Annotated in this window: 48 protein-coding genes (1 of these 48 running past the window's edge); 27 read left to right on the top strand and 21 right to left on the bottom strand. The window is 60.9% G+C overall.

Features of this window, described 5'->3' with window-relative positions:
- The 3 genes in view from wecC to RQH14_RS14040 are tightly spaced (at most 38 nt apart) and all read left to right on the top strand, a layout consistent with a single transcriptional unit that may run on beyond the window.
- On the top strand, positions 1-614 hold the end of the coding sequence (gene wecC / locus RQH14_RS14050; protein ID WP_311213799.1) for a UDP-N-acetyl-D-mannosamine dehydrogenase. 685 nt of this gene lie to the left of the window's left edge; the window shows 614 of its 1,299 coding nt (coding positions 686-1,299); its start codon lies off the left edge, out of view; the stop codon is at positions 612-614.
- 38 nt (positions 615-652) lie between these two features.
- Positions 653-1,033, top strand: a complete 381-nt coding sequence (locus RQH14_RS14045; protein ID WP_311213798.1) for a hypothetical protein — start codon at positions 653-655, stop codon at positions 1,031-1,033.
- Positions 1,033-3,699 (top strand): glycosyltransferase, encoded by a 2,667-nt coding sequence (locus tag RQH14_RS14040; RefSeq protein WP_311213797.1) that lies wholly within the window; start codon positions 1,033-1,035, stop codon positions 3,697-3,699. Before RQH14_RS14045 ends, RQH14_RS14040 begins: the two co-directional genes overlap by 1 nt.
- A gap of 455 nt (positions 3,700-4,154) precedes the next feature.
- Here RQH14_RS14040 and RQH14_RS14035 read toward each other — a convergent pair whose 3' ends face one another.
- From RQH14_RS14035 to RQH14_RS14000, 8 genes are all read right to left on the bottom strand, one after another.
- The gene (locus RQH14_RS14035; protein ID WP_311213796.1) at positions 4,155-5,480 is read right to left on the bottom strand and encodes a D-glucuronyl C5-epimerase family protein; all 1,326 of its coding nucleotides are present in this window, start codon (positions 5,478-5,480) and stop codon (positions 4,155-4,157) included.
- Between the two features lie 181 nt (positions 5,481-5,661).
- Complete coding sequence (locus RQH14_RS14030; RefSeq protein ID WP_311213795.1) at positions 5,662-7,410, bottom strand: heparinase II/III family protein; 1,749 nt, start codon at positions 7,408-7,410, stop codon at positions 5,662-5,664.
- Positions 7,394-9,424, bottom strand: coding sequence for a glycosyltransferase (locus RQH14_RS14025; protein ID WP_311213794.1), 2,031 nt, complete (start codon positions 9,422-9,424; stop codon positions 7,394-7,396). The genes RQH14_RS14030 and RQH14_RS14025 overlap by 17 nt, the downstream gene beginning before the upstream one ends.
- Positions 9,425-9,596: 172 nt before the next feature.
- On the bottom strand, positions 9,597-12,488 hold the full coding sequence (locus RQH14_RS14020; RefSeq protein WP_311213873.1) for a heparinase II/III family protein: 2,892 nt from the start codon (positions 12,486-12,488) through the stop codon (positions 9,597-9,599).
- 251 nt (positions 12,489-12,739) lie between these two features.
- Positions 12,740-13,882 carry a non-hydrolyzing UDP-N-acetylglucosamine 2-epimerase gene (wecB, locus tag RQH14_RS14015; protein WP_311213793.1) on the bottom strand — a complete coding sequence of 381 codons (1,143 nt, stop codon included), beginning with the start codon at positions 13,880-13,882 and terminating at the stop codon, positions 12,740-12,742.
- A 604-nt stretch (positions 13,883-14,486) separates the two neighbouring features.
- Positions 14,487-16,064: a hypothetical protein gene (locus RQH14_RS14010; protein ID WP_311213792.1), complete on the bottom strand. Its 1,578-nt coding sequence runs from the start codon at positions 16,062-16,064 to the stop codon at positions 14,487-14,489.
- Positions 16,065-16,340: 276 nt separating this feature from the next.
- Positions 16,341-16,919 (bottom strand): YdcF family protein, encoded by a 579-nt coding sequence (locus tag RQH14_RS14005; RefSeq protein WP_311213791.1) that lies wholly within the window; start codon positions 16,917-16,919, stop codon positions 16,341-16,343.
- Between the two features lie 61 nt (positions 16,920-16,980).
- Entirely contained in the window at positions 16,981-17,445 is a 465-nt protein-coding gene (locus RQH14_RS14000; protein ID WP_311213790.1) for an Lrp/AsnC family transcriptional regulator, read from the bottom strand.
- A 171-nt stretch (positions 17,446-17,616) separates the two neighbouring features.
- On the opposite strand from RQH14_RS14000, the gene pdhA reads away from it, so the two are divergent.
- From pdhA to RQH14_RS13985, 3 genes are read left to right on the top strand one after another with little or no spacing between them, the layout of a single operon-like run.
- Positions 17,617-18,810: a pyruvate dehydrogenase (acetyl-transferring) E1 component subunit alpha gene (gene pdhA, locus RQH14_RS13995; RefSeq protein WP_311213789.1), complete on the top strand. Its 1,194-nt coding sequence runs from the start codon at positions 17,617-17,619 to the stop codon at positions 18,808-18,810.
- Positions 18,807-19,895 (top strand): alpha-ketoacid dehydrogenase subunit beta, encoded by a 1,089-nt coding sequence (locus RQH14_RS13990; protein WP_311213788.1) that lies wholly within the window; start codon positions 18,807-18,809, stop codon positions 19,893-19,895. Before pdhA ends, RQH14_RS13990 begins: the two co-directional genes overlap by 4 nt.
- Positions 19,896-19,897: 2 nt before the next feature.
- Positions 19,898-21,370 carry a dihydrolipoamide acetyltransferase family protein gene (locus tag RQH14_RS13985; protein ID WP_311213787.1) on the top strand — a complete coding sequence of 491 codons (1,473 nt, stop codon included), beginning with the start codon at positions 19,898-19,900 and terminating at the stop codon, positions 21,368-21,370.
- Positions 21,371-21,497: 127 nt separating this feature from the next.
- Here RQH14_RS13985 and RQH14_RS13980 read toward each other — a convergent pair whose 3' ends face one another.
- Positions 21,498-22,364, bottom strand: a complete 867-nt coding sequence (locus tag RQH14_RS13980; RefSeq protein WP_311213786.1) for a hypothetical protein — start codon at positions 22,362-22,364, stop codon at positions 21,498-21,500.
- A gap of 20 nt (positions 22,365-22,384) precedes the next feature.
- Positions 22,385-22,678 carry an NPCBM/NEW2 domain-containing protein gene (locus RQH14_RS23155; RefSeq protein ID WP_396136316.1) on the bottom strand — a complete coding sequence of 98 codons (294 nt, stop codon included), beginning with the start codon at positions 22,676-22,678 and terminating at the stop codon, positions 22,385-22,387.
- 61 nt (positions 22,679-22,739) lie between these two features.
- On the opposite strand from RQH14_RS23155, the gene RQH14_RS13975 reads away from it, so the two are divergent.
- Positions 22,740-22,964, top strand: coding sequence for a hypothetical protein (locus tag RQH14_RS13975; RefSeq protein ID WP_311213785.1), 225 nt, complete (start codon positions 22,740-22,742; stop codon positions 22,962-22,964).
- A 154-nt stretch (positions 22,965-23,118) separates the two neighbouring features.
- Here RQH14_RS13975 and RQH14_RS13970 read toward each other — a convergent pair whose 3' ends face one another.
- The 4 genes from RQH14_RS13970 to RQH14_RS13955 form a co-directional block, all read right to left on the bottom strand.
- Positions 23,119-23,508: a DUF4870 domain-containing protein gene (locus RQH14_RS13970; protein WP_311213784.1), complete on the bottom strand. Its 390-nt coding sequence runs from the start codon at positions 23,506-23,508 to the stop codon at positions 23,119-23,121.
- Positions 23,509-23,627: 119 nt separating this feature from the next.
- Entirely contained in the window at positions 23,628-24,641 is a 1,014-nt protein-coding gene (locus RQH14_RS13965) for a hypothetical protein (RefSeq protein ID WP_311213782.1), read from the bottom strand.
- The gene (locus RQH14_RS13960; protein WP_311213781.1) at positions 24,634-25,683 is read right to left on the bottom strand and encodes an ATP-binding protein; all 1,050 of its coding nucleotides are present in this window, start codon (positions 25,681-25,683) and stop codon (positions 24,634-24,636) included. Before RQH14_RS13960 ends, RQH14_RS13965 begins: the two co-directional genes overlap by 8 nt.
- 290 nt (positions 25,684-25,973) lie before the next feature.
- The gene (locus RQH14_RS13955; protein WP_242703366.1) at positions 25,974-26,633 is read right to left on the bottom strand and encodes a response regulator transcription factor; all 660 of its coding nucleotides are present in this window, start codon (positions 26,631-26,633) and stop codon (positions 25,974-25,976) included.
- Between the two features lie 256 nt (positions 26,634-26,889).
- Between RQH14_RS13955 and RQH14_RS13950 the strand changes: the two genes are divergently transcribed.
- Positions 26,890-27,207 carry a hypothetical protein gene (locus RQH14_RS13950; protein ID WP_311213780.1) on the top strand — a complete coding sequence of 106 codons (318 nt, stop codon included), beginning with the start codon at positions 26,890-26,892 and terminating at the stop codon, positions 27,205-27,207.
- A 161-nt stretch (positions 27,208-27,368) separates the two neighbouring features.
- Here the strand turns inward: RQH14_RS13950 and RQH14_RS13945 are convergent, their stop codons facing one another.
- Positions 27,369-28,157, bottom strand: coding sequence for a hypothetical protein (locus RQH14_RS13945; RefSeq protein WP_311213779.1), 789 nt, complete (start codon positions 28,155-28,157; stop codon positions 27,369-27,371).
- A 341-nt stretch (positions 28,158-28,498) separates the two neighbouring features.
- Between RQH14_RS13945 and RQH14_RS13940 the strand changes: the two genes are divergently transcribed.
- A complete protein-coding gene (locus RQH14_RS13940; protein WP_311213778.1) occupies positions 28,499-28,903 on the top strand; it encodes a VOC family protein in 405 nt (134 codons plus the stop codon).
- Positions 28,900-29,202 carry a helix-turn-helix domain-containing protein gene (locus RQH14_RS13935; protein WP_311213777.1) on the top strand — a complete coding sequence of 101 codons (303 nt, stop codon included), beginning with the start codon at positions 28,900-28,902 and terminating at the stop codon, positions 29,200-29,202. Before RQH14_RS13940 ends, RQH14_RS13935 begins: the two co-directional genes overlap by 4 nt.
- 215 nt (positions 29,203-29,417) lie before the next feature.
- Here the strand turns inward: RQH14_RS13935 and RQH14_RS13930 are convergent, their stop codons facing one another.
- Positions 29,418-30,194, bottom strand: coding sequence for an AraC family transcriptional regulator (locus RQH14_RS13930; protein ID WP_311213776.1), 777 nt, complete (start codon positions 30,192-30,194; stop codon positions 29,418-29,420).
- A 38-nt stretch (positions 30,195-30,232) separates the two neighbouring features.
- Here RQH14_RS13930 and RQH14_RS13925 point away from each other — a divergent pair, with 38 nt between their 5' ends.
- From RQH14_RS13925 to RQH14_RS13890, 8 genes are all read left to right on the top strand, one after another.
- Positions 30,233-30,703 (top strand): DUF2000 family protein, encoded by a 471-nt coding sequence (locus RQH14_RS13925; RefSeq protein ID WP_311213775.1) that lies wholly within the window; start codon positions 30,233-30,235, stop codon positions 30,701-30,703.
- 47 nt (positions 30,704-30,750) lie between these two features.
- Positions 30,751-31,116 carry a cupin domain-containing protein gene (locus RQH14_RS13920; RefSeq protein ID WP_311213774.1) on the top strand — a complete coding sequence of 122 codons (366 nt, stop codon included), beginning with the start codon at positions 30,751-30,753 and terminating at the stop codon, positions 31,114-31,116.
- A gap of 190 nt (positions 31,117-31,306) precedes the next feature.
- Complete coding sequence (locus tag RQH14_RS13915) at positions 31,307-33,514, top strand: S8 family serine peptidase (protein WP_311213773.1); 2,208 nt, start codon at positions 31,307-31,309, stop codon at positions 33,512-33,514.
- 115 nt (positions 33,515-33,629) lie between these two features.
- Positions 33,630-34,502 carry an MBL fold metallo-hydrolase gene (locus tag RQH14_RS13910; RefSeq protein WP_311213772.1) on the top strand — a complete coding sequence of 291 codons (873 nt, stop codon included), beginning with the start codon at positions 33,630-33,632 and terminating at the stop codon, positions 34,500-34,502.
- A 113-nt stretch (positions 34,503-34,615) separates the two neighbouring features.
- On the top strand, positions 34,616-35,812 hold the full coding sequence (locus RQH14_RS13905; RefSeq protein WP_311213771.1) for a hypothetical protein: 1,197 nt from the start codon (positions 34,616-34,618) through the stop codon (positions 35,810-35,812).
- A gap of 98 nt (positions 35,813-35,910) precedes the next feature.
- On the top strand, positions 35,911-37,401 hold the full coding sequence (locus RQH14_RS13900; RefSeq protein ID WP_311213770.1) for a cell wall anchor protein: 1,491 nt from the start codon (positions 35,911-35,913) through the stop codon (positions 37,399-37,401).
- 149 nt (positions 37,402-37,550) lie between these two features.
- A complete protein-coding gene (locus RQH14_RS13895) occupies positions 37,551-38,768 on the top strand; it encodes an MFS transporter (protein WP_311213769.1) in 1,218 nt (405 codons plus the stop codon).
- 59 nt (positions 38,769-38,827) lie between these two features.
- Entirely contained in the window at positions 38,828-39,760 is a 933-nt protein-coding gene (locus RQH14_RS13890; protein WP_311213768.1) for a hypothetical protein, read from the top strand.
- Positions 39,761-39,842: 82 nt separating this feature from the next.
- On the opposite strand, the gene RQH14_RS13885 is transcribed toward RQH14_RS13890, so the two are convergent.
- Complete coding sequence (locus RQH14_RS13885; protein WP_311213767.1) at positions 39,843-41,384, bottom strand: M28 family peptidase; 1,542 nt, start codon at positions 41,382-41,384, stop codon at positions 39,843-39,845.
- 110 nt (positions 41,385-41,494) lie between these two features.
- Positions 41,495-42,835, bottom strand: a complete 1,341-nt coding sequence (locus tag RQH14_RS13880) for an acyltransferase (RefSeq protein ID WP_311213766.1) — start codon at positions 42,833-42,835, stop codon at positions 41,495-41,497.
- 300 nt (positions 42,836-43,135) lie between these two features.
- Here RQH14_RS13880 and RQH14_RS13875 point away from each other — a divergent pair, with 300 nt between their 5' ends.
- Positions 43,136-43,324 (top strand): hypothetical protein, encoded by a 189-nt coding sequence (locus RQH14_RS13875; RefSeq protein WP_311213765.1) that lies wholly within the window; start codon positions 43,136-43,138, stop codon positions 43,322-43,324.
- Between the two features lie 145 nt (positions 43,325-43,469).
- On the opposite strand, the gene RQH14_RS13870 is transcribed toward RQH14_RS13875, so the two are convergent.
- Complete coding sequence (locus tag RQH14_RS13870; protein ID WP_311213764.1) at positions 43,470-44,381, bottom strand: phosphatase PAP2 family protein; 912 nt, start codon at positions 44,379-44,381, stop codon at positions 43,470-43,472.
- A 155-nt stretch (positions 44,382-44,536) separates the two neighbouring features.
- Here RQH14_RS13870 and RQH14_RS13865 point away from each other — a divergent pair, with 155 nt between their 5' ends.
- Genes RQH14_RS13865 through RQH14_RS13850 form a run of 4 tightly spaced genes read left to right on the top strand, consistent with a single transcriptional unit; the run spans position 44,537 to position 49,257 of the window.
- On the top strand, positions 44,537-45,955 hold the full coding sequence (locus RQH14_RS13865) for a sugar ABC transporter substrate-binding protein (RefSeq protein WP_311213763.1): 1,419 nt from the start codon (positions 44,537-44,539) through the stop codon (positions 45,953-45,955).
- A complete protein-coding gene (locus RQH14_RS13860) occupies positions 45,952-46,917 on the top strand; it encodes a sugar ABC transporter permease (RefSeq protein WP_311213762.1) in 966 nt (321 codons plus the stop codon). The genes RQH14_RS13865 and RQH14_RS13860 overlap by 4 nt, the downstream gene beginning before the upstream one ends.
- Before the next feature lie 8 nt (positions 46,918-46,925).
- Positions 46,926-47,798 carry a carbohydrate ABC transporter permease gene (locus tag RQH14_RS13855; RefSeq protein WP_311213761.1) on the top strand — a complete coding sequence of 291 codons (873 nt, stop codon included), beginning with the start codon at positions 46,926-46,928 and terminating at the stop codon, positions 47,796-47,798.
- Between the two features lie 28 nt (positions 47,799-47,826).
- A complete protein-coding gene (locus tag RQH14_RS13850; protein WP_311213760.1) occupies positions 47,827-49,257 on the top strand; it encodes a glycoside hydrolase family 32 protein in 1,431 nt (476 codons plus the stop codon).
- 441 nt (positions 49,258-49,698) lie between these two features.
- Here the strand turns inward: RQH14_RS13850 and RQH14_RS13845 are convergent, their stop codons facing one another.
- Positions 49,699-50,751: a LacI family DNA-binding transcriptional regulator gene (locus tag RQH14_RS13845; RefSeq protein WP_311213759.1), complete on the bottom strand. Its 1,053-nt coding sequence runs from the start codon at positions 50,749-50,751 to the stop codon at positions 49,699-49,701.
- Positions 50,752-50,815: 64 nt separating this feature from the next.
- Complete coding sequence (locus RQH14_RS13840; protein ID WP_311213758.1) at positions 50,816-51,457, bottom strand: DUF2510 domain-containing protein; 642 nt, start codon at positions 51,455-51,457, stop codon at positions 50,816-50,818.
- A 102-nt stretch (positions 51,458-51,559) separates the two neighbouring features.
- On the opposite strand from RQH14_RS13840, the gene RQH14_RS13835 reads away from it, so the two are divergent.
- From RQH14_RS13835 to menD, 4 genes are all read left to right on the top strand, one after another.
- Complete coding sequence (locus RQH14_RS13835; protein WP_311213757.1) at positions 51,560-52,165, top strand: hypothetical protein; 606 nt, start codon at positions 51,560-51,562, stop codon at positions 52,163-52,165.
- 60 nt (positions 52,166-52,225) lie between these two features.
- Complete coding sequence (locus tag RQH14_RS13830) at positions 52,226-53,242, top strand: o-succinylbenzoate synthase (protein WP_311213756.1); 1,017 nt, start codon at positions 52,226-52,228, stop codon at positions 53,240-53,242.
- A gap of 79 nt (positions 53,243-53,321) precedes the next feature.
- Positions 53,322-55,409 carry a PhoX family phosphatase gene (locus tag RQH14_RS13825; RefSeq protein ID WP_311213755.1) on the top strand — a complete coding sequence of 696 codons (2,088 nt, stop codon included), beginning with the start codon at positions 53,322-53,324 and terminating at the stop codon, positions 55,407-55,409.
- A gap of 312 nt (positions 55,410-55,721) precedes the next feature.
- Positions 55,722-57,431: a 2-succinyl-5-enolpyruvyl-6-hydroxy-3-cyclohexene-1-carboxylic-acid synthase gene (gene menD, locus RQH14_RS13820; protein WP_311213754.1), complete on the top strand. Its 1,710-nt coding sequence runs from the start codon at positions 55,722-55,724 to the stop codon at positions 57,429-57,431.
- Positions 57,432-57,671 lie beyond the last annotated feature (240 nt).

Raw genomic sequence — 57,671 nt, 5'->3', positions numbered from 1 at the left:
TCTCCATCATCAGTGACAAGCTGGGCATCGACGTGTGGGAATTGATCCGGTTGGCCAATCACCACCCGCGGGTCAACATCCTGCAGCCAGGTCCGGGCGTGGGAGGTCACTGCATCGCCGTGGACCCGTGGTTCATTGTGGCCGCGGCCCCGGAGGAAGCTCAGCTTATCCGCCAAGCCCGTATTACCAACGACTCCAAGCCGGAATGGGTCGTGGCTAAGGCACGCAAGGCTGCTGAAGATATTGGAGCCGCACCCGTTATCGCCACGCTCGGCCTGGCGTTCAAGGCAAACATCGATGACCTGCGCGAGTCGCCGTCCATCGGCATCACAGCCGAACTGGCTGAGCAGCTCCCGTCGGCAAAACTCCTGGTCGTGGAGCCGCACGTCGAGGCCCTTCCCGCTGCTCTTCGGGACCGCTCCAACGTGGAGCTCGTCGGCACCGAAGAAGCTATTTCCAAAGCTGACGTCATTGTGGTCCTGGTGGACCATGACGAATTCAAGTCCATCTCTCCGGCGGCTTACGCAGGCAAAACGGTAATTGACTCCCGTGGTATCTGGGGACCGGATGCAAGTGTAGACGCGGCCGCCACAGTCGTCCACGCCGGCAACTAGCGGCACTTCGGCTACCACAGAGGAAGACTCACTACTTCATGGACCGTACCAACGGGGACGTCGAGCGGATTCGGCAGGGCGTTAGCCGTGCGGCGCTTGCCCACAACGTCCAGATCGAAAAACTGCAGGCTGAATTGCGTGACGCATACCAGCGGGAAGTGGGGATGGCCTCTGTGGTAGCCGAACGGCGGCAGTTTAGCCAGGAGCTTTTTACGGCTCGGCTTAAACTGGACATGTACCGTGAGAAATTTGCTGCCAGCCAGAGAGAACTGGCCGAGCGTGACAAGCAGCTGAACGAACTGTCGCGGGCGTTCGAAGATGCGCAAAACAAACTCACCGCATTGTCTAAGTCAGCGCTCGGTGCGCTGCAGTTGAAGTATTGGCGCCTGCGTAGGCGCCAAGGACGGGGAAAAGCCTGATGGGCGGGGACACGGAGAATCGCCTGTGGCGGGCTAAAAAGCGTTTGGAAGAACTCGAATACTACCAAAATGCGTCAGACTCACGGCAGGGATTTTACACCTCAAAGTTTTATGTGGATTCCGTACTCGCGGGCGAACCTGTTTTGCCGTCGACCACACAACGTAAGTATTTGGCCCGGCGGAACGCGTCACACATCCAGGGCTACATCGAGGACCTCCGTCCAATTTTGGACGATATTCCCGAAACCCTGGGTTCCAGAAGCCTCCGGCCACATCCGGTTGACGTCGCCATTATTGCCGATGAGTTTCTTTACAAGAGCTTCGACTCAACCGCCAAACTGAGCTACGTAACCCCGGAAAACTACCAAGAGATCGCCGACAATGCCGGGCTGCTGCTCATAGCGAGTACTTGGCGTGGACTCAGAGGTGAATGGAAAAGCCTTGCGACCCCGGAGTCGAAGAAGAGGAAATTTCTTCTCGAAGAGGTTGTTCCATACTTCAAGGCCAAAGGGACACCAGTTGCCTTTTATTCCAAAGAGGATCCGCCAAACTACAGCCAATTCCTTAGCATCGCCAAGGCAGCCGACCATGTGTTCACCTGCGCGGCAGAAAGCGTCGTTGATTACACCCGGGATTGCCCGGAGGCAACTTCCATTGGTGTGTTGAGCTTCGGTGTAAATCCTTATCACCACTCACCGGTGTACTCACGCCGACACCGTCTCCCGGATGTATTGTTCGCTGGCTCATGGCACACGCAGCGGTATCCCGCACGACGGTCGGGAGCGAGAGCCATCTTTGATGGCGTCCTCGAATCGTCTCGAGACCTCGTGATCATTGACCGCAACTGGTCGCTGGAAAACAGCAGGTACTTTTTCCCCGAAGAGTACCTTCAGCATGTGGTGCCCACGGTTGACCATGATCTGCTTTTGAAGCTCCAGCGGATCTCCGACTTCAATATCAACCTGAACTCCGTCATATCCAGCGCTTCGATGTACGCGAACCGGGTTGTTGAGCTCCAAGCCATGGGGTCGATGGTGTTGTCGAACTACAACGTGGGTGTAAACAACAGATTCCCTAACGTGTTGACGGCGCAGACAACGTCCGACGTTCGCGACGTTTTGGACGGAATGTCCAAGACCAGCCTCTACGAGATACAAATGGAAGGCCTCAGACGGGCCTATACCGATCATCTTGCTCATGATCGCATGGGAGAGATCTTGGAGGCCGCAGGCCTGTCAGCGGGGGCTTCTCCGGTGCGGGTGTGCGCTGTCATGGAGTCGCCTTCCGAGGAACTGCAACGCTCCGTTCGGGAGCAGACCGTCAGTGGAATCGAAACGGTTAGCCCGGAGCAGTTGCGCCAACGGTACAGGGAGTTTGATATAGCCGTACCCGTTTCGGATCGGTTCAGGTACGCCCCGACGTATGTTGAGGATTTGGTCAACGCCTTCAAGTACGCAGATGTTGATTTCGTCACGAAATCACTGACGAATACCGGTATGGACACAGACCTAATGCCCGAGCATGAGTCGTTTTCCACCTTGCCAGAACCTTCTGCTGGCGCATTGTGGCTCGCCTCCGATGCCGGCGAAGCGTATCTTCGAGGTGATCGCGTTCAAGGCAACGGCTACGTACTCGATCCGTTGGGCATTGCCGGACGTGCAGATCACTTGGTGCTGGCTGATTCGACGCCGGTTACCTCCGAAGCGATACTCTCCGTCATCGTACCCGTTCATAACAACGGCCCGTTCCTTCTTCATAAGTGCATTAGGTCCCTCGAACGCTCATCGATCTTCGCCAAGATGGAGATCATTCTGGTTGACGACGGATCTACCGATCTGCGCACGCATCAAATACTCGATGAACTGGCAGAGCGGTACAGCCAGGTAACTGTCTTCAAATTTGGGGATACTGGTTCCGGTAGTGCGTCCCGGCCACGAAATAAGGGGCTGGAGTTGTCAACAGCACCTTGGGTAACTTACTTGGACCCAGACAATGAAGCGATCTATGACGGCTATGCAAAGCTGGTGCAGCTCGCTGTTGATGAATCGCTGGACTTGGCATTGGGCGACATGCTCAGATACTCGGACGGCATCAGGACTTTCCACAACTCCCGAAAACTGGGCCGCCAATTGGACATCTCGCTCGTAGAGGGCGATGGTTTGTCGGAAAGTCTCCTCAGTCGCTTGGACTTCTATCCGATGAGCATCCAAGCCGCCGTGCTCAATTCGGCGTGGTTGAAGAACCTTCACCTTGAGCAGCCCGTAGGAGCACTTGGACAGGATTCCTTCTTCTTCCAGCAGTTGGTACATTACGCCCGCAGAATAGACGTCCTCGAAGTGCCGATACACATCTACTACGGTGCGGTGGAGAATTCTGTGGTAAATACACTCGGTCCCCGGTTCTACCGAAAGTATTTGCCCCTGGAGACGGCCCGCGCCGCGTGGCTTGAGGAAGTCGGACTGATGCCGGACTACAAAGCAGGTCGCGCCCAGACCTTCATGAAGCACTGGTTTATCCATAAACTCAAGCGTGTCCCGGAAGCCGACGTCGCTGAATGCGTTGAGTTGATCCAGCAAATTGGGCAGATCTACGCACCCATAACCTGGGAGGATCCTGAGGTATCGGCGATTATGGCGGGTGACACTACAGCACTCCACCCTGCCTAGGTGGCTCTTACTGGTTTGTGGTGGATGTTCTGTCGCGTCGGATGTGCACGCCGATGTTCTGGCGGCACTGCGCAACAGGATACGTGTTTTGTAGTTCGGGGAATTCGTGAATCCTCGGCGGATCCTTTTGGTGGCTTCCCGGCGATAAGTGAAGGAGTGGCCGGCAGGGCCAGCGCCGCGGAATTCAACCGCTGGACCAACCAGCCTGAGACTCCGAGCGAAGCGGCAGCTCGGCGGCCCATCTCGAACCGATCACGGCGGCGACCAAGGGGGCGCGGAGCCTGCGGGTGGACGTGCCCGGCGCAGGACCCGGCTTCGCATCACAGGACGGGGAAAGCCTTTCAGTTTTCAAGACACGGAAACCGTTTCAACACGAATTAAAGCGAGCCGCCTAAGCGCCGCATGACAGATGCCCCCACCCGCTCTAATGGTGGGAGCATCTGTGTCGCTTATGGTTACTTATGTTTGTGCATGTCGAAGCGTTCCAGCATTAGTCGCTCATCCTCATACGCCGGATGGCCAGCCCAAAGCGTCGGAGCATGCCGCCATTTATCGAGGTAATAACCCAGGATCTCGCTACCAGACTGCTCTACGATCTTCGTGAGCGTGTCGATGTGGATGAAGTGGTAGACGTTGAATTGCCGGCCGGTGAGTTTCTTGGAGAAATTGGTGGGGTGCGCAACCATCTCCGCAGCAATCCACGGCACCGCAACGTCAAGAAGGTTTTCGCCGGGCAGGAGATCGAACTCTTTAAGGTGCTTTTGACCGGTCACCTTCGGCACACTCCCGAACGGGTTGTACGTCGTCTCGCCAATGGACACTTTGATTTGCGCTGCGCGTTCAGCCTTGACCTTCAGCAGAAGCCTGTTAGGTGAAGGCCACGAGAACCTGCTCAAACGAACCTTGACGCGCCCCATCTTGCCATCCCGAATGGCCAACGGGCCAGCCTTGAGAGCTTCACCCGCTTGGTCGCCGTCGACGTTCGCAGCAAAGATGCCGGCCGATGGGACAACCACTTGGCAGTCCGTCACTTCCAGGTCGGAGCCCGCAGCCACGAGCTGAAACGTGGCGTCGCCTTCGAGCTTGTAGCGGGAGTTGGCGAGCTCAGGTACGTCGTAGAGGCCGATGACGCTTTCCATGCCCCGAACGGACTTATGGAAAACGTCCCAATCGCCGTCGTCGTTGGTGGTTTTCGCCACGTCCAACAGGATGCACGTCGCTGTGGTCCACCCGTTCAGAGTGCAGTTCGGGAAGGTCGCCGGGTATTCTTCGATAATCAGTCCGCCGTCGCTTGTGTACCGGGCCACGCCGCCGTCCTCTACGGGGATGGTCAAGCTAGTCAGGACAGCCTTCAGTGGTCCCCGGAAACGTTCGGTATCTGGGTAGGCCAGGAGCTTACTGAGGACGTCCACGTAACGAGACTGCGTGAGGCCGCTGTACCAGGTGCCTTTCTTACTGGAGACCTTGGCCCGTTCCTCGTCATAGTTGAATACCAAGCCGTCGTGCAAAGGCTCCATCATGGCGACGGAGGTGTCAGCGACCCGAATGGCAGCTTCGAGGAATGCGGGATCCTTGGTGAGACCATACTGGATCAGGTAATCAGTGATGACGTACGGGCCGTAGATCGGGTGCGCCATGAGCACACCATCAGTCCTGCGGCCAGGGTATCCGTTGGGCAGGAACTCAATCCTGTAGTAATCCCAAATCGCCTTACGTTCCATACGAAGGGGCGGCAAACCGACCTCGTATTCATTGGTCACATACTCGGCGGCTGAGCCCATGAGTTCCCCAGTTGTTAAGTCGAAATTACTAAGGACTAACGTTACCTGCTGGAACAGACGTGCCCCGTGTTCAGACGGGAATCACCGTCACATTATCGCTGCCTGATCGATGGCGCCTGATCAAGCAAGCACTGACTTGCATTGAGGAGTGACGTTTCGAAGTATCCATACTGCGGGAATCCTAGACGACGCTATCGAAGGTGAATCTGCTCCGGAACACGTGGTGACGTGTTTTCCTGGCCTCCAAACAGACGGACCAAACACCCTCGCGGGTTCCGTCCTCGACTGACCGCCAGCCTCGGAGAGGGTTTTCGGATTCACGTACTGGGCCCTGGACAGCAACGCCGGGTTCCGTAGTCAGTGTCAGGTGCCACTCTGCACCTGCGGGCGACCAAGTTAGCCCTGCGGGAGTGGATGGTTCAAATTCCAACGACCCAGCGAGATTGAACCAAACCTGGTAGTCCCGTTTGGCGGCGTCTGTGGACTGCACGTCATCTGTGACGGTGAGACCAATGCCTGGCTTCAACTCAACCACCCTGCGGTGGGACCATCCTCCATGGTCCATACGGCCATGCAGGACGAACACGTCGCCCACTTGCTCGCACAGTCCAAGACCGGAGCCTGCAGGGGCGCGACGCCGGTCGTGGTTCCTGCCATTGGCGGTCACCGTATTATGAGCCATCGTAGATTCGACAAACCGTCGGAAGGGATCGGCATAGTAGAAGCCGTCTGCCCGAAGCGGCGAGTCAACGGGCAGTTGTGCTCCGTACCCGAAACGGCCGCCTTCGACAAGTATTTCCTGCCCGCGGTCATACCAGACGAAGTTGAGATCGTCCGCGTGTTTGTGAGCCCTGCCGTGGAACGCCGCTGTGAAAGCGAGATAAGACGAAGTTGACTCTCTTAATTCTCCTCGCGGCTGAGGTGAACGGACAAAGGCGTAGCCTGACTCCGGAAATACCCCTAGCTCTGTCGGGCAAGCTTGACCGAATGAACCCCCCGACATCAGAAAGTTGGTTTCGGGGCTCAGAGTCAGAGGATGACTCCCGTCAATCATGTTGACGTACGGCGTATCACCCAACTGGACCAACGAACCATTGGGTTGGATCATCCAGCCGAGCAAATCGGCAGCCTTGCGCAACCGGCCTGTCAGCTCGGCATCTTCGATGAGGCCGTTGTCCACAGCAATCTGGAAGGATTGCATGAGCATCCGATGGTATTCGGGGGAGTGCTCGCTGTGGCCGCCGTCTGGAAGGAACTGCGTTCGGATCATGACTGCCAGCCGGTCGCGGCCTTCCTCAGCCATTCCGCTCATCTCTGGCACGGCTTCGAGAGCTACCCCGAGTACCGTTTGACCAATAGCCACAAAATAACCGTGGTTGGTGCGTGGATTGAACGAGCTTTCCTGACCGAATTCGAGCCTGTGCCTGTCTACCGCACTGAGCAAGGAGCGCAGTTCCTGAATAGCTATGCCGTTTCTTGCCCCCAAATAGATAAGACCTGCGAGGCGAAGAGCGCGCTGTCCAAGAGCCATGTTGTACCAGACAATTGCGTTGTCAGTCTCTTGGCCGGAATACCTTTCCGACCAAGAGACTGCACGATCCATGCACCAATCAAGGAATGCCTTGTCGCCAGTACGGATAAACTCCTGAATTGGCCTGTCCATGAATTTCCAGCCGTGAAGCTGGGAACCCCAGCTTCTGTCGTCCGCGCAGAGATCATCCCAAGCGAGTGGCAGCGAGAGATCCACTCGATCGTAGTCTCCGGCCTTCCAACCGTTGTTGATGACATCCGAATCAGAATCACTGACCAAGCTGTCGAACCAAACTGCATCCGAAAGATCGGGGCGGTGGCTTGAAGCGACCCATTGCCGAAGCGCTTCAATATCAGCGTCCGTTAATTGCTGGAACAGCAACTCAGACGCGGATTGCATTCGCCGCCAGATTCACATACTGGCTGTTATAGACAGCCGCGTTGGCTTCCCACGAGCGGCTTTCACGTACCCAAGCCGCGCCGGCGGCTGCCATCTGGCTCCGTGTCTCAGGGCTTGAAACAAGTTGGGAAAGTACGTCCGCGAGTGAGTCACTGTTTCCAGCTTGGAACAAAGCAGCCGAGCCGCTTGCCTCCGCAATCTCCTTGAGTGCGTCGACGTCGGACATGACAATCGTTCGTCCCGTTGCAAAGGCTTCAAAGGGCTTCAGAGGCGTGACCAGCTGGCATACAGCTGCTGCCGTGCGTGGGACAACGAAGATGTCGATGAGCCCGTAGTAGTCCAGAATGTCCTCGTGAGGCACGCGTCCTGTGAAGAGTGCATCGTGAAGTCCCAACGACGCGGCTGTGGCCTTGAGGGAGTCGAGGACCGGCCCATCGCCTACAACCAGGAGCCGGACAGGAACGCTCAGGCGTTCGCGCAGCTGTCTGAACGCATCGATAAGTACAGGTACGCCTTCATACTCAACCAGCGATGAAATGTAGCCGATGACGATCTCGTCGCTTTGTATGCCTAGCCTGCCAGCCAGCTCGGCATTTCGTGTTTGAATCGGGAATTGGTCGCCGCTGACTGCGTTCGGCACCACAGACGTCTTATCCTCGGGGCAGCCTTCAGCTGTAATTCGGCGTTTCATGACCTCTGCGAGGGTGAACACATGGTCCGCTGCTTCCCTGCAGTCACGCTCGCGTTCTCGACGCCACGCATAGGTGTCAGGGGTGCCCCAGCGATTGCTGAAGGCCTCGATGTCTTCGATACCGCTGGCTTGGGCCATTCGGGAAAGCCAAGACTCTTCCCAGAAGCCGCGGCTTTCGTAGATCACAGGAATCCCGAAATAGTCACCAACAGCCCTGGCGGAGAGGGCATTGAAGAAGTCCGAGTGAGCATGGAGAACAGCAGGACGTACCTCTGCAACCACGCGCGCGAGTTCCTCGACGTTGGCGCTCAGCCAGGTAGTCAAGGGAGTATTCAGTCGGATAGGTCCCGAGGGGAGATGGTAAGTGACACCGTCAACCTCCATCTGCGCGGCTGCGTCGGCGTTCACTGCATCGCCGACCTGATTGCAGACGTGTACTTCCAACCCGGATTGGATCTGTGCTAAGGCCGTATAGTGCGTGCGCAGCGTATACCCCGACTGTGTAGTCGGGAGAACTTTGCCCACTACGTGAAGGATGCAGTTCGGTTCGGGAGTAAAGAGCTCGTACGGTCCTTGTGGCTCAGGCTTGAAGGCACCGGAGAAGATTTTGACCTCTTCATCGCGTAACGCGATTGCACTGGCCAATTTCTCATTATGCTTACGGCCAAGTACCACCCGCAGTACGTGCTGGCTCTTGGCTGTATAACCGAGTTTGCGCAGCTCGCTTGCCAGACCTCGCATTGACGTCATATTGATCTTCTCAAAGCTCGAGTGGGCTTCGAGCATCTCGTAGACCGCCAACGGCTTTGCGTTGAACTGTGTCTCGGCAAGCCTCTTGACCTCGGAACCGGAGAAGGAGTGCCAGTTTCTGCCGTCAAGCGCTACAAGATTGAACTGCCGTTCGAGATGGCGTTCTTCAGCTTCCTGAACCCTTTGTTCTTGTTCGGATTTGAGGTCCTGGACGAGCTGCAGCAAGCGCTCTTGCTCTGCCTCGAGCTCAGGATTGGGGGTGGATACTGTCCTTGATGCGTTTCGGACCTCATCAGTCAACTGAGTAGTGGAGGCTTTGTGGGCTTTCCCCAGTGCAGTCAACTGGGTTGTGGAGGCTTTGTGGGCTTCCTTCAGATCCGTGATCTGTGCCGTGGTCGCGTTCTGGGCCTCCCCCAGATCGGTTAACTGCCGTTGCAGGGTAAGCAGGTACTTCTTAATTGAGGCTTGCGACTCGCGCTGCAAGCGACGGTTCTCCTTCAGCCTCCCGATCACGCCGGTGCTGGCAAGGCTGAAGGCGACAATAGCCACAATAAACAAAACGATGATGACCACCGCGCTTGCTGTCGACGCTGCTTGCGGCAGTAGAGCCAACAACGTACCAACGAATATGAAGGCAAAACCCGCAACAGCGGAAAGGCCTATGGTCCTGTCAGAACTAAGTCTTCTGTTAGTGTGCAACGTGTTTCCTAAGTCAACGAAATCTGGTCGGTGCAAAAGTGTTGCATCAGTTGATTAATGAATTAGCACTCTTCGCAAAGTGCTCCAGGGCGGCAGAGCGGAAATGGGCATAAAGCTCGGCTTTAGCGGCCACGTGTCCAGGACCCCACTCAACATCAACGAATTCGATACGGTCTTCGTGGTTACTGTGTTCAGACTCCAGCATTAAACGGAACGGATTACGGTGTTTCGTCACGTGGTGGGTATCGCCTGTGTTCTGGACGTAGAGGATACGGGGGAGGTGTTCCAGCAGCGCATATGTTTCGACCACTGAGGTGGAAAGCCTGAAGGCGCGTGCTTCTTCCACATCGACATCAGACTTCAAACACGTGGAGAGAGCGACATCTGCGCTGGTCCGGAAGTATTCCCTTACATCAGTTTGGGGGTTGAAGACCAGCGCGACGGAATCGGGGAGGTAGGCGGCAACCTGCAGGGCAGTGAATCCTCCGCCCGAACTGCCAGACAGAAGGACGCGCTGGGCATTCGTTTCGAGCTGAAGCTTGCGGATGCACTCAGCCATGTACCGATGGACATTGATACTGCCATCTCCGAGGTACCACGAGAGGGTCATGTTCTTGTTGAGATCCAGTGAGGGATCCTGGAAGACGGCATGGTTGCCCCCCTCCATGAGCTCGGAAGTCAGCCCTTGGAAGAAGGGCAACGTTGTCTTGGTTCTATTGATCGCGCCATGGAACCTGACCGACAACAGATCAGACGGCCCACGTCCTACAGCGAAAGGTAGAACAAGGCCTCCCAGGTTGGCGGAGTAAATCTTGGACTTCTCGCCGTCCTCGAAGCCGATCTCATTCGGAGAGCTGATGGTCTGGATCTGGCGGCCGTAAGTCTTGGAGCGAAGATCAATGCCGGTCCAGGCGATTAGCGGTTCACGCATCACGCCCAAAGCACTGTTGTTCAACTCAATTTCCTCGGTGAGGTCGTTGCCCATGAGATCGACGATGCCCGTACGCAGGCCTTGATCGTCGCTCGAGTTGTCGGCGGCGTCGAGAAGAAGGTTGAGTAGGATGCTCAATGCTTCCAGCCGTGCACTACGGGTGTTGTCCTGTCGGGCAACCCATTCCTTCAACTGGCCCCAGTACCTCGTCGTGAACAGGCCGTCATCTGGTTTGGGCGCTGACCAAACGGCGCCTGCATCCCGGCAGAGGTCCATGGTCTTGAGCCAGGCTGACCTCACGTCGTCCAGCTCCGAGGAAATGGTTCCTCCCTCGCCGAGGGTGACGGCAACGCGGTCCTCTTCCACGGTCAGGTTGAACTGGTAACGCCCGGAGAGGGCGCTCAAGGCTATCCGCCCGCCGGTCGCATCCATCTTCTTAACAGAGAAGTTGCCCGATTGCGGCGCAGCGATGATGGTGATGAATCGGAAGCGCCGCCCGCTCTGTGTCGCGGAAACGACCTGGGTTGGCAGTTTCTCCATCCATTTTCTGGACATCCAGCCGTCAAAGGGATCTTCCGAACCCTTCACAGTTGAGATGGCAGGCGCGTTGCCCTTCCAAAGGAGGAAGGAGGACGTGCCGTCGCGATCCAATCGCAGTCCGCCAGGGATATCCTCCACCGCGGTGTCGGTGTCAAGGTGCCAGCGCTGCCTGGCGGAGACCTCGTCGGTACTGAATACGTTGTCTATGACCAGAAAGAACTCGCCACCACGGCAGTAGACGACACGCCTCTTCAGTTCGACGCCTTTATACCCGGAATCCGCGAAGGTGAAGTCGTCAACTTCATCGCTGGTGAATGACCGGATCAGCGCCACTTCGGTCTTGGGGTTGTATACCCTATCCTCGATTTGCACTACGTTGTGCCCAAGCCGGGACAAGCAGTAGTCGCGCATGGCATCTTTTTTGTACGCGTACTTACCGGCGTCAACCAACCATGGATGGCCGTTTGAGTGAAGGGTCAGGGAAGCGCCATCTTGATGACCATGAACGCGGTTGGCTTTGCCGTAGGACAGGGAATAGAAGGTTTCCTTCTTGAAATCGCGTTCGTGATCACCCCAGCCGCTGCGCCCGAAGACATAACCCTTCTGATAAATCTTTGTGAGCTCGGCGGGTGGTTGTCCCGTAGCACCTTCAGATTTCACGTAATCCAATTCAGGGGACGACAAGGCGCCCGGAGTGGTGGCTTCAGTGTCACCAATCAATTCGAAGGTGCCGTCGGGCTTTGTGGCGTGAGCAAGTTCCAAGTAGGCGAGATTCAGCCTGTCGGCGGAGGCCGGACGGACTACGCCTTCCACATCCAGACGTTTGAACGCCTCTTCCCACCACACGAGGTTGTTCTTGTGGTAGCCAATGGCCCCTTCGACATTTACGCCCTGTTCGTCGTAGTTTTCCTCGAACAAGCTCGTGAGGCGCTGAATTGCCAGTTGGGTCCATTCCTCGTTGCCAAGGGCTGAGCCGATGACGAAAAGAGCTTGGTGCTGGTGCAGGGCATGATTTGAGTGACCGAGATGTTTGGAGTCAGCAAGCCACAAGCCGTGTGCATGGATTGACTCCGCCAGCCATTGATCTTCGCCCTCCTGAACCAGCGGGAGGCCAAATGTCAGCACCATGGCACGTAGGGCTTCCACCATGTCAGCCCATGCATAGCTGACAAAATTGCCCTGTTGGTCCTTCTGCTTCGGGTCCGACTGAGGATTGGCTTCAATCCACGACCTGCACGTTTGGAGCCAAAACTTCTGTGCTTCCTGGTCTCCAGCCATTGCTACCCTGCGGACCGGCTCCAACCAGCGCAGCATGTGAAGTTGGGCCCGCCAGTTGCGTTGCCCGAACGGATCTGCGTTCCAGTCGATGCCGTCCTGGAAATTCCATGTCGGGTGTGGACGCATGCTGAGCTTGCCGCTGATGATTTCGTCAGCCAGTGCGCGGTCCGTTGACCTCTTCCTGAACATCTCTCCGAACGTCTGGCGACGAACGACGTCGAGATCTACTGTGTGGGTGGTCATGCGATTCCTTACGCCATAATCGGGCTATCTGCCCCTGAACGGCCACATTCGAGCACTATCTTAGGTGAGCGCCGCCAAGAGCAACTGTCACATGCAGAGTGGGGACTATGTGCGACGGCCGCCCGGAGGCAAGAGTTCCTACCCTCAACGGATAGGGAGCTGCCCTGGCTGGACAGGCCAGCCAGGGCAGCTTCAAATCAGCTTACGAATTCCGGGATGCGTGAGCCGGTCCCAAGCAGCTGGGCCACAGCTGCAACTGTCCGCTCGGCAGCCTTGCCGTCACCGTAAGGGTTCACGGCGTTTGCCATTGCGTCGAATGCGTCCTGTTGATTCAGGAGGCGGTCCACTTCCTTGACGATCTTCTCTTCGTCCGTGCCGATAAGCGTCACGGTTCCGGCATCAACGGCTTCCGGCCGCTCCGTGTTATCGCGCATGACCAGAACGGGCTTACCAAGGCTGGGCGCCTCTTCCTGGACTCCGCCGGAGTCTGTCAGAACGATGTGCGCCAAGGAGAGCATCCGGGTGAATTCGCCGTAAGCCAAGGGCTCAGTGACGATGACGTTCTCTTTGCCTTCCAGAGCGGGTAGAACCGCTTCGCGAACGACAGGGTTCTTGTGGGCCGGCAACACAATCACGAGTTCCGGCTCTGCTTCGGCGATGCGAGCCAAAGCGCGTCCAACACCGCGCATCGCATCGCCCTGGTTCTCGCGGCGGTGCGTCGTCACGAGTAGGATCCGGCGGCCGCTGGCAGCAAGCTCCTCCAGTTGCGGATCGGAGAACGGGATGTGCTTGTCCACGGTGGTCAGAAGTGCGTCAATGACTGAATTGCCAGTGACGACGATATCGCTTTCGGAAATCCCCTCGGCCAGCAGGTTGGCGCGGCTGACACTGGTCGGGGCCAAGTGGAGGCTGGAGATCTGGCTCGTAATCTTGCGGTTTGCTTCTTCAGGGAAGGGCGAGAACAGGTCACCGCTCCGGAGTCCGGCCTCTACGTGCACCACAGGGATGCCGTGGTAGAAGGCAGCGATGGCGCCGGCCGTGGAAGTGGTGGTGTCACCTTGGACAATGACTGCATCGGGCTTGTTGGCAGCAAACAGTTTGTCCAAGCCGTCAATCGTGCGGGTCATGATGGCAGACAACGATTGACGTTGCTGCAGAATGTTCAGATCGTGGTCCGGGACGATTCCAAACAACTCGTTGACTTGGTCCAGCATCTCGCGGTGCTGACCAGTGACGGTCACTACGCACTCGAAGTCTGCAGACTCTTGAAAGGCGGTGACGATCGGAGCCATTTTGATGGCTTCCGGACGTGTACCGAAAATTGGCATGACGATGGGCATGGATTCCCCCGAGAAAGGCAGTGGCTGACCAGCCGATGCTATCGCACCGCCCCTCGAGGTCCTTAATTAGGAATGACGCAATATGGTGCTTAGCGGCCAAACATCAAGGTCAGAGCCAGAATCGGAATACTCAGAGAGACAAGCGTCACAACGGCGAAGGCTACAAAGCGCTTGCGACGAAGACTGACATCCTTGGACGGGGTCGAGGGAGGCTCCGGGGTCTTTCCTGCAGGCGCCTTCACCGCAGGCCGGGGCGAAGAGATTCGGTTCACAGCCGCGGGCCGCGTGTGCCCTAGCATCGTCTCACTGCGCTGATGCCCAGGCAGGAGCGAAGAGGGAACGTCACCCCTGAAACGGCGCCGTCGCATGTGGCGCGGAGAAGGCGAAAGGGTCGCTGTTCGGGAAACAGGGTTCGTCACTTCATCACTCCTCGGGTGCGTTGAACGAGACAGGGCTACGGTCAATTCTTGCATCTGGGAAGTCGAGTGACACATCCGACCGCTTGGGTAGTGGGTCAAAATGCCATCCAAACGACGTCTTACGTATTCAGGCATAGCGACGGCGGCCGCTTCACCGGGGTGGGCGGCCGCCATCGAGCAGTATGCTAACCGCGATCGGAATAGAGGGCGTCGTTCCTCACACCCGAACCGTTGGTTACGTTGATGAAGTAGTTCTTGCCCGAGCCCAGGGAGGTGCTGCCAAGTTTTGCTGTCACCGACTCAAGAAGTGGGTTGATGCCCAGCTGCTTCCCGTACGTTCCGTTGAAGCTCGTAGCTGTTACGGTCTTGTCGAACACCTTCCCATAAGCATCGGTCCACTTGACCTGTACCGTCCCACCGCTCAAGTTTTGACCTGTGACCAACACGTCACCGTTCCCGTAAAAAATGGAGTCAGTAATTACGGGAGTCGTGCTGGTGGTCTTTAGCCGCTCCAGCATCGGCGCATACGTCCCAGTGCATGTGAAGTATGGATCCCACATGAACGAAATGACCTTCCGAGGGGTGTTGCCCAGCTGCTGGAGTTGCTTGTTCATTCTTGATTTCGTTGTCTGACCGCGCAGGCTGTTGTCGCAAGGATTCTGCGTAGTCGCCGGCGCCATGCCTTCCAGGTTCGCCCATAGCTCCGCCCCGGTACCCTCCACACCTTCAGCCAGGGCTGTGAAGTAATCACGCGTTGGTGCCAAGTACTTGCCACCCCATGTTCCGCTGCCCACTATCGCGGCGGCGTACTGATCCACGCTGTTTCCGGATTCACTTCCGAAGAATGAAGCGCCCTTGCCGGTACCCATGCCGTCTTGGACCGCGATCGCGAGATCCACCCCATTTGCAGTGTTGGCAATGTTCTCGACTGCTTCGCGAGCCTGATCGACTGTGACTCTGCCTGAGAAGGCGCTACGCGAGTCGATATACGGGCTGACAATAGCTGACCGAGTTGGCTGGTACTGGGCAATCCTCGAGTTCTGGATTTCGTACACCGTCAGGACGGCATCCCAGACGGCCCCATTGCTGAGCGGCATCTCCGTGTGGTGGTAAAAACCCGCCAGCCCTGGAACGTCGTTGACTTTCGCTTGATAGAGCAGGAACCGCGCAGTGAAAAGTGAAAACGTTGTTTGGTAGGAGAGATCCGGCAAATATGTTAGGTCGGTCCTCTTGACCGGCGAAGGCAGACCCGCGTAATACTTCATGCCCAGACTGGTGGCCGTCTTCCCCAATGAAATGGAGATTGACGACGTTCCACCCGTTATCACCACCACGTCATAGGTATTTGTAGGGGAGGTGCAACCGCTTCCTTGGGTGGGCAGCAGCAGTATGGTGTATTTCGTGGTGCCACTGGTGACGGTCTTATCACGTGCGCACAGCAGGGCCGGTGAGCCCCATGAGCTGTTGTCCGAGTAGATAAAGTAGCGGTTTACGCTGACCCCTGAAGCAGCTGCTTTTGCACAGTTGACCCCTGATATCGTGCACCCGGCTGGGATCGTAGACAACGTTGCAGGCTTGAGCAGTGAACCGAAGGTGATCACCGTGTCGCCACCGACAGACTTTATGTCTGTTAGTTTTTTCAAATTGTTTGCATCGCTGGTGCTGCCATAGATGAAGTAGCCGCTGATGGGATATACGGGAGGGGTTGCAGCTTGGGCAGGGGACCCGTGCAGAACACCGAGCACCAGGACTGCCGCTGCCATAAGGCCGGCTATAAGGTGACGGGACCTGCGGGGAGGGAAAGGTGTTGGCTCTGCTCTGAAAGTGGCCACGGAGGATCCTTGGGCTCGTAGGGTGAGACCTTGGACCTATGGCAAAAGGATGACTTGCTGCATCCCCAAAACTCAATACTTTGACCAGAACTTTCAACTAACCCAAAAAGTTTGCAAAGCGCATGAATGGTTTTGCCCTGGAGCCGTCAGCGATCTATAGCGCGTTACATGTTTTGTCATATCCCAGCCAAGTCGGTGGACCCGGTTTTATCTACTCGAGCATTCCGGTCGGATCCACGTGTCAATCAACCCACCGGTTTCCACCACGAACCGGTCCAGCCAAGATCCCGATGAGAGGTCCGGCCGGGACCCAACCATCTGCACCTCGACGGACGTGCATTGGCCAATCAGGGTGCCAGCACGCATCAGGTGATACTCCGACGTCACAACGGTCACGGACTTCCACCCATGTTCCGCAATCAATGCGCGAAGTGCCTCGGCCTCACCCCTCGTATTCAGCGGAGATGGACGGAAGCAAACAAGATCAAGATCGCCTTCGCCAGCATCCTCCTGGCAAAGCGCGTCACCCTCCACGTTGCCGGCCAGACCCGTCGTTGAGACGACCAGAACAGGGATATCCAGTTTCTGCTGCAGCTTCTGGGCCACCGGCAGCCGTTCCTTGCTCATGCCGCCCAACACCACGATCGCGTCCGTGCGGTGAGGCGTTGCCTGCGGAGGGTTGTAGAAGAACTGAAATGCAGCGGTCAGCCACAGCAGCGCCGCCATGAAGCACGCCGCCACAACAACGCCCATGACACGCGTGGCGGAGGCAGTTTTGAGGGGCACGGGGACAGTCTAAGGTTCGGAAATGGGTGCTCCCTCCCAGCAAAAGGACCGTTCAAGGCCACTAGCGGGTATCAACATCCTCAAAGACAAGGAAAGTCTGGGTATCCTGCACGCCGTCCATGGACTGCAATTGGTCGAAGATCACACGCCGGAGGTGGATGTTGTCCGTTGCCCGGACCAAAAGGATGACGTCGAAGTCTCCGCCCACCAGGGCAATGTGGTGGATCTCGGGGATCGCGCGCAGCTGTTCCTTGAGTTCGCGCCACGAGTGCTGCTGAACTTTCAACGTCACGTAGGCCGAGGACCTAAGGCCGGCTTTGATGGGATCCACCAGGGCCGTGAACTTGGTCAGCACACCTTCGCCCGTGAGGCGGGCAATCCTTGTGTAGGCGTGGGCGCGGCTGATGTGCACGTTCTCGGCCACCTGCGTGATGGACATGCGCCCGTCGGTGGTCAGTTCGCGGATGATGTCCCGGTCCACACTGTCCAGCGGTACGGCGGTCTGCTCCGCCTCGACCTCGCTCACTGGCTCTCCAATTCGTCTACAGCACGGGCACGTTACCCGGATCACACTTACAATTCGTCTTTCAGAATACCTACTTTAGGCAAGGGCTTCCATGATTCAGCGGAAAGCTGGATACGAAACATCGCTGGGGAACATACTGGAAGCACATAGTGGCTAGAGAAGGACGGACCAATGACGATCCATGCAGACCACTCTGCGCCGGAAACGGCTGTAGAGGACCAAGCTGCTGACGTTCGGACAAAATTCGGCATCAGCGTTGAGGACTACATGCTCCCCGCCCGGCACCAGATCCAAATGGTGAACCCGGACGGCACCCTCCGCTCCCATGACGAGCAGGGCACCGAACCCGGCCACGAGTACCCCACGCCCAGCGACGCCGAACTGATGGCCGCTTACGAGAAGCTAGTCGTCGGACGTCGCGTCAACGACCAGAACTCAGCCCTCGTCCGGCAGGGCCGTATGGCCGTCTACCCCTCAAGCCACGGCCAGGAAGCCTGCCAGGTTGCAGCTGCCATGTGCCTCAGCGAAGGTGACTGGCTGTTCCCCACCTACCGTGACGCCGTCGCCGTTATGACCCGAGGGGTGGACCCCGTTGAGGTGATGACCATCTTCCGCGGCGACTGGCACGGAGGGTACGACCCCAAGGAACACAACGTCGGCATCCAGTGCACGCCGCTGACCACACAGCTGCTGCACGCCGTCGGCGTCGCGCATGCTGCCAAGCTGCGCGGTGAAGACACAGTAGTGATGGCCATGTGCGGTGACGGCGCCACCAGCGAAGGGGACTTCCACGAGGCCCTGAACTTCGCCGCTGTGTTCCACCTGCCTGTCATCTTCTTTGTGCAGAACAACAAGTACGCCATCTCCGTGCCGCTCAGCCACCAGTCCGTGGCGCCGTCCCTGGCTCACAAGGCTGTGGGCTATGGCATGGCCGGTGAGCGCGTTGACGGCAACGACCTCGTCGCGCTGCTCGCAGTAATGGACCGCGCAGTGAAGCTGGCGCGCGAAGGATCGGGCCCGCTGCTGATCGAGGCCCACACCTACCGCATGCAGGCCCACACCAACGCCGACGACGCCACCCGCTACCGCCCGGACAGCGAAGTTGCCGAATGGCAGGCAAAGGATCCGCTGGCACGCATGAAGTCCTATCTCTCGGACAAGGGCCTCCTGGACGATGCCGCCAGCGAACGGATTGCCGAGCATGCCGAAGACGTCGCCACCCAATTGCGCGAGGGGCTGGGTGAGGACGTGCCGGTGCAGCCGCTGGATCTCTTCAAGTACGTCTTCGCCAAGCCCACCCCGCAGCTGAAAGAACAGTCCGAGCTGCTCGCCAGCGAACTCGCCCGAGAGGAGAGCGCAAAATGACCGTCACCACCACCGTTAACGGCAACGTCAGCGCCGCTACCGCCAGCGCCGCCGCGTCCGCTGCGGCCACTGCCGAAGCCACCGGACCACAGAGCCTCACCATGGCCAAAGCGCTCAACACCGCTATGGCCGACGCAATGCGCGCCGACCCGTCAGTCCTGGTCTTCGGCGAGGATGTCGGCATGCTGGGCGGCGTCTTCCGCATCACAGACGGACTCATGTCCGAATTCGGCGAACAACGCTGCTTCGACACTCCGCTGGCGGAATCCGGCATCGTAGGTATGGCTGTGGGCATGGCCATCAATGGCATGCGGCCCGTCATCGAAATGCAGTTTGACGCCTTCGCTTACCCGGCCTTCGAACAGATCGTCAGCCACGTCGCAAAAATGCACAACCGCACCAAGGGCAAGCTCAAAATGCCGATGGTCATCCGTGTTCCATACGCCGGCGGCATCGGGGGAGTGGAGCACCACTGCGATTCCTCCGAGTCTTACTACGCGCACACCGCCGGCCTCAAGGTCTACACGCCCGCCACCGTGGCCGATGGCTACCGCATGCTCCGCGAGGCCATCGACTCCGATGACCCCGTCATGTTCATGGAGCCCAAGAAGCTCTACTGGTCCAAGGACCAGGTGGACTTGGGTGCCCTGCGAGCAGAGCATGACGCCGGCACCTCCACCGAGGGCCGCGCGGCTGTTGCCCGTCCCGGTACGGACGCGACGCTCATCGCCTACGGACCGTCCGTCCCCACTGCCCTGGCTGCCGCCGCTGCCGCTGCAGAGGAAGGCCGCTCGCTCGAGGTCATCGACGTCCGCACGCTCGTCCCCTTCGACGACGAGACCGTCTGCGCGTCCGTACGCAAGACGGGACGCGCCGTCGTGATCGCCGAAGCCCATGGGTTCGCGTCCGTGTCTTCCGAGATCGTGGCCCGCGTCCAGGAACGTGCGTTCCACTACCTCGCCGCTCCGATCTTGCGTGTAACCGGCTTCGACGTCCCGTTCCCGTCTCCCAAGCTGGAGCACTACTACCTGCCAAGCGTCGACCGTATCCTCGACGCCGTCGACGACCTTCAATGGGAGGACTGACCATGAGCTCAGATATGCAGGTCTTCAAACTGCCCGATCTTGGGGAGGGCCTCACCGAGGCCGAACTGGTGAACTGGCTCGTTGCCGTGGGTGACGAGATTGTGGTTGACCAGCCCATCGCCGAGGTTGAAACCGCCAAGTCCATGGTTGAGGTGCCCTCGCCATATGCCGGTACCGTTGCAGAGCTGCACGGCGAAGCGGGTCAAACGCTCGACGTCGGCAAGCCGCTGATCTCGATCGCCCGCGCTGGTTCTGTGACGGCTTCGCCCGCTGCCGTGGCTCCCGTTCCGGCTGGTTCTGTGGATCCTTCACCGGTTTCCTCGGGTCTTGACGTTTCGCCCGATGTGGAAGCTGCTGCCGAGACCTACCGCACTGAAGAGAAAGCGGGCTCGGGTAACGTGCTGATCGGGTACGGTACGCCCGGGGGAGTCACCGGTGGGCGGACCCGGCCGCGGAAGGCGAGTGCCGGCGTCGTCGATTCTCCTGTTTCTGTTGCTGAGCACGTGATGGAACCGGCTGTGGCTGGGACGCGCATCCCGGGCAAGCTCAGTGCCGTCATCTCACCGCTCGTGCGCAAGATGGCGCGCGACCACGGGGTGTCCCTCGATGCGATTGAGGGTTCGGGTTCCAGTGGGCTGATCATGCGGCGTGATGTGGAGGCGGCTATTTCCGTGCCGGAGGCTCCTGCTCCTGCTGCTCCTCGTGCGTCTGCTTCCGCTCCCGTTGCCGCTTCTGCTGAGGCGGGTGCCGTCGACAGCCGGACTGGTTTGTCTGTCTCGGCGCGGACTCCTGTTCGTGGAGTCCGCAAGGCTGTAGCCGCGAATATGACCCGCAGTCGCTCCGAGATTCCGGAAGCGACCGTGTGGGTGGATGTGGACGCTACCGCGTTGCTGGAGATGCGGGCGGAGCTTAAAAAGCGCGCACCGCACGATACCCCTGGCCTGCTCGCGTTCATCGCTCGTTTTGTCACGGCTGGGTTAAAAAAGTATCCGGCCCTGAACACGCGCTTCGAAACTGCTTCGGATGGCTCGCAGGAGATCGTCGGGTTCGAAGGCATCAACCTCGGCTTCGCCGCCCAGACGGACCGCGGACTCGTGGTCCCGTCCGTGCGGAACGCCCATGAGATGAGTGCTCGCGAACTGGACGCCGAGATCCGCCGACTCACCGCCGTCGCACGTGACGGAAAGGCGACCCCCACCGAACTTGGCTCCGGCACTTTCACGCTGAACAACTATGGCGTGTTCGGCGTGGACGGCTCGGCTGCGATCATCAACTACCCCGAGGTTGCGATGCTCGGCGTGGGTCGCATCATTGACAAGCCTTGGGTGGTCAACGGCGAATTGGCCGTCCGCAAGGTCACCGAACTGACCCTGGCTTTCGACCACCGCGTATGCGACGGCGAAACCGCGGCCGGCTTCTTGCGGTACGTGGCTGGCGCAATCGAGAACCCTGGTGGAGCGCTCGCGGATATGTAACCCCCGCACCCTCTCTCACATCCCTCGGGTTTGGTCGGGACGTTCTCTCACATCCCTCGGGTTTGGTCGGGACGTTCTCTCACATCGGTGGCTCTTCCCAATTAAGGGAATAGCCACCGATGTTTTTTTATGAACCGCTGGCGCTCATGCCGGAGAGCGTTAGCCCTCGGTAATTGCGTTTGCCCTGAGTCGGTTCTCCCACTTCTTTGAATACGCTCCCGGCATCTGAGGTGTCGCCGCTCGAAATTGGACGGATACCGATGGCATTGAGCAGATCCTGGTCTCCAGAGGGTGTGGCTGGACTGCGGTAGTTCTTAACGATGATGAAGAAATGATGCGACAACGTGGCCCCCGGCTGTTGGGGATCTGTCCACTTCACGCCAAACCCTCCGGCTTCGCCGTAGCCCACAGAGTTCTCGCTCGAGAATGCCTTACAGCTCGGGCCTGATTCGAAGGACTGGGCAACTTGAATGCGTTTATCCTCGCGTGCCGGCGCTACTCCGGCCCCGGCGTATTTCTCAAGGTCCAGTCCTGAACTGGAAATGATGGCCTTCATGCTGACTGCTGTGGTGAAGGATTCGGTGGTGACTTTTGCTCCAAGAGCGCCGGGGATGACGGCATCGCGTTGAGGGTCGTAGGAGCAGGTCCCTCCCAAGAGGAAACTGCTCTTCCCGGGGTGAACAACTGTTCCATCAGCTGGAACCGTCACGGTGTCCCAAAGGCCGATTGACATCGTGTAGCTGTAGCCGCTGTCATTGGCGAATTTCCAGTCCATGGTGTGGGGCGCTGGAGAGATGATTTCAGGCTGTGGGGCGATCGACGGCGTGACTGCTGGCGTAGTTGGAACTGGCGGTACCGACGAGGAACTCGCACTTGGCGGTACGGTCGAGTCAAACGCAGGCAGAGGTTGGCCTACAGGGACTGCACTCGCTGAGCACCCCGAAAGTGCGACGGCTGCGGCTAGTACTGGGATCGATAGAAGCTTGTTGCCCATGAGCTTTACCTTCTCCGGAGTCATTTCTTGGGGGATGGGTTTTGTGAGCAAGCAATCCGGGGGCTGCCCCAGACGTTATGACCGTCTTTCTGGGTTCGTAGGTCCAGAAGCTCCAAACGATTGCCGCCGGTTACATCCACCGTCAGCTCAGTCGGCTGATCGTAAGGACCTTTTGACTCCTGGGCTTTCTCAGCTCCGTCAACAAAGACGATGAAGTGGGTGCTTCCGCCAACGTCAGGAGACGAAGCATCCTGACCAACCGAAACCGTAAGCGAGGTACACAGTCCCTTAAGAGCCCACGACGCCGTGTTCATCTTGTTGGTAGAGCTGGAAGGGTAACTGCCTACGATTGCTTCAGCGAACTTGGTGGTTTGGATGGTGACTCCATCCTCGGTGTTGAATCCGTTTCCCCACGCTGCCGAGGCCACATCCGTGAGCCTGTACGAGCCAGCCGTGGCGGTTGTAGATCGCGAAGTTGCCGTGGGGCTAGCTGAGACTGATGCGGAAAGTGAGGCAGTCCCGGTCTCCGACGGGGCGCTTGAGGTGGTCTTCGCCGACGTCGATGTAGGAGAAGGAGGAAGTGAGGCGGGAGCCGAATAGCTGGTCGATGCCTCTTCGGCTGACGGTTGCTCGGCCACGTCAGGTGACGGAGCCGCGCAAGCAGTCAACGAGGCAAGCCCGATGAGGGTGACCATGGTGATCGCGGTGCGTGACGATTTTGCAGGCATGGGTTTTCTTCTCTCGAGCCTTTGGTTCAGTTTTTGATGAAACGGATTGCCACGGGGTACCGGTAGAGCTGGCCGGCTCCTGCGTTGGTAGCTGCCACGATGGGGAAGATGAAGGCGGAAGCCACGATGACAGTGATGGGTTGGTATGAGCCGAAGAGGTTCCCGGCGAATGCGAAGGCAATACCAACCGGGACTGCCAGGATCACCGTGAGATGAAAGTTGATCGCTTCCAAGGCTTGCTTCCGGGCGAACAGCGATCGCTCCTGCAAAACGAGATATACGACTAAAGGACCCACAATTCCCATCAGCCCACTCAGGTGGGCGAACATGCCCAAGGTGGTTTCGGCTTCGGGCGAAAGTTCCGCATGATGGCTGTTACCCGATAGGGGGGAAGCCTGGATTGGCTGTGCCGACATGACGATCACGACCCTCTCATCTCAGAGTGGCGATCACCGGACTTTCCGGAGTCGTATGGCTCTGGCTTCTTGAAGGCTATGTGCCTGATGTAGTTCAAGCCCCTGGTCCGCGGGAATTGTCACCACAACTGGTGACTGGAGGCGTCATTCAATTCGTGTCGGATTTCCATGAACAGAGCCTCATCATTTGCGTCCTCGCTGAAGGCCAGGATGGTCACAGCGACGTCAGCGCCTTCAGGGAGGGCACGGCATTTCACGGCTCCGTCCTCAGCGCGATCAAGAGCTCCGATCAGCTGTGCGGTTGCTTCCGCGAGTAAGTCCTCGGGAAGATCCGTGGCACGGTCATCCAAAATATCTACCCGGACCCCTCTTCCTCTGGCGGCTCGGGCTGCGTGCAACACGGCCGGAGTGGCCAATGCCCGCCCGCGAATTTGATCCCGCAGCTCCGCTTCCAAAAGGACACACGCTTCCTGCTCTGCTGGTCCGATTGCCCCCTCAGCGATGCGTTCCAGCATTGGTCGGGTCGCCCTGCTGAGATCCCTCATCCATTCATTTTGAGCAAGGTCACGTGCATTTTGGGTGGCCAGGATCTGGGCCGAAGACTGTTCCTGGTCGGTGAAGGCGGCAGTTTGCCGGGCACAACGCCTGAGGATGAAACTAAGGGCCGTGGCCATACCCATCCATAAGAGCGGAGTCACAACCATTGCAAGCGCCGCATTCAGCGTCAGTTGCTGCGCAAGGGAAGCCACAAAATCGACTACAGCGAAGACACCAATTCCAAACCAGGCGATTCCCTTTCGGCCTCGGAGGGCCACGGTTACCAACAGCATCTGGATTGCCCCGCAATGCCAAGCCGCGTAGCCAGGGTGTGTACCTACGGGCAGCGCACTTTTGACGAGAACCTCAATAATGACGACGCCGACAGTTGCCGCCCAAGCGGACGCCACGCCAAGCGGCCGCTGGGCGTCCGAGATGGAAACGACGACTATGACGGCAACACAAATGACCATCGCAGCCAGTGTCTGTGTGGCTGACGTGACTCGATGCAGATTCGCAAGGCCAAGAACTATGTGGACCACGGGATAAGGAATGCTGCAAGCGAGGATGACACGACGCGATATGGTTCTATCCACGGCCGCCAGATCCTTCACGCCACGTCAATCGCACCGTCGTCCCGTGTTTCGAGGAAGATATTTGGGCTTCGCCGTGGGCTTCGGTCATCCGCTGAATGATCGAAACACGAACGCCTAACCTGCGCGGCGACACTTGGGATACTTCGAAGCCTGGCCCCTGATCTGATATCTCCACAACAACTTCCCGGATGGGCGCTCGCTGTGACTGATCAAACCTGACAGCTACGTGCGCCGGGGTTCCTGAAGCATGGATGCTGCTGTTCCTGACCGCTTCTGTGGTGGCTTGAATGATGGCACGCGCAGAACCGAGGGGGAGGAATTCAATCGGATCCCGTCCCAGTCCGCAGGTGAAGTCAGGGGAGTAGTGGGATGTGGCTGCCTGGAGTCTGTTCACAAATTCTTCACGACTTATGGACGTGCTGTCGTCCGCGCGCCCAGACATAATCGCACCGAGCTCGGCCAACGCCAATTTCGCCGCTTTACGGGCCGCATCAAATACTTCCTGGGAGCGTGCCTGGGCCGCGACTATCAGCGTGGCCATCACCGTGTCATGGATCAGCCCGTCCAGCCGGGACCTTTCCGTTCTTATCGCTTCGGATCGGGCTACCTCTCCAAATCTATCTACAGCCCTCACTGCAGCCCGGTCAGAAGCCGACGCCGCGTCACGGAGAGCAGACATCAACGTGACGATGACAATTCCTAGTGCCAGAGACAGGAGGCCATCCTGCGCTGAGTCATACCAATCCCGCGTGTTGCCGTATCCCGTTGCCGGTACCAGCACGAGCATCGTGCTGAAAAGTACGTTGTAGAAGGTTGCTGCTGCAGGACGGACGGAGACTGCTGCCAGAGCAACACCTATGGATGCTGCCCCGTTTGACCAAGGCTTGGACTCAACCTGGCTGCCATCTCCGATCAGGCCGAAATGCCAAAGCGCAAAGCCGCAAAATATCAGGGCAGCCGCAGCTCCGGCACTGACTTTGATCCGCGCCAAAGACCGGCGAATCATCAGCGTTCCGAGGATGGTAATCGGGATTCCCACCATGAAGGTCAGATCCCAAAGGGGCGAGTGCAGCGGAATTTGAGACACAATCTCGGGAAGAGCCAAGCAGTATAAAACCAGAGCCACCAAGCCAGAGCAGCGGGCAACAAGGTACTCGATGTTCGCCCTGGAGTACGGTTGGTTCCCCGTGCGGACGTTTGTCTGGGTCAACGCATATCCTCCAAACTATTGTCCGAAGACTATCCGGAGGCTCCAAGGAATTTCAGGGGGGATCCTCCCTTCACGTTTTTCGTCATCAGAACAGGTGACACGGTTGGTTCCCACCGGTCTGCCTAGTCTCGTCCATGCGGCGGTGTGTAGAGGCCGTCCTCCACGGCTCGATGATAAAGCTCGAGCTTGGAGGCCGCTGGACGGTTTGCAGCCGCATACTTCTCCCGGATGCGCCTTATGTTCGTTCCCACGGTATTGGGGGAGACGTTCATCCTGGATGCGGTCTGGGATCTTGTAAATCCTGCCGCGTACAAGCGGAGAGTCTCCCGCTCGCGGTCGCTGAGCTGAGCCGCGACGAACTCACGGTCACCGTCAATGGCGGCAGCCAGTTCCTGATTGTCAATGGTCTTGCCAAGAGCAACCTGCCGGATCAGTTCCAGGGTCTGGCGTATGTTTTCTGACTTTCGGGAGACCCCCGAAGCTCCGGCGGCTAATGCCTCCCGCAAATCCTCTTGTCTGTCCCCGACGCTGAACACCAGCACGGGGTACCCTGCCGCAAGTAGTCGGCGGACGTTATCCCTGGGGCGTGACCCATCGGCAAGTGACATGTCCAAGGCAACTACGTCAAAAACCGTATGCCCCCCGGATAAAAGAGAATTCACAGTGTCTGCCAGGCGAACTGCAACGACTGGAACTTCGGCAGTCTTGGCGTCCAACGATGCGGCCGCTGCAAACCCTATTCGGACTGCTTCATGGTCATCAACCACTCCAACCTTCACCACACGACGATTCAAACCAGCCCCCTCGTATTGCTGCCCTGACTCTTTTGACGTCAGCATATGTTTGTCACTTGAGCTACGGCAGACGACTCGGGCTGAAGTGGAGTATCACTTTGAACGCTTGAAAGTATGGGCCGATGGGCGGGTCATCATTTGTGGTGACATTCAGCTCTGTAGCGGTTCCCCATGATTCGCGTGGACTCATAGTTTGAACCACTTCCGCAATCTGCGGTTCATTCTTTCCGAAGGGAACTTAGCCATGGAAACTACACACGAGTTCAACGGAATCGCTGTGCGGCAATCCGGAGTTTCGGCCGCCAAACGTGCTGGGCTGTTGGCACTGGCTGTGATGTTTGTTGCCGGGCTGACATCGTGCGGCGCCCCTGGAGCCAACACCAACTGTAAGGACTTCAACGCCATGAAGTCCGGGGACCAGACCAACGTCATCAAGAAGATCTACGCAGATAAGGGCGAGACGAATCCCAGCGCCCTCAAAGTTACTGCTTACAAGCTTTCGGCCAAGGCCTACTGCCAAGTGAAGCCATCGGATGCGAAGCTTAGCGGCATGTCGGGCTAGCTTGAGCAGCTGAATCGATGGGACTCGAGATCACGGGCAGCACCAGGATGCTCCCCAACTATGCTGGCTCGGCATGCCGGGAATCGGCCGCTTTCTGATCGTGCAGACGACTGTATTCAGTCTTCGAGGCCAAAGAACGTGGAAACTTGGTCATCACCAGATCAGTTGCCGGACCTGTACACGATCGAGTCGAAAACGGCGCGCGCCTCTCTCGTCAGCTCCGGATTGATCGATTCGTGGAATTGGACCACCCAGCTCACAGCGCGCTTGCCGTTCAAGTCCACCACCCGGTAGGTTTCGCGCTCAGCGGCGCTCGAGTACCAGCGTGTGCATTCGTTTGAAAATTCTGAGTGGATGCAGAACTTGCCGCGGTCGCAGGCTGTGGTAACCACGTCGCCCTTGACGGAGTGGTCGAACTCGAAGCCGGAGTAATCACCCACCTTGACCTTGACGGGAGGGGTGCTCGCCGTTGATGTCTGCGCCGTCAACGCGTCGACGAAGTCGTTAACCGAAGGATCGATCTCGACGAGCGCGCCCTCCCAAGCGCATGCGTCCGTCGGCACAAAGTCGGCGGGCCACCAACCCACGTAGACCCCCCATTCATCCGGGTGATTCGGGTCGTCCTTGGCCACACCATCGCCGTCGTCAGTCGACCAACCGGCTGGGATGGTGATCTCGAAAGGCGCCGAGTAGCCCTTGACGAGGACGCGGTAGGTGCCGGCGTCGATGTCGCCACTCTCCGGCAGCAGCGGGACCGTTCGAGGGTCGCCACCGTCCGGCAGTGCCGGGGTCGTGCGAGCCTCCGTTGTCGAAAAACTGGCGGACGGTAGGGAGACGTCGTCGGGCTTGGAGTCGCACCCACCTAGGCATCCAATCAGTGCGATAACCAGCAAGGGTAAGAGATAGCGCCATCGCTGAGTGGCCAGTTCAAGGGGTGTCATGGAGCTCATCGGTCCACCAAGCCGCTTTAGGGTAGTGCCAGGCCCCGCAGCTCAGTGGCCCCGCGGGCGGCCCCAGACCGGATGCCGTCGCCTCAAGTCTCCTCCGGCGCAGAACCCATGACAATAAGAGTTGCAAGGAGATCAGTGTCGACGCATGCAATCCCAGGAAAATGACAGGAGTGCGCTGATCAGGCGGTTGGTACCGACCCGCAGGCGGGCTTCCCATTCCGGGCGGCCCGCGTACGCCACGACCTTCGAAATGTACCGGTCAGAACTCGTGAACACGCGCTTGGGTCGAGAAGAGCAGTCAAGTCTTGACGTGGCACTTGCATTTTGCAAGTATGGGCCGCATGAGCCTATTTATTACATGCCCAGTTGAGAATGTCGAGCGCGCGACAGCCTTCTATACCGCCCTTGGTTGGACCCTCAATACCGAGATGTCCGATCACAATGTGTCATGCTTCGCGATAGCCCCCGAGCAGTACGTCATGCTCGGCAGTCGTGAGATGTACGCCAGCGTCGGCGGCGCCGAGGAGCTGGTCGGCGGACCCGACACCCCCTCGAAGGTCACAGTCTCTTTTGACCTCGGCAGCCGCGAGGCGGTGGACCAACTCATCGAACGCGCTGGCGCCGCCGGCGGGCGGATCGGTGACACCGACGACTACCCCTTCATGTACCAGCGCCAATTCGATGACCCTGATGGCTACCACTACTCGCCGTTTTGGATGAAGCCGGACGCCCAGCCGACCGCGTGAGCAACCTTGCCGCGGCCCTCGACGTCGTCGGTCCACGGTGGGCATTGCTTATCGTGGATCGGCTGCTCGACGGGCCACAGCGTTACGGCGATCTCCAGCGCGACCTCGGAGTACCGACCAACATGCTCGCGACCCGACTGCGCGAGCTCGAGGCCGCTGGCGTACTCTCCCGACTGCCCCTCCGACATAACACCCGGGCCTACGCGCTGACCTATAAAGGGCTCGCCTTGCGCGAGGCGATCGTCGCGCTGGAACGCTGGGGCGGCGGGCAATGGCCTGGGGGAGCCCCGGAAACCTGAGCTTCCAGACACAGTTATAGGAACCTTGGGATCTCTTTCTCGATGAGATGAAGCCGTCTTTGTGCGTCTACGAGCCGGCCGGCAGCGATCCGGTATCCCGGGCGCCTTCAACCCTAAGTGTGAAAAGGGAAGCTGCGATGGGCACAGCAATCCATCCCCGGGATTCAGCCATTAGTCGACCCCTTCGGCCGGCCATTGACCCGCAGCTGTGGCGCTTAGGCGGTGAATGCTCCCGGCGTTGTACCCAGAACGCGCCGGAAATGCCGGGTGAGGTGCGACTGATCATGGAAGCCTGCCTCTACTGCTGCAACAGAGGCCGGGCGACCGTCCAGCAGCAGGCGTCGGGCGCGGTCCACGCGGCGCCCCGTGACGTAGCGGTAGGGGGTGATGCCGTAAGCCTTGGAAAATGCGCGCACCAGGTGGCTCGGGTGCGCACCCAGTAATTGAGCCGCTTCGGCAATGGTGAAGGATTCAAAGAGGCGGTCATCCAGCATCTCCCGCAACTGGCGGGCCAGGGGAGCGTCCCGCGCCGGCGACGACGGCGTTCCCAAGTGTGAACGCACGGATTCCCGGAGGGCAAGAACGCCGCATTCGGCCTCCATGGCATCCGCCGGTGAGGTAAGCGCCGTGTGGATGCCGGTCACGGTTGCCACCGTCTGTGGATCCAGCAGTAGTGGTTGCGCCACCGCCGCCTCCGTTGCCTTGGCCGGCAGCCAGTCCTCGCTCAGATACAGGACCCGCTTACGGAATGATTCACCCCCGACGGCGGATCGACCGTCGTGCGGGACATGCGGCGGCAGCAGGGTGATTGACGCGGGAACTGCCTGATGCTCTGTGCGGCCAAGGTCGTAAGTCACGGCACCTTTGTCGATCAGAAGGACGGTCCAATCCTCATGGGTATGGGACGGGTAGCTGTGATCCTCAAACGTCGCATGGAGTACCTCGCGAACGTAGGGCACGGCCGGATGCCATGCATGCACTGAGTTACCCATGCAAGAAATGTACAAGACCAGCATTCCTGCCTGCAGCCATGCTGGGGTTCGTGCAAGAAAACTCCGCAGCAGTCATTGATGCCCCTACCGCAACCACCGTTCGCTTCGACACCAAAGTAGTGGTGGTCCTTGGCGACGATCTTCTGCCGTGGCAAGAGCTCAACGTGACGGCCTTCCTTATGAGTGCCATTGCCACCAGTGCACCCGGCCTGACAGGAGGGCCCTACCAGGACCGGGATGGCAACAGTTACCTTCCTATGCTTCGTCAGCCCGTTTTGGTGCTCACCGCCGGACGGGAACTCCTGGCAGCAGCTCGGGAACGGGCGATTTCCCGCGAGATTCCTACCGCCGTATACACCCGCGACCTTTTTTCAACCGGCCACGACGAAGCCAATCGCGCAGCGGTGGCCGCCGTCGCTGCACGGGAGCTGGATCTGGTGGGGATTGCCCTTCGCGGACCCAAGAACGTTGTTGACCGGATCGTCAAGGGCGCACGAATGCATGGGTGAAACGTGCAGCGCCCAGCAATGACCTCAATGGATAGTGATGATCGACCATGACCAATTCAGTGAGCAACATCAATACCGCCCTCGACTCGATCTCGGACCACTGGCAGCCCCACCGGCTGACAAGTATCAACAACTACGACGTAAAAGTGGTGAAGATCCGGGGAGAATTTGTTTGGCATACGCATCCAGATACCGACGAACTATTCATGGTCATCAGCGGCAATCTCACCATTCAACTGCGCGACGGCGATGTGGAGCTCGGGCCGAACGACATTTACGTGGTCCCCAAAGGAACCGAGCACTGCCCCAAGGCTGAAAACGAAGTCCATGCACTGCTCTTCGAACCAAAAGGCACAGTCAACACAGGTGACGCTGGTGGTGACATGACTGCCGTGCTGCGCGAGCTGGGCTGAAAGTCTGAGGCCATCTGCCGGAGGGTCTGGCGGTTTGACTGGTTGCTTCCGCGGAAGCTGTCACAAACCGCGGTTCGTACACCAGCAAGCCGGGAGTCAGCTTACAATTCCTTGGGGGTCAACTGGTGGTCTCCAGTTGCCCGCGATCTGCCGCTCAGGGTTGGTCGCGACGTCCCAAGGATGCCCCCTGATGGTTAAAGACTCCCGAATCCGGTCCCTGAGAGCTGCAGGTCTGGCGCTCACTACTCTTCTGATCGGCGGTGGCCTGGCAGTCCAGCCGGCCGCAGCAGACACCCTGGATATTGTTCCCGCGGGGCCGCAGGTGCTGGAGCCGGCCCCCGAATCTCCCACAGATCAGTTCATTGTGGGGATGAAGGACGCCACGGCCCAGTCCGCCGATAAAGCAGTGCGCGATGTTGCCGGCAAAGCGGCCAGCACGCTTGGTGCTTTGGCAGAGACCTCCCGACAGAATGCAACGGGCGGGCATGTCATCAAACTCGATAAGCCGCTTTCCGCTGCGGAGTCCGCGCTTTTCGTCAAAACGCTGCGCACCGATCCCGCCATTGCCTACGCAGAGCCGGATGACATCATGCATGCCACCGCGGATGCCACTGACCCCGGCTTCCCGGATCAGTGGAATCTGAAGGGTCCTGCCAGCATCAATGCTGCCGGCGCATGGGACTACGTGCAGGGCGAGAACGTTGTTGTTGCGGTGGTGGACAGCGGAATCACCCGGCACGAGGATTTGGACGGGAACGTCCTTCCTGGTTATGACATGATCTCCTACGCCGAGGATGCCCGGGACGGCGACGGCCGCGATCCGGACCCCACTGACCAAGGTGACTGGGAGCCGGCCGGTGTATGCGAGGTGGGAAGCCCCGCCCAAAATTCGTCGTGGCACGGCACCCACGTCGCCGGGATTGTCGCTGCGATTACCAACAACGGACAGGGCATCACGGGCGTTGCACCTTATGCACAGATCCTGCCCGTTCGGGCCATGAGCTACTGCGGCGGATACACCTCTGACATCGCTGATTCCATCATCTGGGCCGCTGGCGGGACCGTTGCCGGAGCGCCGGTCAACCCCAACCCTGCCCGCGTGATCAACCTCAGCCTCGGCGGTATCAAGCCCTGCTCGGCGACCTACCAAAACGCCATTAATTTCGCCCGCAACGCCGGTGCCGTCGTCGTGGTTTCGGCAGGAAACTCCAACCGTCCCGCTGCCGATGCAAGCCCGGCCAACTGCGAAAACGTCATCACCGTGGCCGCCAGCAACGCTTCCGGCGGCCGCGCGCAGTACTCAAACTATGGAAGTGCAGTGGACGTCACAGCCCCTGGCGGCGACATGAGCCAGGCCGCCAAGAACGGAATCCTTTCTACCTTCAATTTCGGAAAAACCACCAGCGCCGGATCTGCCTACGCCTGGATGCAGGGAACCTCCATGGCGGCTCCTCAGGTGGCTGGGCTGGCAGCGTTGCTGATCTCGGCTGAGGGCAGCAGCCTCACCCCGGCCCAGGTGGAGCAGCAATTGAAAGCCACTTCAAGGCCTCTTCCGGCAGGGTGCCCGGCTGGTTGTGGGGCCGGCCTCATTGATGCCAACAAGGCACTCAGCACGTACGGTGGGAAGCCCCCGGTCAACAGGAGAAAAATCACCGATTTCGACGGCGACTCCCGCAGTGACGTTCTGGCCCGTGACTCCAGTGGCCGGTTGTGGCTGTACGCGGGCGACGGCTACCGCGGTTGGCTTGCTGCCCGCCAAATTGGTTCGGGCTGGAATGGCATGACCGCTATCGAGGCTCCCGGTGACTTCGACGGCGACGGCAATGCCGACGTCCTGGCCCGCGACTCCAGTGGCCGATTGTGGCTGTACCCGGGCAACGGTTCCGGTGGTTGGCTTACTGCCCGCCAAATCGGCTCCGGCTGGAACGTCATGACTGCCATTGAAGCTCCCGGTGATTTCAACGGGGACTACAAAGCCGATGTTATTGCCCGTGACTCCGCGGGTGTCCTCTGGCTGTACCCGGGCAATGGTTCCGGTGGTTGGCTTCCTGCCCGTCAGATCGGTCAGGGCTGGAACGCCATGACCGCCATTGAGGGCGTTGGTGACTTCAACGGAGACGGCAAAGCCGACGTCGTGGCCCGCAACAGCTCCGGCGCACTCCTGCTCTACCCGGGCAATGGTTCCGGTGGTTGGCTCCCGGCCGGTCAGATCGGTCAAGGCTGGAACATCATGACCGCCATCGAATCTCCTGGCGACTTCAACGGGGACGGCACCGTGGACCTCATGGGCCGCGCCAGCAACGGCGACCTGGTTCTCTACGGCGGCAACGGTTCGGGCGGCTGGATCTATGCCACTCAAGTAGGATCCGGCTGGAACATCATGACGGCCATCCTCTGAAACACCGCATGTAAATCAGTGCGCCGCGAGGGTGCGGGTTCCGCTCGCTCCCAGCTTTCCGTGGGTAGAGTAGAGGCCTGAACATCGCCGGATTGCACTGTATACGGAGAATCAATTGTCAGCTTGGCTAGAACTCGGTCCCAACAACTACGTCCTGGAAACCGAGGGGTCGTTACTGAACACCGGGCTCGTGGTGGGCTCTGAACTCGCTATGGTCATCGACACCGGCTGTGGCCCCCGCCAAGGCCGGGAGATTCTCGCAGCAGTGCGCGAAAAGACCCAGCTTCCGCTGGTGGTTGTGAACACCCATGCCCACTACGACCACTACTTCGGCAACGCCGTTTTTGCGGACGACGGCGTCACGGAGTTTTGGGCGCACGTCAATTGTGCGGCGGCTATTGAGAAAGACGCCGACAACCAGCGGCGCTTCGTGGCCACCAACGAACCTGAGATGGCAGCGGGGGAGGGTGACGCCGTCGACATCGTTGTTCCCAACGCAGTGGTCCATGACCAGCCCGTGCTGGTGGACCTCGGTGGGATCACTGCCACGCTCTTCTACCTTGGCCGTGCGCACACCGACGGCGACCTCCTGGTGGGCACCAGCACCACACTTTACGTGGGCGACCTGGTGGAGCAGGGTGCCCACCCGTCGTTCGAGGACTCGTACCCTGAAGAGTGGGCCGATGCCTTGCGGCACATCTCGGCCCTCCGCCACCGCTATGAATTCCTGGTTCCCGGTCACGGCAAACCTGCCAGTGACGAGTTCGTGAAGACCATGGCAGACACCATGGGTACGGCAGTCCGGCAAGCTACGCAGTCCATCAGGGACATGCCATCAGACGCAACCAAGGCAATCCCGGTCCTTCCCTATGGCCCTGAACAGTCCCGATGGTTCATCAAGAGGCTTCAGGAAACCAACGCCCAGGGGCGGTCATCGTTGGGAACCCCTGACTTTGGACCGGGAAAAACAGGTTCGTACCCTTCCTAGCAAGGTTCCTTACAAATTCATCATCTTGTTTACTCCCAGCCATGGACTATTGGGCAACTCCAGTCCTAGGATGAAGGCGACCATTCGGTTCGCGACTACCTGGGGGTGTCGAGATGAAGGGGACACGCGTCTTTCCGCGTGCTACCAACATTCTCCGCTCCGTCATGATCGCTGGAGCCGGAACGGCACTCTGGATGGCACTCTCCGCAACGGCTGCGAGTGCAGACACCGGAGTTGCGGATAACCACTCACTTCTTGGCGGAGTAACGCCCAGCGTCTCCTCTGCCGCGTCCACGGCAACCGGGACGGTCAGCGGCGGAACCGCCGCGTCAACCAAGACGGTGGGTGCGACGACCACAGGGGCCGCGAACGCCGTCGGATCCGTCGCAAAAGCTGTTGTTCCACAGGCCACGGCTCCCACCATCAGCGTTCCGGTTCCTAACGTGCCCCTGCCCGCACCGGCAAAATCCGTACTGCCTGCACAACCGGTTTCCGTTCCGGTTCCGGAATTGACGCCGATCGTGGAGCACGTCGTAGGAACGGTAGACGGCATTGTCGGAACCGTGCCGGTCGTCAACCGGGTTGTCCCGGAGGATACTGCCGGAACCGTTGTGGCGGCAGCCGCTGTCCCCGTGACGGAAACCGTGGACCACACTGTCGCCGCAGTTGTTCCTCCGGTCAATGAGGCCCTGAAACCTGTTGCCCTGGGACCCGTCACCGACGTCACCAACCCCATCGTTCAGCCAATCATTGACGTAGTTGATGACGTCTTGCCGCCGGTCGGTTCTGTTCTTCCGCCGGTTCTGCCAACTGTGCCTGGAGGTCTCGGATCCTTACCTCCGCCAGTGCCGGCAGGAGACGAAACACCGGGCGTTGGCACTCTGCCAAGTTCCGGCGTCGTAAGTTCACAGCAGGGGACGAACCCGGCCGAAAGTGATGCAAAGGTACCTGCAGCGTCAGGAACCGTTCCAGCCACCCGTGCCATTGTTTCGGGGACTGTCACGACGGCGTCGCCAGTGCTGTCCATCTCCCGTGTGTTGGGTTCCGCAAGCTCAGAACACGCCGTCGGAGCTGGGTCAGCCCAGGACCCTGCGGATCCCGCAGGCCTTCCTGCCGGCCCTGGATCAGTGCCCGCCGGACTCGCAGGAACCGGCTCGGGTAACTCTCAGAATGGGCCACCTAGCCCCGCAGCAGCATTCCTGCACGGTGCTCTGATCATTCCCGCAGATTCCCTCACTGACCTGGAGACGGTCAGCGATGAACAACATCCGAAGCCGGTTTCATTCGATCCCGGCTCCTCTCCTGACTAGTTCCCCAGCCCCGCTGCGCAACAAGACGCAGCCGACGGCAATTCAGGCGATCCGCCAACGGACGCCTCTGGGAACAAAACCTTCAGGAGAAGATCACCATGAACACGACCCTACGCAAGTGCCTCATCGGCACATGCTTTGCCGGGGGCATGATTGTCCTCAGCGCAACCGCGGCCAATGCCGCGGACACCACGTCCGGCAAGGACGGACTCCTTTCGGGGACGCAGGTCATAGCGCCAGTAACAGCGCCGATTTCCACGGGCGCCACCTCACTGGGACTGTTGGGGGATTCAGCAGCTACGGCGTCAGCGCCGGGAACTGCTGGAGGTTCGGGCCATGCGCCTGCCGCCACCACCAATGGCTCGAACAGCATCGGCTCGGGGACGCAAGTAGTTGCCCCGGTCACGGTGCCCATAAACCTGGGCTCGTCGTCAGTGGGTCTGCTGGGGGGCTCCACTGTGGCGAGCCCAGCCACACCTGCCGCACCAGCAGCGGCAGCAAGTTCGACGCCGGCCGCCGGGACCAGCGGTTCCGGCGGCATCGCCTCGGGAACCCAGGTGGTAGCGCCGGTGACGGTGCCCATCACGGTAGGTTCGACGTCGGCCGGTGTTTTGGGGGACTCATCAGCCACCACTGCACCTGCGGTATCAGCTCCAGCAGCATCAGCTCCTGCACCGGCTCAAGCACCGGCGCAGGCAACAACGTCGGGGGGAGAGTCAATCGCATCCGGCGCTCAGGTAGTGGCTCCGATATCGGTCCCTGTTAACATCGGAGCCACTGCTGTGGGTGTAGCGGGGGATTCTGCAGCTACGTCCGGTTCTTCCGTGCCTGCTGCTCCAGCTGCTCCTGCTGGGACCTCTTCGGGTGCTTCCACCAGTGGTGCAGATGGTGTTGCCTCGGGTACGCAGGTTGTTGCTCCGATCACGGCTCCGGTGAACCTGGGTGCCACCTCGGCTGGGGTGTTGGGTGATTCCTCCGCCACGAACACCGGTACCAGCGGGGGCACTGCCCCTGCCGGCACGACAGGTGGCAGCACCACTTCCGGCAATGGCGGTATGCTCTCGGGCACGCAGTTGATCATTCCGATTACGGCGCCTGTCACTGTTGGTTCCACGTCAGTGGGCGTCGGAGGTGGCTCAGCCGGCACGGTTACCCCTCCGGTTGTTACGCCTCCGGTTGTTACGCCTCCGGTGGTGAACCCGCCGGTTGTTACCCCTCCGGTGGTGAACCCGCCGGTTGTCACCCCTCCCGTGGTGAACCCGCCGGTTGTCACCCCTCCGGTGGTGAACCCGCCGACCGTCAACCCACCCGCTGGTGCGGGCCTTGATGCTGGCGGCAACATCCCCGCTGCTGGCATCAGTGCAGACATCATCACTGCAGGAGTCGGCACCCAAGCCGGCACCGTTGTATCTCTTGGTTCTACTAAGGGTGCGATGACCGCGGCAGCCTCCACCGCCGTCGGGAGCTCAAGCGCGCTGGCCAACACGGGGCTGAACGGCAGCTTCATTCTCTGGGCAGGAGCCATGCTTTTGATGGGTATGCTCTTGGCCGCGGGTAGCCGCCGGAAGGCAGCAGCCAACCGTCGGTAATCCGCGCAAGCAATCCCGCTTCGCGTGTAGTTGTTGCGGCTCCGGATACCGGAGCCGCAACAACTGCGGACCGCACTAGTGCGCGGGTGCGCATTGCACAACGTAATGGTGGCCCCGACGGCAGCTACCGCAGTCCTAGGATGAAAGGGATGACCAAGACCCAGACGAATCAAGCGTTCAGCCTTCGCAGCGTAGCTTTGCCGGCCTTCGGCCCTGCTCTGCTGTTCTGTATCGGTGAAGGGGCGGTTCTTCCGGTCATCGCGCTCTCGGCGCGTGATCTCGGAGCGTCCGTGGCAGTTTCCGCGCTGATCGTAACGCTGATCGGGCTGGGATCCTGGATCTTCAACATTCCGGCGTCGATCATCACGGAGAAGTTCGGCGAACGATGGTCGATCGTCGGGGCCGGCGCCTTGGGCGCAATCGCGCTGGGTGCGGCAGCGTTCGCACCGCAAATGGAGCACGGGCTCTGGTTGCTTGCGGCTTCGATGACGTTGGTGGGCATGTCAGCCAGCGTTTTCAACCTTGCCCGGCAGAAGTTCCTCACAGAAGCAGTCCCGGTTCTCTATCGCGCACGAGCACTGTCCACACTGGGCGGCGTGACCAGGATCGGTATCTTCATCGGGCCGTTCCTTGGGGCCGGTGTCATGCAGTTTGCGGGCATCAGCGGCGCGTACTGGGTGGGCTTTGCGGGCATGATGGCGGCCGCGGCTTTGTCGTTGACCATCCCGGATCTGGTGGCTCCGGATGCGTCCGACGGCGGAACTCGCCCTCCGGCGTCCACGCTGCGGAGCGTCGCGGCTTCCCATGCGGGCGTGTTCCTGACCGTAGGTTTCGGGATTCTGTTGTTGAGCGCTTTGCGTGCCTCGCGTCAGGTGGTCATCCCGTTGTGGGCGGATCACCTGGGACTCGACGCCACGCATGCCTCGCTGTTGTTTGGCCTGTCCGGCGCAATCGACATGCTGGTGTTCTACCCTGCCGGAAAACTCATGGACAGGAAGGGCCGGCAGTGGGTGGCCATCCCGTCCACGGTGATCATGGGCTCGGCTTTGATCCTGATTCCGTTCACTGCCGGTTTTGTGCCGTTGCTCCTGGTTGCGCTGTTGATCGGGTTCGGCAACGGCATCAGTTCAGGACTCATTATGACGCTGGGTGCCGACTTCTCGCCGGACAACGGCCGGAGCCACTTCCTGGGCATCTGGCGTTTCATCGCTGACTCGGGCGCAACCGGGGGACCGGTGCTGCTCTCCGGGCTGACGGCCGCCATCTCACTGTCCGCAGGGGTCTGGGCCACGGGCGTACTGGGCTTCGCGGCGGCAGTGGTGTTCGCCGTCGCGATTCCCAGATTAAAGCACCGGCGGAATTACTGAGGGGTGCCAACAATGTTCGGGATTCTGGGCTGTCGGGCCGCCGCGGCTAGACTACCGTGGTGCCAGAAAACCCAGCTGCCGAAACCCCGACGCCATCCAGGTTCACGGACCTTCACACCTTCCTGTCCGCTGACGAGGTTCCTGCAGGGCTGATCGAGATCCAGCATCAGGGCTTGCCGCTTGAAATCCTGAACGTCCCCGCCGACTCCGATACCACCTTGGTGTGCTTCCACGGAGCGGCCGAGAAAGACGTCCGACTCCCGTGGTTCCTGGGGCAGGGAGTTACTGCCGGCCTGCCCGCCAACCGCATCTTTATCTCAGATCCCAGCCTCCGCAAATCCACTGACTTCAATTTGGGTTGGTACGCGGGATCAAAGGAGCAGCCGGACCTTCAAGAAACACTGGCAGACGTTATCCGGCGCATTGTGAGGGAGACCGGGGGGTACAACCTGGTGTTCTTCGGCAGCTCAGCCGGCGGATACGCCAGCCTTGCTCTATCCAGGTTCTTCCCCACTTCACTGGCGGTCGCGGTCAACCCGCAGACGTCAATTTCCCGTTTCTATCCCGGTGCGGTGGAGCGCTACATGAAGTACGCCTGGGAGATGGACGGCAAGGACATGTCCGAATTGCCGGCCACCGTGGCTCATAACCTGATTCCGGCGTACTCCGCTGGTTTCAGTCACACTGTGGCCCTCATCCAGAACGCCAAGGACTGGTTCCATATCCAGAAACACCAGCTGCCATTTGTTGATGTAGTTGGCGACTCAGACAACCTCTTCATGCTGATGGACCGATGGGGACCCGACACAGGTGATGGGCACATCCCGCCACCCAAAGAACTGATCAGGGCGTGCTTCGAAGAGCTTGCTACGTGTCGCGGCGACTGGCGTGCAGGACTCGCTGCTTCTGGTTTCCAGGCGGAGACTACCCGTCAGGACGTGAAACGACGCGTGCTGGATACGGCTCCCGCACCGGCCTCTTCCGACACCTAGGCCCTGCCCAAAATCCCACGGCCGCAGGACAACCCCATTGAGGGTTGCCCTGCGGCCGTTCGTCATGCAGGTGAGGGAACTCCTAGCGGACTGCCTGGTTGCCCTTGAATTCGAGCTTCAGGTTGCCCGCGCCCTTCGCGGTGCCGTTCACCGCGGACTGGGTTTCCGCGAAGACCAGCGTGGAGTGGGCAATGGCGTCGGCCATCTGTTCCAGGACCACTGCGTCGATGTTGTCGATGTCATCGCAGGCCTGGTGGTAACAGGGGTCGTAGGCAACCCCTGCCGTGCCGCCGTAGATTGCCGCCTGCTCCGCCGTCTTGATCTCTTCGGCGCCGGTGAAAAGGCCTCCGGCCGGAATGCCGTTTTCGATGAATCCGAAGTAGTCGGAGCGGCCATCAAAGTCCGTGGGCTCCGTCGCCAGGCCCTGCGCGGCGAAGTAGTCCAGGAGGACTTTCTCGATCACCGCCGAGCCGTTGGGCCCCGCGGTTCCCAGCGGCTTGCCATCACCGTCGTAGACGAACCGGACCGGGTTGGGAGATGCCACCATGTCGAAATTGAGGTTGAGGGCATGATTCTTGAGATCAGTCTTGCTCAGCTGCGAGATGTAGTAGTCGGAGCCAACCAGGCCGTCTTCCTCACCGCTCCACCATGCGAAGCGCACGCGGTTCTCCGGCGAAATTCCGAGAGCCGCGAACTGCAGTGCGGTCTCCAGGATGGCGGCAGAACCGGACCCGTTGTCGTTGATGCCTGGGCCTTCAGCTACTGAGTCCAAGTGGGCCCCCACTACAACCGTCCGGTCTGCTCGTCCCGTTGTATCGGCAAGGACGTTGAAGGTCTCGATCGGCTGGGTGTCGCCCTCTACCTCGATGCGTACCGTGGCTCCTGGGAGACCGGCCAATTCCTCGCCCACGGCAAAGCTTGCGCCAACCGTTGGGACCGTCACTGCGGGGTTGTCAGCCGTGGGGGCGCCGAGGGTGCCATCCACCCTGCCAAGCCGATCATCGGCGTCGCCCTGGTTGAAGATGATCACGCCCGCTGCCCCCGCAGCCTGGGCGTTCACGGCCTTGGTGTTGAAGGGACAGGTGCCACGCTGAATGAGTGCGATGTTTCCGGCAACGAATCCGGTGAAGTCGGTAGCCTCGCAACCACTGGTTGAGGCACGATCGCCTGTGAGATTGATATCCACCGGGGTCACAGTTCCGGTGACGTTTCCGAAGCCGGAGTAGGACATCGCACCAAAATCGTCTTCGGTGTACGTCCTTGGGGTTGGAGTGAGCCGTTCAAAGGCTTCACCCGTCAGGTTGAACTTGAGGTAGTCGAAGTACTGGCGTTGTGTCACGAACCCTGCGGCTTCGAGCTGATCCTCGATGTATTCCGCCGAGGCCACATGGCCCGCCGTACCGGCAGATCGCGTGCCGCCATTGGCATCAGCGATCGCTTGGAGTTCTTCGAGGTGGCCGATGATGGCCTCCGCAGTGACTGCGTCGCGGAGGGGCTGGGTGTCCGTCCCTTTGGCAGCCAGGGCGGGTGGTGTTATGGCTACGGCAAGAATGGCGAACGTTGCCACTCCTGCCGCGAGGGCAGAGGTTCGGTTTTCAATGCGTGGTTTGTGCTTTGTATGCATCACATGCATCTCCCTGTGGGGACCCGGTAATTAGGTGGCCGGGTGCGGTAGCGCAGAATCTACCCCGCAGGGGTCCGCCGGTGAAGGCTTGTTTTTTGCGCCGGCCAGGCTTAGGTGCGCTCAGCCAGCTGCGGCGTCTTCCACGCCCGGTCCGGGACCTTGCCGGTAACAAGTGCCACGGCGACCACCAACAGGACCAAGCCCCATGTCGCATTGGTGACATCAAGGGCCTGCCTCATCACCACGAACGGCGGGATGATCGCCAGGACGGTTCCAGCCGCGATACGCCACATCGCGGGCCTGCCAGCCCCGGGAGCCAGCGCAGTGCTGGCAAGTTCCAAACGGACCAGGGGCATGGAGCCAAGCAACACCAGCGCCCACGCTGCAATGTAGAACAGGGGACGGCTCATCCACCACTCGGTGCTGGCGGGCTCAGGGAATGGCAGCCGCAGGACCAGTGCGATCCCGAACAAGGCAATGATCAACGGCAAGTGCCACAGGTAGATGGTCATGGCCCGGCTGCCCACCACGAACATCACCTTCTGTACCCAGCCCACCTGCACGCACCGCTGCAACACCGGGTACACGGCCTTCACCAGCAGAACGTGCGCCAAGCCCACCAAGACCAACGGGAACATAGGCGGGTTCTGGCTGGTCAGCATGTCCACGGGGTAGGGCCCGGCGCCCGTCAGCGGCACCAGCGCTGCATAGCAAGCGACCGCGGCCAGCAGCAGCTTCCAGCGGGCGAACCGGTCGAAGAAGCCATCGGCATAGAAGAAGCCCAACTGCTGGAGCAACCCCCACACAAACACCATGTTCAGCAGCCCGATCGGATTCGAGTCGAAACCCCACGGGTTGTGCTCCAAGCCCAAGCGAAGAACATCGACGACGACGGCGCCCGCGGCCAGCGCTGCGACGGTCCGGTACGGTGCCAGGCCGTGGAGCTTCGCCATGGTGGGAACCATGGCCTGGCAGATCAGGTATGCAGCCAGGAACCACAACTGAACTCCGGCGCCCGCAGCGATAACGGTGAGCAGGTCGCCCGGGACGCCTGCCGCCGTCGCGCTCCAAAGCGCAATGGTGAGGAAGGCATAGAGGGCAACCGTGGGACGAACCAATCGGAGCACTCGATTCCGGAGGTAATCGCCGGCGTCTCCGCCTTTGCGTTGCAGGCTCCGCCACGAGGTGAGCGACGCGAAGCCGCCCACTACGAAGAAGAGCGGCATGACCTGGCCGAACCACGTACCCTGCGCGAACCAGCTCAAGGACGTCAAGGGATTCCCCACCCCGATGCCGGAGGAGTCCACGCTGATGCCCATCATGAGCAGGTGGACGGCCACAACGGCAAACATGCAGGCGACGCGAATGAAATCGACCACGAGATCGCGGGATGCCGGGACGTGGGTGGATGCTGCCTTGCTGCTTGAGGCCGGTCTGAGGGTGGAAGACATGGGTGCTCCTGGGAAGTTGCCTTGTTTATCCATCGAGTGGATTAACAGTAGCGCATTGAACGGGGTCACGTCGACGTCTTGTTCAGAAAGGTCTTGGCATTCGGGTTTGGAATGACCCGACGGGGCGTAGCCTGAAGAAGGAGGACCCGCCCCAATATCCAGAGAAATTGCGCAGCGCATCCAGGTCCCGCGAATCCACCCCAACAATGAACGGCAGCGCTGATCACTATGCACATCAGGGAATTTTGGAGTCAGCTTTCTCCGGACACGCAGCAATGGCTCATCGACAATCCGGGAAGCATGATTGTGCCCCGGACCATGACGGCGATCTTCAATGATGAAACCGGGGAGGACGGGGTTGTGGACATCCATGGCGGCACATTGCTCACCACGGATGACCAACTCTTCATCCGGGAGCAGGCGCACGTTCGGGGGAGCGTGGCTGCGGACGGTCCCAGGTTCTTCGATTCAGTCGACCCGGCGGACTAGCGGCCCTGTCGCCGCCTTCGGTGCACCGTTTAGCGCGGATCGCCCCCGTAAGTACGGGTGCGATCGGCGCGTAAGGGTGCGCCGTCGTCGAGCGTGTGGTGCGAATGGCGCGTGAGGGTGCGCCGCCGTCGAGCGTAAAGAGCGTTTAGTTCTTCCGCGCCGCAAGTCCGAAGAGCCACGTGCCGCCAAGGGCGGACAGGTAGCCGGCGATCACCATGAAGGCCGTGCCCGCCCAGAAATAGTCGATGGTGCTGTCGGTGCTCAGTCCGGGCATGACCTGCAGCAGCGAGTAGGCCGCAACGATACCGGCCACCACCAGGGCGGTTACCGTGAGCCATACCCACAGGCGGGAGGCGGCCCAGTGCTCGCCGTAGCCCTTCCAGACGTTCCAGCTGCTGCCGGTGCGGAGGATGAGCCAACCCGCGGGGAGCATGACGGCGCCAACTACCAGGAAGGCCGCTACGACGTCGGCCGGGCGGTGCCATTGGTTGATGAGCGTGGAGACGCCGGTGGCCACGGCGAAGGTGCTGCCGAGGAACCCGGCCAGGGGGCGCCAGCGCGGCGACACCATGAGGAACACGGCAGCGGCAGCTGAGGCGGCAAGGGTGGTGTGCCCGGAGGGAAGTGAGTTCAGTTCCAAGGTTTGGACGCCGCGGTCGGGGCGGTCCGGAATGAGGAACTTGAGAATCTGTGTGGCCACGTTGGCTGCGATGCATGCTGCCACAGCGATGCCGGCGGCCTTCCAGCGGCGGCGGGCGATGGTCACGAAGAGCACCATGATGGCGGCGATTGCGAGGGACATCAAGGGCAGCATGTCCAGGAATTCGGTGGAGGCCCTGCCGGCTGTTCCGCCCAGCACGGTGGCTTCAACAAGCGCTGACTCGTCGATGAACTGGCCCATGGTGGTGCGCACAAAGAAGTAGTACGTCGCGGCCAGGCCCACCACGCTGGCGATGGTGGCCAGGATGAAAAGGAATCCTGTTCCGATGCCTGCGTCGCGCTGCTGAACCGGCCGTTTGCTCGACCTCCCGCTGGTGCGGAATTGCTGGGAACTCATTCTGTCTAGGGTGCCACAGTTCTCTGGAAGGCCCGTGTGAGTTCCGCCTTAGCGTGGCAGGGCCAAGTGAGATCCCTGCAACATTCCTGTGACGGTTGACACGTGTTAGGCGGCGGGATTAGGCTTCCTAACACGTGTTAGGGAAGGAAATCTACATGTCGGGAACAAATGGGGCTTTGCGTCAATTCACACGCAGAAGTGCCCTCACAGCCCTCGGCGCCGGGATTGTTGGAGTAACCGCGGCGTCGTGGCCGCGCTTGACCGGGGCGGACATCCCCGGCCGGGGAGACAACAGCCTCAGCATCGCCATCATGGGCACCGCGGCCGACGCTGCCGCCCGTCAAAAGGTCATCGATGCGTTTGCCAAAGTCCACCCCGAAATCAAGGTCAAGGTCCAGGCGATCCAAGCTGTGGACTGGAAGGACTTCTTCACCAAGATCCTCACCATGGTGGCAGCAGGCACCCCGCCGGATGTGGTGTACGTGGCTACCGAAGGCGCCCAGCTCTTCGCAGAAAAGCTCGCCCATCCTCTGGACGAGTACCTGCGCCGCGATGCAGCGGACATGAAGGAATACTTCGAGGACGTCCACCCCAGCCTGGTGGAAGCATTCATGTACAAAGGCAGCCTGTTCCAGCTCCCCATCGACTGGAACGCCGCCAACATGTACTACAACACCACTGCGCTCACTAAAGCGGGACTGGAGCGGCCCTCCGACAACTGGACGCACACCGACTTCCGCAGCACCCTCGCCGCCATGAAGAAGGCCAACCCCAAGGACTTCACCCCCTACTACTGGACCAACCGCCTCTTCGGTGGAGTGGTGCCGTGGCTCTATGCCAATGACACCAGCTTCCTCAAGGAAACCAAGTCCCCGGGCGGCGAATGGTTGTGGGACGGCTTCTACGCCAACGACCCCTCACGCAGCCTCCGTTCCGGTGGCTACCAGTGGCTGGAACCCAACGCCGACGATCCCCGGGTCTTCGAATCCTTCGATTACCTCCGCGGACTGGTCAAGGACGGGCTGGGTGTCCGGCCGGAGGAAGGCGGCGGCAGCGCGCTGATCGGCCTCTTCGCCTCCAACAGGATAGGTACGACGCCGGCGGGCGGCTATTGGGTCCAAGGCCTCCACGAGGCCGGAATGACCGAAAACGACTTCGACGTTCAGTTCTTCCCCAAATGGCGCACCCAGCGGCACCAGTTCGGCACAGCCGGGTACGCGATCATGAAGACCGCCAAGGACAAGGACGCCGCCTGGGAATGGGTGAAGTTCAGCTCCAGCCGCGAAGCCATGCAGATCGTCTTCCCCACACCGAACACCACACCTGCCCGGCGCTCCATGGTCAACGAGCAGCTTTACGCAGGAACCGGTCCGCGGAACTGGAAGGTGTTCTACGACACCCTGGACAAGTTCCCCACTACAGGGCCCATTCCAGCGCCACCCCAGCAGGCCGCCGTCGAAACTGCCCTCATGAAAAACGTCAGCCTGGCCGTCAGCGGGGAGGAGCGCCAACTCAAGGACGCCCTTTCCTCCATGCAGCGTGACCTCGAACTTGCCCTGAGGAGGCAGCCATGAGCACCGCAACCAGTACGCCTACGGGCACGGGGAGCGAGCCGGGCCGTCGCCAGGCCGCCCACAAGAACGGACAAAGCTCCAAGCGCGGCCGCGTCCAACAGCGCTGGCTGCCGTGGGCTTTCCTGGCCCCGACCATCGTGGGCATGGGCATCTTCACCCTCCTGCCGATCGTCGCTTCCATTGCGCTCGCATTCTTCCGCTGGGACATCATCTCCGCGCCAACGTTCGTGGGTTTCGATAACTTCGCCGAGGTAGTCCAGGACCCAACAGTCCAGGTCTCATTCCTGAACACCATCGTGTTCGTGGTGGTGGCCGTAGCCCTTCAGCTCGGACTGGCGCTGGGCCTTGCGATCATGGTGCAGGAGAAGCTCCCGGCCTGGCTCAGGGTCTTCTTCCGCTCGGCCTTCTTCTTCCCGCTGATCCTCTCCGCGGCCTCGGTATCGATCTTCATGCGGTACCTCTTTAACGAGCAATTCGGCGTGGTGAACTGGTTGCTGTCCATCGTTGGCATCCCAGCGGTCCCGTGGCTGACGACGCCAACCGGGTCTGCCGCCGTCGTGATTCTTGTTTATGTGTGGCAGAACTTCGGGTTCTCGTTCCTGCTCTTCATCGGTGGCCTTGCCTCCATTCCGGTGGAGACGTACGAGGCCGCGTCGATTGACGGTGCGACGGGTTGGCGCAAGCACTTCTTCGTCACCCTGCCGCTGCTCAGCCCCACCACCCTGGTGGCTTCGGTCATGGCGATCATCAACGCGCTGCAAGTGTTCGACCAGCCATATGTCCTCACCCGTGGCGGGCCGGGCGACTCGACGCGCACAGCCGTGATGGTGATCTTCGAGTCCGCATTCCAGCGCCTTGAGTTCGGCGAGGCCTCGGCGATCGGCGTGATCCTGACGCTCATCATCATGGCCATCACCGCCGCGCAATTCCGGCTCAGCAAACGATTCGTCTTCTACCAGTAAGGCCCGCCATGACTACCATTCAAGAACGTGTCACCACCACGGCGCCTGTAGTGAAGCGGAAGAAGCGCGACTGGTCAGTGGCCATCCGCGTCGTTGTCTTACTGATCGCGTCCGTCTTTGTCCTGGGTCCGGTGCTGTGGACGCTGTCCACCTCGCTGCGACCGCCGTCGGAATCCTTCCAGCTGCCGCCCGCCTTCCTGCCCCTGAATCCGGACCTGACCTCCTACGAGCAAGTGTTCAAGCAGCTCAACATCGTGGCGCTGGTAGTGAACAGTGCGCTGGTGACCGGCTTGATCGCAGTGGGACAGATGATCACCGCAGCCCTGGCTGGCTACGCGTTTGCGCACCTTCGCTTTCGCGGACGCGGTGCACTGTTCTCGATCGTGCTGGCCACCATGATGGTGCCCGCGCAGGTCACCATTGTTCCCGTGTTCATGCTGATCCGTGGCGTGGGCCTCTCGGACACGCTGCTGGCGCTGATCATTCCGGCCATCCCGACGGCGTTCGGTACCTTCCTGATGCGCCAGTACTTCATGGGGTTGCCGGGTGAGCTCGCTGAAGCGGCCGCGATCGACGGCGCCTCGCCGTGGCGGACCTTCCGATCCGTGTATGCGCCGCTGGCCATGCCTGGCCTGGCGATCGTGGGCATCCTGGCGTTCAACTTCCACTGGAACGAGTTCTTCAGGCCCCTCATCATGACCATCTCCGAGCAGAACTTCACCCTCCCGCTGGGCCTGGTCTCACTCCAAGGCAACCTCGGCACCGGAAGCATCTCCGTGGTCCTGGCCGGTGTTGTCCTCTCCATGATTCCCGCGCTGGTGGTGTTCATGTTCGGCCAGCGTGCGCTGCAGGACGGGCTCACCGCAGGTACGGGCAAGTAACTCCCACTCTCTTTTGAAAGGGGTTCCGTTGACGGACCTTGCACTCTCTTCCTCCCTTTCCCTGGCGGCGACGCACCCGGATCCCGCGTTCCCGCGCTTCCACCCGCGGCCGGCGCAGGGCTGGATCAACGATCCCAACGGCATCAGCTACATCAACGGCCGCTACCACGTGTTCTTCCAGTACAACCCCTCATCCGCGCGGCACTCCCAGATCAATTGGGGGCACGTGAGCTCTGGTGATTTAGTGCGTTGGGAAGAGCACCCCGTAGCGCTTTCTCCTCAGGCGGGCGGGCCCGACTCCGCCGGATGCTGGACCGGAGTGGTGACCTCTGACGATGGGGTGCCCACCGCCGCCTACTCCGGGATTAAGGACCACGGCGGGCACTCGCAGGTTGTCATTGCCCGCGGTTCCGCTGATCTGGTGACGTGGGAGCAAGACGGGCACGTGGCGGCGTCCATGCCGGCTGATCCGCTGGTGACCGCCGTCCGCGACCCCTTCATCTTCCGCTTCAACGGTGCCCGCTATGCCATGCAAGGTGCAGGGCTTTCTGACGGGCGTGCGGCATTGCTGCTCTACACAGTGGACTCCCTTGACGTCTGGGAATACCAGGGGATCTGGCTGACCACCGCTGATCCAGTGGCTGCTGTGCATACGCCGGCCGAGATCTGGGAATGTCCGCAGCTGGTGGAGGTGCCCCTCTCTTCTGGCGGCTCCACCTGGGTCATGATGTTCTCGCTATGGCTCTCCGGCGACGATCACGAGCACGCCAATGGGGTGGGGTACCTGACCGGCTCCCTGTCCGCGGATCCTGCCACGGGGTTGCCTGTGTTTGCCCCGGCATCGGGTGGGAAGGCAGATCTTGGGCGCGACTTCTATGCGCCGCAGATAGTGCAGCTGGCTTACTCTGCGGGTTCTGCTCCTGCTGCCGCTTTGTTGTGGGGGTGGGCCAACGAAGGTCCCGGACGCGACGGTCGCCGCGGCCGCACCCAGGAAGAAATTGACGACGCCGGGTGGTCGGGTGTCCTGACGCATCCCCGCATTTTGTCCGTGGTTGACGGGGCGCTGACTGTCACTCCTGCGCCTGAGATTGAGGCGTACCGGGGTGCTGCTGTGGCGGAGGGTGCTGCCGGCTCCGGTGCCGGTGCCGTTGCTGTGCCTGCGTTTGCCGAGGTGCTGGTTCGGGGTTGTTCTTCCGGTTCTGGTGCTGGTGCTGGTGCTGGTTCCGGTTCCGTGGAGCTGGTGCTTGGTTCGGGGGCCGATGCTCAAACGGTCTACTCGGGTTCCCTTGCTGCGGGGGAGGAGCTCCGGATCTTCATCGATGCTTCCCTCGTGGAGGTCTACCGTTCCGGTTCCGTCGCCACCACCCTTCGGGCCTACCCGGCTCAGGGGGAGGAATGGCAGCTCACCTTGCCCCACGGCGCGACTGCCGACGTGTGGGAGTTGCGCCTTCCCGCATAGGCGGCAGGCCGGCGTCGTGCGCTAGTTGTGGGGCCTGCTTTGCATCCCCACCACCCCCCTAACTTCGCAAGCTCAGCCAGGGAACCCGGGTGGTGTGGGCCCTCTTTGGTTTGGGGCTCAGAGTGGGCCTCGCAACACGATGGTGGCGTGTGTTGTGGGGCCGGGTTTGCGTGTTTGATGCTGGGTTTTGGGGTGCAGAGTGGGCCTGGCAACGTGAGGGTGTGTGTTGTGGGGCCTGCTTTGCGTGTTTGATGCTGGGTTTGGGGCGCAGAGTGGGCCTGGCAACGTGGGTGGTGTGTGTTGTGGGGCCTGGTCTGCGTGTTTGGTGCTGGGTTTTGGGGTGCAGAGTGGGCCTCGCAACGAGGGGTGCGTGTTGTGGGGCCCGCTCAGCGTGTTTGGCGCTGGGTTTGGGGCGCAGAGTGGGCCTCGCAACGCTCGGAATCAGCGCGTGGGCGCGGGGCCGGTCGATTCCCGGATCACCAGGCGGCAGGGGACCATCGTTTCCATGGTGGTCCCCTTTCCCGTGGTGTTGGTTCCCTCGATGGCGTCCAGCAGCGTGGTCATTGCGGCGCGGCCGATCTCCCGCAGCGGCAACGCCATGGTCGTGAGTGCCGGGACCATGGTGTCCGCGATCCGGGTTTCGTCGTCGTAGCCCATCACGGACAGCTCCCCGGGGACGCTGAGCCCAAGCCGTGCAGCTGCAAGCGTCACCCCGACGGCCAGGCGGTCGTTCGCGCACATGATGGCCGTGGGCCGATCAGCCGGGGACACGCCGTCGAGCAGTTTCATGGCGCCGCGGTAGCCGGCGTCAATGTCCCATCCGGCCATGACAATCCGGTCGCCCCGCAGCGGAACGTTGGCCGCTGCATGCGCATCCCGGTAACCCTGAACGCGGAGCGGAGCGGCCGGCGAATCTTCATATCCTGCCAGCAGCGCGATGTCCCGGTGACCCAGCTGCAGCAGGTGCTCGGCAGCTTCGCGGCCGCCGGTGACCTCATCCGGAATCACGTGGTGCAGCTGCGGTTCGGGGAGGGCGTCGTAGCAGTTGGCCAGCACGGACGGAACGCGGAGCATGCCCTGCGGAACGTCGATCGGTTTCAAGCCCACAGTGACGTACATGAGCCCATCGACTTGCCGGTCCAGGAGGGTCTCAATGGCGCCGGCATCCCGGGCGCTGTCCCGCTCGGTGTCCATGACAACCGTGACAAAGCCGCGGCTGCGCGCAATATCATCCGCGCCGCCGATGATGTTGCCGTCGAACGGGCTGACCACCACCTCATCGGACAGGATGCCAATCACTCGCGAACGCTGGTTTCGCAGGCTGAGCGCGATCGCGTTGGGGGAGTAGTTCAGCTCCAACGCCGCGGCCCGGATCCGGTCCTGGCTCTCCTTGGCCACATTCCCATCGCCGCGGCCGTTCAAGACCAGCGAGACCGCGCTCCTGGACACACCCGCCCGCTTGGCGACATCCAGTGCAGTGGCCTTGCGGTTCATGGGGGAGTGTCCTTCCGTTCGTTGACAGCAGTCTACCTAACGCGTGTGAGGTTTCCCTGTGGCGCTACGTGGTCAACGACGACCCGAAGGACGACACCATGGTCTGCATCATGTTGGAAGTCCAAATGCCGGCCACCACCATGCTGATCACAAAGACGGCGATGGTGATCCACACCGGCAACAGTCCGCGCTTGGGAGCCACTTTGTTGACGATCACCGAACGGCCAATGACGTAGACCGCCGAGTTCAGGAACGTCCAGGCCCAATGGAAAGGACGTACGACGCCGGACCTCGCCAACCGCTGATAGTCCAGGTACGCGAAGAACACCGAAAGGCCATAGATCACCAGGCTCGATGCCATCAGCAGGAAGTACCCCGGCGTATAGATCGAGAAGGGGTCAAGGGTAGTGACGCCTTGGCGCGTAGTGATGACGCGGAACTCAGGCTGCCAGGTGAGCATGAATAACACCGAGACCAATGGCAGCAACGTGATGGCCCAAATGAAAGGGTTGTAGACCGGCGTCTGCTCGCTGATCGGGGTTCGCGGAGCCTTGAACACCGGCTGGTACTGCACGTGCTGCGGCACCTGCTGCGGCGCCTGGTGCGCTGTCCAGGCATGGCCGTCCCACCAGCGGACAAGCCGCGGGTCCGAAGGGTCCGGGTACCAGCCGGGAGGCGTCGTGGAACCGGGCGTTGATTGAGTCATATCTCCCCCACATTGAGTCGTCATCCGAGAATATCGCGATTGCCCTCTCTCGGTTGCCACGCACCTCTCCCCAGCGCCTGTGAGGTGGTGTAAGAGTGGGTTATGAGCTTCTTCGACGACCTCCCGGAGCCTCCCGAACAGGCACGTCAACCGCAGCCGCTCAGGCCGGGGTGGGCCGGGCCGCCGTCGGACGAACTGCCGGGGGTGGTTCCCGGTGGCTTTCTCCACAACAGTCCGCGGATGGTGGTGGCCCTGAAACTGGTGGAGGTTTACTCCACGGGTTGTCTGCTGGACCTGGTGTGGTCCGTTCTGCGCAAGGACGAATCCGACCAGGAATGGCGGGAGATCGTTGAGGAGTGCTACAACCACCCGCGCTCCAGCCTGGACACCAGGACGGGGCTGGAAATAGGGGTGGGCTTCGAGGACGGACGCAAGGCTGTCGCCGCCATCCACGGACCGGGGACGTTCGAGGACACAGACGACGTCATTGGGCCAGTGCTGACAGCCTTGGGCGGAGGCGGAGGGAGCAACAGCGGCGACTACGTCCAGTTCGCCGGCCGCTACTGGTTGTGGCCGTTGCCGCTGGAAGGGGACACAACGCTGGTGGCCCGGTGGGAGGCGTTGGGACTGCCGGAAAGCTCCCTCGAATTGTCCGGCGTCGAACTGGGCGATGCCTTGGGCAGGGTCCGGAACTACTGGTCCGGGTAGTTGTCCACATAGCCGGATTGGCCGGCGATCAGGTCGGTAGGCCGCCGGTACAGTGGCACTATGCCTGCGCTTCCCCCTCTTCAAGAACTTCTCGATTCGGCCCATGTGGTCTCACTGCCCATGCGCGTGAAGTTCCGCGGCATCATGGAGCGCGAGACGCTCGTCTTGCGCGGGCCCATGGGCTGGGGCGAGTTCTGCCCCTTCCCCGAATACGACGACTACGAATCCTCCCGCTGGCTGGCCGCCGCCCTCGAAGCTGGCTGGCTTGGGTTTCCCCCTCAGCTGAGGGACACCATCCCGGTCAACGCGACGGTTCCCGCCGTTCCTGCAGAGCGCGTCCCGGAGGTGCTGGCGCGCTTCGGTCGAGTGGACGCGGTCAAGATCAAAGTTGCCGAACGCGGGCAGTCGTTGAGGGACGACGTTGCGCGGGTCAACGCAGTACGTGAAGCTTTGCCGGAGGCCGCCATCCGCGTGGATGCCAACGGGGGATGGGACGTAGAGCAGGCCGTGAAGGCTCTGGGCATGCTCTCGGCTGTCGGTCTTGAGTACGCCGAGCAGCCCGTTCCCACTATTGAGGGCCTGGCCGAGGTCCGTCGTCGGCTCTCTGTCGCTGGGACGCCGGTCCTCATCGCAGCTGACGAGAGCGTACGCAAGGAAGACGATCCCCTTCGGGTAGCCAGAGCCGGCGCCGCGGACCTCATTGTGGTGAAGGTAGCTCCACTCGGGGGAGTCCGGCGGGCCCTGGACATCGTGCACCAAGCCGGGCTGCCCGCCGTCGTCAGTTCTGCGCTGGATACCTCCGTGGGCATCCGCGCTGGGCTCGCGCTCGCGGCCGCGTTGCCTTCACTTCCCTACGCTTGCGGACTTGGCACCGTTTCGCTGTTTGCCTCGGACATCACGGTGGACCCCTTGGTGGCCGACGACGGCGCCATCCACCTGCGCGCGGCTGTCGCCGATCCAGGGCTGCTTGAGCAGTACGCAGCCTCAGCGGAACGCAGGGACTGGTGGCTGGACCGGCTTCGAAGGGTGCATGCAGTCCTGGCCGGAAACCAGCACCCGTTGTTCACCGATTCTTAACCAGAGGGACCTCTCAGATTCGGTTTCCGCTGAAAGGCTCAGCGGGAACCTCGTACATCTCTGGAAGGTCTTCCCCCAAATGTCTGAAACCACCGGACGCACGTTTCCGCTGCTCCCCATGCTCGGCCACACCAAGGGCAAGCGCAGTGCGGTTACCTGTGCTTTGAAGTGTGACAACGCCTGCTCCGGCGATGTCTGCAACACCAGCGCCAACGGCTACTTCCGCGACATCGCGTCAACCGCCATGTCCCGCCGTGCCGCACTGGGCCTCGGCGCCGCAGGAGCGCTCGCCATCGTCCTCGGTGGTGCCGTGACTGGTGGTGACACCGCCGTAGCCGCCCCGGATAACGGACTCTCCGATGCCGCCAAGAAGGGCTTCGACAAGTCCAAGCTCAAGTTCACCGCCATCAAGCCCGTGGACGCAGCGGTAGATGCGTTCACCGTGCCCGAAGGGTTCGACTGGAAGCCGGTCATCCGCTGGGGCGACCCCCTCTTTGCCGATTCACCTGCCTTTGACCTCAACGCGCAGACTGCCGCAGCCCAGGCCCGCCAGTTCGGCTACAACAACGACTACACGGACATCCTGCCTATCCCGGGTTCCAAGGATCGCCGTGCCGTACTCTTCAGCAACCACGAGTACACCAACGAGAACATCATGCTGCCCGAGGGGTTCGACGCCGCAGAGGCACGAGCCATTGGCCGTGCAGGGCATGGCCTCGCCGTGGTGGAGCTCGAACGCAAGAACAAGAACAAGCCGTGGAACTACGTTCAGGGAGCACCCCTGAACCGTCGCTTCCTCACGGACACCGTGTACGAACTGACCGGCGCTGCTGCAGGCACCAACCTCGTCAAGACGATCGATGACCCCGCGGGCCGCTGGATCAAGGGCACCTTGGGTAACTGCGCCGGTGGAACCACACCCTGGGGCACCATCCTCTCCGGCGAAGAGAACTTCAACGGCTACTTCGCTGCTCCCGGGACCAGCGATGGAGACAAGCGCTACGGCCTCTCCGCCAAAGCGACCACCCGCCAGTGGGAACTCGATGAGCAGCGGTTCGATACCCGCAACTCCGGCTACGCCAACGAGACCAACCGCTTCGGCTGGATCGTGGAAGTTGACCCGTTCGACCCCACCTCCACTCCCAAGAAGCACTCCGCCATGGGCCGCTTCAAGCACGAAGGCGCCAACGTCATTGTTGCCCCGTCCGGCCGGGTAGTGGCGTACATGGGCGACGACGAACGCTTCGACTACCTCTACAAGTTCGTCTCCAAGGGCAAGTACCAGGCCGGCGACTCGCGCGAGGCCCGCCGGAACAACATGAACCTGCTCTCCGAAGGTGACCTCTACGTTGCCAAGTTCACTGGCGATTCGCCTGCCGACATCGACGGCACCGGCAAGCTTCCTGCCGACGGTGCCTTCGATGGCACCGGCGAATGGCTGCCCCTGGTAGTCAACGGCACGTCCGCAGTTCCCGGCATGACCGTCCCGGAGGTCCTGGTCTACACCCGTCTGGCCGCCGACAAGGTTGGCCCCACCAAGATGGACCGCTGCGAAGATGTCGAGCCCAACCCGCGTACCGGCAAGGTCTACGTGGCCTGCACCAACAACACGGACCGCGGCAAGCCGGGCAAGGAAGGCGCCACGGAGGTCAACCCGCGCACCCTCAACCGTGACGGGCACGTCGTGGAAATCACCGAAGGCCGCGAGCAGACCGGCACCAAGTTCAACTGGAACCTCCTGCTGGTGGCCGGTGACCCCGCCAAGAACACCTCCACGTACTTCTCCGGATTCCCGGCGGACAAAGTTTCACCGATCTCCTGCCCGGACAACGTAGCCTTCGACTCCGTGGGCAACCTCTGGATCTCCACCGACGGCGCACCCGGCACCATTGGCTACGCCGACGGCTTGTTCAAGGTCACCCTCGAAGGACCCGAGCGCGGCAAGGTTGAGCAGTTCCTTGCTGTTCCCCGAGACGCTGAAACCTGTGGTCCGATCATCCACGACGAAGAGCGCACAGTGTTCGTCGCTGTCCAGCACCCGGGTGAAGATGGCTCTTTCGCGGCCCAGAACTCCTTCTTCCCGGACTACGTGCCGGCCGGAGCTACCCCCGCTGCCGGCGCAGTGCGGGCCCCCCGTCCCTCGGTGGTGCAGGTCTTCCGCAAGTAGGCTTCCGTAGCTTCGAAGCTGACGAGTGCTCTCCCACCCGGGGTTCCTGGGTGGGGGGGAGCACTTGCACCTCCCGACGGTCTATCACTTCCCGGGTGTTAGGGCGGGACGCTCTATCAGTTCCCGCGTGCTTGAGCGGGACGCTCTATCACTTCCCGCGTGCTGGGGGCTTGCGCCACAAGTCGGTAGCGCCGATCGTGAGAAACAGCGGGACCCGAGTGAGAGAGGGATGCCCGACGTAGGCCGGGATGTGGACGTAGGCCGGGATGTGAGCGAGCGTTGGGAGTCCGCCTGCGCCAATAGACTGGAACGGTGACTTCCCAGGACTCTCTGACATCCATTGGTGCCGCCCGGATCGCCGTTACGGCACTGCTCGACGGCGGTGTGCGGCACGTGGTGGTGGCTCCGGGTTCGCGCTCCGCACCCTTGGCCTACGCTCTTGCTGAAGCAGAAGCTGCGGGCCGCGTCCGGCTGCACGTGCGCATCGATGAACGCGACGCCGGATTCACCGCGCTCGGCCTGGCTCTTTCCACCGAGGCCCCTGTTGCCGTGGTAACCACATCCGGCACGGCTGTCGGCAACCTCCTGCCGGCCGTCATGGAAGCCAACCATTCTGCCGTTCCCGTGGTGGTTATTTCCGCGGACCGCCCGGAAGAACTCCACGGAACCGGGGCGAACCAGACCACCATCCAACTGGACCTCTTCGGCGAGCACGTGCGTTTCGCCGTCGACGTTCCCGCGGGCGACCATCCCCAAAAAGCTGTTGCCACGGCGCTGTACGCAGCAACCGGTGCCCTCGAGGACACGCCGCCCGGCCCTGTCCAAGTGAATCTTGCCTTCCGGGACCCCCTGGTTCCCGCGCCCGGCGACGCGCTTCCAGCCGAGGCGGGACACGGCGTGTTTCATTACGACGCCGGACTTCAGGCACTGGTTCTCCCGGCAGCACCCAGAGAACTCGCCGAGCGACGTACCGTGGTACTCGCAGGCCATGACGCTGGCCCTGTGGCCGAGGCCTTCGCCCGCGCCCATGGACTGCCCCTGCTCGCCGAGCCGTCATCCAATGCACGCTTCGGCCCGAACGCCGTTGGACCGTACCGGGTGTTGTTGGAGCACTTCGGGCCGGAATCACCAGCTCCGATCGAACGCGTGGTCTTGTTTGGACGCGCCACTCTGTCCCGTCCCGTGGCATCCCTCCTGGCACGCGAATCAGTCGAGACAGCCATATACCAGCCCGTTCCTGTTGCTTGGTACGAAGCCGGCCGTCGCCGCGAAGAGCCCATCGAAACCCTTCCCGAGCTCGCAGAATTCGCTGGCCGCGGGTCCGCCGAATGGTTGGACTCCTGGCTCCTCGCCGCCGCTGCCGCCCAACACGGCTTGGATGGAGTGCTCGCGGGGGAGACGCTTGCCAGCGGCCCATCCGTAGGCGCCACCGTTTGGGAGCTTTCCCGCGGACAGTTGGTGCTCGGGTCCTCCAACGGCATCCGCGACGTCGACCTCGCCGGACAACCCCACACCGAACCGATTGCCAGTGTTTACGCCAACCGCGGCCTCGCCGGCATCGACGGCACCATCGCCACAGCCACAGGTATCGCCCTGGGCAGCGGACGCGAAACCACGGTCCTCCTGGGCGATGTCACCTTCCTGCACGACGCCGGGGGTTTGCTCCTCGGCCACGGTGAACCTGTGCCGGACCTGCGCATCGTGGTGCTCAACGACGCCGGAGGCGCCATCTTCAGCCTCCTTGAGCACGGTGCCGTGGAGGACTCAGGCGCCTACGGCACCGCCGTCGAACGCCTCTTTGGTACCCCGCACTCAGTGGACATCGCGGCACTCGCAGCGGCGTACGGCGTCGGACATCAATCGGTGAGTACGACGGCGGAACTTGCCGCGGCGCTCAAGGCGCCGCTCAAGGGGCGCACCATTGTGGAGGTGCGCGTGGACAGGGCGGGTCTGCGGGTGCTTCATGCTCGGATCAAGGAAGCCATCTCGGGAGCCGTGAGCCAGGTTCTGACTGCCGGCTAAGCCCGGCCCAGGATGGCGAGCCCGTCCGCGCCCGCTGCCGCCGATCGCGCCCGTAAGCTCTGGTGCGAAGTGCGTGAAGGGGTGCGCCGCCGGTGAACCAGTGGTGCGCGGGGTGGAAAGTGGTGCGCGGGGTGGAAACGGATGCAGGTCGTGAGTCGTGGGTGGTGTGGGTTAGTCGCTACCCGTGCCGCCGATCGCGCCCGTAAGCTCTGGTGCGAAGTGCGCGAAGGGGTGCGTCGC

It is taken from the genome of Arthrobacter sp. WCS2018Hpa-7, assembly GCF_031843805.1.
Taxonomy (GTDB): Bacteria; Actinomycetota; Actinomycetes; order Actinomycetales; family Micrococcaceae; genus Arthrobacter.
The sequence above is the reverse complement of the archived record's forward strand: the minus strand, read 5'-3'. Positions and strand labels throughout refer to the sequence as shown.

Coding starts and splice junctions, on each gene's coding strand:
- RQH14_RS23155 (WP_396136316.1), bottom strand. CDS start 22,678: ATGAACACGGCGTCGTGGGCTCTTAAGGGACTGTGTACCTCGCTTACG.
- RQH14_RS13830 (WP_311213756.1), top strand. CDS start 52,226: ATGCCTGCGCTTCCCCCTCTTCAAGAACTTCTCGATTCGGCCCATGTG.
- RQH14_RS13875 (WP_311213765.1), top strand. CDS start 43,136: ATGATTGTGCCCCGGACCATGACGGCGATCTTCAATGATGAAACCGGG.
- RQH14_RS13915 (WP_311213773.1), top strand. CDS start 31,307: ATGGTTAAAGACTCCCGAATCCGGTCCCTGAGAGCTGCAGGTCTGGCG.
- RQH14_RS14045 (WP_311213798.1), top strand. CDS start 653: ATGGACCGTACCAACGGGGACGTCGAGCGGATTCGGCAGGGCGTTAGC.
- RQH14_RS13975 (WP_311213785.1), top strand. CDS start 22,740: ATGGTGACTCCATCCTCGGTGTTGAATCCGTTTCCCCACGCTGCCGAG.
- RQH14_RS13925 (WP_311213775.1), top strand. CDS start 30,233: ATGCTGGGGTTCGTGCAAGAAAACTCCGCAGCAGTCATTGATGCCCCT.
- RQH14_RS14020 (WP_311213873.1), bottom strand. CDS start 12,488: ATGTTCAGGAAGAGGTCAACGGACCGCGCACTGGCTGACGAAATCATC.
- RQH14_RS13980 (WP_311213786.1), bottom strand. CDS start 22,364: ATGGGCAACAAGCTTCTATCGATCCCAGTACTAGCCGCAGCCGTCGCA.
- RQH14_RS13940 (WP_311213778.1), top strand. CDS start 28,499: ATGAGCCTATTTATTACATGCCCAGTTGAGAATGTCGAGCGCGCGACA.
- RQH14_RS13870 (WP_311213764.1), bottom strand. CDS start 44,381: ATGAGTTCCCAGCAATTCCGCACCAGCGGGAGGTCGAGCAAACGGCCG.
- RQH14_RS13985 (WP_311213787.1), top strand. CDS start 19,898: ATGAGCTCAGATATGCAGGTCTTCAAACTGCCCGATCTTGGGGAGGGC.
- RQH14_RS14010 (WP_311213792.1), bottom strand. CDS start 16,064: ATGGCAGCGGCAGTCCTGGTGCTCGGTGTTCTGCACGGGTCCCCTGCC.
- RQH14_RS13885 (WP_311213767.1), bottom strand. CDS start 41,384: ATGCATACAAAGCACAAACCACGCATTGAAAACCGAACCTCTGCCCTC.
- RQH14_RS14030 (WP_311213795.1), bottom strand. CDS start 7,410: ATGCAATCCGCGTCTGAGTTGCTGTTCCAGCAATTAACGGACGCTGAT.
- RQH14_RS13865 (WP_311213763.1), top strand. CDS start 44,537: ATGTCGGGAACAAATGGGGCTTTGCGTCAATTCACACGCAGAAGTGCC.
- RQH14_RS13945 (WP_311213779.1), bottom strand. CDS start 28,157: ATGAGCTCCATGACACCCCTTGAACTGGCCACTCAGCGATGGCGCTAT.
- RQH14_RS13840 (WP_311213758.1), bottom strand. CDS start 51,457: ATGACTCAATCAACGCCCGGTTCCACGACGCCTCCCGGCTGGTACCCG.
- pdhA (WP_311213789.1), top strand. CDS start 17,617: ATGACGATCCATGCAGACCACTCTGCGCCGGAAACGGCTGTAGAGGAC.
- RQH14_RS13970 (WP_311213784.1), bottom strand. CDS start 23,508: ATGTCGGCACAGCCAATCCAGGCTTCCCCCCTATCGGGTAACAGCCAT.
- RQH14_RS14040 (WP_311213797.1), top strand. CDS start 1,033: ATGGGCGGGGACACGGAGAATCGCCTGTGGCGGGCTAAAAAGCGTTTG.
- RQH14_RS13960 (WP_311213781.1), bottom strand. CDS start 25,683: ATGGTGGGAATCCCGATTACCATCCTCGGAACGCTGATGATTCGCCGG.
- RQH14_RS13895 (WP_311213769.1), top strand. CDS start 37,551: ATGACCAAGACCCAGACGAATCAAGCGTTCAGCCTTCGCAGCGTAGCT.
- RQH14_RS13930 (WP_311213776.1), bottom strand. CDS start 30,194: ATGGGTAACTCAGTGCATGCATGGCATCCGGCCGTGCCCTACGTTCGC.
- RQH14_RS13855 (WP_311213761.1), top strand. CDS start 46,926: ATGACTACCATTCAAGAACGTGTCACCACCACGGCGCCTGTAGTGAAG.
- RQH14_RS13905 (WP_311213771.1), top strand. CDS start 34,616: ATGAAGGGGACACGCGTCTTTCCGCGTGCTACCAACATTCTCCGCTCC.
- RQH14_RS13860 (WP_311213762.1), top strand. CDS start 45,952: ATGAGCACCGCAACCAGTACGCCTACGGGCACGGGGAGCGAGCCGGGC.
- RQH14_RS13990 (WP_311213788.1), top strand. CDS start 18,807: ATGACCGTCACCACCACCGTTAACGGCAACGTCAGCGCCGCTACCGCC.
- RQH14_RS13950 (WP_311213780.1), top strand. CDS start 26,890: ATGGAAACTACACACGAGTTCAACGGAATCGCTGTGCGGCAATCCGGA.
- RQH14_RS13825 (WP_311213755.1), top strand. CDS start 53,322: ATGTCTGAAACCACCGGACGCACGTTTCCGCTGCTCCCCATGCTCGGC.
- RQH14_RS13880 (WP_311213766.1), bottom strand. CDS start 42,835: ATGTCTTCCACCCTCAGACCGGCCTCAAGCAGCAAGGCAGCATCCACC.
- RQH14_RS13835 (WP_311213757.1), top strand. CDS start 51,560: ATGAGCTTCTTCGACGACCTCCCGGAGCCTCCCGAACAGGCACGTCAA.
- wecB (WP_311213793.1), bottom strand. CDS start 13,882: ATGCCCATCGTCATGCCAATTTTCGGTACACGTCCGGAAGCCATCAAA.
- RQH14_RS13845 (WP_311213759.1), bottom strand. CDS start 50,751: ATGAACCGCAAGGCCACTGCACTGGATGTCGCCAAGCGGGCGGGTGTG.
- RQH14_RS13900 (WP_311213770.1), top strand. CDS start 35,911: ATGAACACGACCCTACGCAAGTGCCTCATCGGCACATGCTTTGCCGGG.
- RQH14_RS13920 (WP_311213774.1), top strand. CDS start 30,751: ATGACCAATTCAGTGAGCAACATCAATACCGCCCTCGACTCGATCTCG.
- RQH14_RS14035 (WP_311213796.1), bottom strand. CDS start 5,480: ATGGGCTCAGCCGCCGAGTATGTGACCAATGAATACGAGGTCGGTTTG.